Source organism: uncultured Adlercreutzia sp., assembly GCA_910585575.1.
Taxonomy (GTDB): Bacteria; Actinomycetota; Coriobacteriia; order Coriobacteriales; family Eggerthellaceae; genus Adlercreutzia.
On sequence record CAJUFS010000018.1, the window covers coordinates 1 to 45992 of the forward strand.

14 protein-coding genes are annotated in these 45992 nt (G+C 63.0%); 3 read left to right on the forward strand and 11 right to left on the reverse strand.

Annotation, left to right across the window (positions count from 1 at the left end; genetic code table 11):
- Window positions 1-1713: 4Fe-4S dicluster domain-containing protein (locus QZ307_RS03710; RefSeq protein WP_295996047.1), on the forward strand; the 1713-nt coding region annotated here is incomplete at its 5' end.
- Window positions 1714-1804: 91 nt separating this feature from the next.
- Here QZ307_RS03710 and QZ307_RS03715 read toward each other — a convergent pair.
- The 9 genes from QZ307_RS03715 to QZ307_RS03755 form a co-directional block, all read right to left on the reverse strand.
- On the reverse strand, window positions 1805-2896 hold the full coding sequence (locus QZ307_RS03715; RefSeq protein ID WP_295996049.1) for a 4Fe-4S binding protein: 1092 nt from the start codon (window positions 2894-2896) through the stop codon (window positions 1805-1807).
- A 45-nt stretch (window positions 2897-2941) separates the two neighbouring features.
- Window positions 2942-3571 (reverse strand): 4Fe-4S dicluster domain-containing protein, encoded by a 630-nt coding sequence (locus QZ307_RS03720; RefSeq protein ID WP_295996052.1) that lies wholly within the window; start codon window positions 3569-3571, stop codon window positions 2942-2944.
- A gap of 12 nt (window positions 3572-3583) precedes the next feature.
- Window positions 3584-4321, reverse strand: coding sequence for a molecular chaperone (locus tag QZ307_RS03725; protein ID WP_295996054.1), 738 nt, complete (start codon window positions 4319-4321; stop codon window positions 3584-3586).
- A 73-nt stretch (window positions 4322-4394) separates the two neighbouring features.
- Complete coding sequence (locus QZ307_RS03730; protein WP_295996056.1) at window positions 4395-5243, reverse strand: DmsC/YnfH family molybdoenzyme membrane anchor subunit; 849 nt, start codon at window positions 5241-5243, stop codon at window positions 4395-4397.
- On the reverse strand, window positions 5244-5834 hold the full coding sequence (locus QZ307_RS03735; RefSeq protein WP_295996059.1) for a 4Fe-4S dicluster domain-containing protein: 591 nt from the start codon (window positions 5832-5834) through the stop codon (window positions 5244-5246).
- Complete coding sequence (locus QZ307_RS03740) at window positions 5835-8705, reverse strand: molybdopterin-dependent oxidoreductase (protein ID WP_295996061.1); 2871 nt, start codon at window positions 8703-8705, stop codon at window positions 5835-5837.
- 48 nt (window positions 8706-8753) lie between these two features.
- A complete protein-coding gene (locus QZ307_RS03745; RefSeq protein WP_295996064.1) occupies window positions 8754-9563 on the reverse strand; it encodes a hypothetical protein in 810 nt (269 codons plus the stop codon).
- A 197-nt stretch (window positions 9564-9760) separates the two neighbouring features.
- Window positions 9761-11296, reverse strand: a complete 1536-nt coding sequence (locus QZ307_RS03750) for a helix-turn-helix transcriptional regulator (RefSeq protein ID WP_295996068.1) — start codon at window positions 11294-11296, stop codon at window positions 9761-9763.
- A 282-nt stretch (window positions 11297-11578) separates the two neighbouring features.
- Complete coding sequence (locus QZ307_RS03755; protein WP_295996071.1) at window positions 11579-42466, reverse strand: SdrD B-like domain-containing protein; 30888 nt, start codon at window positions 42464-42466, stop codon at window positions 11579-11581.
- Window positions 42467-43023: 557 nt separating this feature from the next.
- Here QZ307_RS03755 and QZ307_RS03760 point away from each other — a divergent pair.
- Both QZ307_RS03760 and QZ307_RS03765 read left to right on the forward strand, forming a co-directional pair.
- Window positions 43024-43560 (forward strand): hypothetical protein, encoded by a 537-nt coding sequence (locus QZ307_RS03760; protein ID WP_295996074.1) that lies wholly within the window; start codon window positions 43024-43026, stop codon window positions 43558-43560.
- Window positions 43557-44360, forward strand: a complete 804-nt coding sequence (locus tag QZ307_RS03765; RefSeq protein WP_295996077.1) for a radical SAM protein — start codon at window positions 43557-43559, stop codon at window positions 44358-44360. The genes QZ307_RS03760 and QZ307_RS03765 overlap by 4 nt, the downstream gene beginning before the upstream one ends.
- A 107-nt stretch (window positions 44361-44467) precedes the next feature.
- Here the strand turns inward: QZ307_RS03765 and QZ307_RS03770 are convergent, their stop codons facing one another.
- Complete coding sequence (locus QZ307_RS03770; RefSeq protein WP_295996079.1) at window positions 44468-44680, reverse strand: helix-turn-helix transcriptional regulator; 213 nt, start codon at window positions 44678-44680, stop codon at window positions 44468-44470.
- Between the two features lie 142 nt (window positions 44681-44822).
- A partial coding sequence (frc, locus tag QZ307_RS03775) for a formyl-CoA transferase (RefSeq protein ID WP_295996082.1) occupies window positions 44823-45992 on the reverse strand: 1170 nt, incomplete at its 5' end.

Below are 45992 nucleotides of genomic sequence, written 5' to 3' on the forward strand. Positions count from 1 at the left end.
CCCGTCTCGGCCCTCGACCCTGCGGGCATCGTGCCGCCGGGCTCGGCCGAGTACGAAAAGCGCACCGTGGCCTTCGAGATTCCCGAGTGGGACGTCACCAAGTGCGTCCAGTGCTACGAGTGCTCGCTCGTATGCTCCCATGCGGCCATTCGCCCCTACGTGGCCACCGATGCCGAGCTGAAGGGAGCCCCCGCCAGCTTTGCCACCAAGCCAGCGGCCTTGAAGGAGCTTTCCGGCATGCACTTCCGCGTGCAGGTGTACCCCGAGGACTGCGTGGGCTGCGGCAGCTGCGCCGACAACTGCCCCGCCCCGGGCAAAGCGCTGGTCATGAAGCCTTTGGCCACCCAGCTGGAAACGCAGAAGGAAAACCTCGCCTTCGGCCAGCGCAACATCTCCCTCAAGGATACTCAGGTAAGCACGGCGAGCATCCCGGGCACCCAGCTGCAGAAGCCGCTGCTGGAGTTCTCCGGCTGCTGCGGCGGCTGCGGCGAGACGCCCTACGTGAAGCTGCTCACCCAGCTGTTCGGCGATCGTCTCATTATCGCGAACGCCACGGGCTGTTCGTCCATCTGGGGCGCTTACATGCCCTCCATCCCCTACACCGTCAACCCCAAGGGCCACGGTCCCGCCTGGGGCAACTCGCTGTTCGAGGACAACGGCGAGTTCGGCTACGGTATCGCCAAAGCCGTCAAGCTGCGCCGTCAGCATCTGATAGACCTGGTGAAGAAGGCTGTGGGACAAACCGTGGACGATCCGGCCATCGCCAACCCCGTGGGCGGCGATGCCCAGGCAAATATCGCCGGTGCCACCGGAGCCTCCACTGTCTTAACACCCACGGCGCCCGGCACCGCTGGCGCTCCCCTCTTCTCCGACGGCACCGCCACCCTTCTGCGTGATTGGCTGGCCGAGGCCGACAACGCCGAAACCGCCTACACCTTGGGCCAAGCAGCGCAGCAGGCTCTGGCCCTGGAGCGCGACACCTTGCCCACGGGCAGCGCCGTCCGCACCCTGGCCAACGAGATCCTCGACTACGGCGAGATGTTCGGCAAGAAAAGCGTCTGGGCCGTGGGCGGCGACGGCTGGGCCTACGACATCGGCTACGGCGGCCTGGACGAGGTGCTTGCCTCTGGCGAGAACATCAATGTGCTCGTCCTTGATACCGAAGGCTACTCCAACACCGGCGGCGAGATGTCCAAGGCCACCGAGCTTGGCAGCGTCTCGGGCTTCTCCCTGGATGGCAAGCCCACGCCCCGCAAAGACCTGGGACGTATGTGCATGCAGTACGATTACGTCTACGTGGCCCAGGTGTGCCTGGGCGCCAACATGGAGCAGACCATCACGGCCCTGCGCGAGGCCGAGGCCTACGACGGCCCGTCTATCGTCATCGCCCTGTGCCCCTGCATTAGCTGGGGCATCAAGGGCGGCATGAGCACGAACCTGCGCGTGGCCCGCGAGGGCGTGCGCGCTGGCTACTGGCCGCTCTTCCGCTTCAACCCGTTGCGCGCTGCCCAGGGAGAAAATCCCCTTACCGTGGATTTCCGCAAACCCGACGACGATCTGGACGATTTCCTCGACAAGCAGGACCGCTTCGCCTCGCTTCTGGCCCGCGATCCAAAGCGCAGCCAGACCCTTCAAAGCGAGCTGGCCAAAGACCTGGCCCGCGAGTACACCGAGCTGGAGCGCGAAGTAAAGGTGTACCAGCCAGAGAGCTAAACCCTCAACCAGCAGCAAAGTCCCCTCCTCGTGCACTACGAGGAGGGGACTCTCCAACCCGCTCTAGCAGATTTCTTCACGTTGCAAAAAGCTAGTCAAGTGCTGCCGACGAGGTCACGGGCTCCAACTCCGTCGGCAGCTCTCCTTCGACGCCAGCCGTGCTTCCCTCGCGACGACGCAGGCCCCGCTTCGTGAAGCTGAGCGCTCCCTTCGGGCACGCCTCGACGCAGGCGCCGCAGCGCGTGCACTCCGACAGCGGGCGCGTACCCAGATTGCTGCGCGGGTCGATATTCTCCGGACACACGCTGGCGCACACGGCACAGGGCTCGCCCGCCGTGCGCAGGCACAGCGACTCGTCGGCCTTGGGGCGCAAGGTGCGGTTGAACGACGACACCAGCGACATGAGCGCGCTGACCGGGCACAGGTTGTGGCACCACCGGTGCAGCACCACCAGCTCGACAACGATAAGGGCCGGGAACAGCAGCAGACCCCAGGACGGTTCGTTAAAGCCGATCAGGCGAACCAGCGACACCACGGTGCCGAAGGTCAGACCGATGGGGCAGATGAGGCAGAACACCGGGAAGCCGAAGATGAGCGCCGAGGCAAGCGCACCGCCGAGCACCACATGGCGGCTGTCGAGCCTCACCTTGCGGCGCGCCACCGAGTCGGAGGGCGCGGCGGGATCCTCGAGTTTGGATGCCTGCGTCGCCGAGGAGGGGTTCGACGACGGGCACGAAGCCGCGGCACCTTCTCCCGAGCATCCCGTGCATCCCGCGCACCCCGACGCAAGGCTCAACGCCTCGAAGCGCGAGAGAGCCTGGTCGGCCGACTGCTGACGCTCTTCTTTTTGCGCCGCCTTCGCCTTTTTCCCCGAAAGGAACCGTGACAGGACATTGACCGGGCAGGCCCACGCGCAGAACGACTTTCCCAAGAGCAGTATCAGGGCAACCACGATGATCAGGGCCACCACCACCGAGAGAATCACCGAGCGCGACGCCAGCAGCGCCTCAAGACCTCCCAGGGGGCACAGCAGATAGAACTCGCCCACACCGAAGGAGGACAGCGTGCCCCATCCCACGTGAAATATGCAGCTGATCACTACCGCCAGGGCCACCGCGCCCGCGACGATGCCGCGCAGCACCGTGGGCTTGAGGACCTTTCTGCCCTCGTAACGTTTCGCCATAGCTTCGACTCCGATCTCAACAAAGGTCGCTTAGCAACCGATAACTCAATTTTGGGACACGGCAACGACGTTGATGCCTTTGTGGCCCGATCCGCTGTAGGTGCCGTAGGCACTCGACGGACAGAGGAACTGGCAGGCACCGCAGCCGTTGCATTTATCCTGGTCGATCTGGAGACGGCCCTGCTCGTCAAGCCACAGCGCCTCCCATTGGCAGGCACCCACGCAGCGAGCGTCGCATTTGCCCGACAGGATATAGGTGAGGCACTCATCGGGGTCGATCTCGGCAACGCCGATCTTGTCCGCCTCGGCGTCGAAAGGCGCCAGGGCATGGGTGGGACAGGCCTTAATGCACTTGTACTCCCCGTCGCACATATCGCAGTAGCCGAACTGGAAGCTCATGCGGGGCAGCCGGACGTTCACAATGCCGTCGGACACCGTGCACACCGTGATAGCCTCGCGATCGCACGCACTGCGGCAGCGGTCGCAGCGGATGCAAGCCCCGAGAAGCTGCTCGTAGTCCTGACCGCCCGGAGGCCGCAGAAAATCGCCGTCGCTGGCAAACGCCTTCCCCGCGCCGCCCAGCACCAGCAGGGCCGCGGCTACGGCGCAACCGCCCACCAGCTCTCGCCGCGACACGCCCGGCGCAAACTCGACCTTCTCCTTCTCTTCGCTCATGGCGCCACGCCCTTACGCAGCGCGGGCCGCAGTGGCGCCCGAGGCACACTGAACGCGAGCCTCGTCGATGCTCGCCTGCTCTTCGTCCAGATAGGCCTTCGTCACCTTCAGCACGCCGCGATAGAAGCGCGTCTGGACAAAGGCCAGGGCGCGCTCGTAGAAGTCCCCGAACCAGCTTGCAATGTGGTTCTGGAAGAACTCCTCCTGAAGAGCCAGCTGATCGGCGCAGCCCTGCCAGTCGCCCTTATCGAGGCATTCCACGGCCCGATCGCACAGGATGGCCATGAACTCGAACTCGAACGCCAGGTGGTCCTCGGGAACGTTAAGCTCCTCGGGAAGCATGATGCGGGCTTGCTTGTACATACGGTAGACCTCGGTGCGCGGGGCGCGCATGAGCAGGCCCGACTCGTCGCGGAACAGCGACTCGTAGGGCATCGCCTGCTTCCCGGCGATAACGCGCGTGCCCAGAAAGGCACCGGTGTGATCGGCGGCAAGCTCTTGACGCGTGCCCGTATTGCGCTTGCGGAGATAGCGGAAGATATCGTCGAAGCCTTCGGCCATGAGCGACTCTTCTTTTCCCGCTCTCAGTTCGGTGTAATCCGCCTGGGCCATCGCATCAATTTCATCCTGGGTAAGCGCCCGGAAGTAAAGGTCTTTCAGCATGCGATAAAAGTCAGCGCGCGCGTTCAGCTTTTCGCGAAGCTCGCAAGCCTCAGCGTGCACCGACTCCCTTGCCTCCAACGTTTCCATTGCATTCTCCTTACCTTGAAGAGGAGGCGGCGAAGCGCTTTCGTCTCGCTTCGCCGCCTCGCCCCTCGAATCGCTACAGGCCAATGACGCGCGAGTTCATCGCCACTTCGAACAAGCCGAGAAAACCACTGCCGACGATCCACATGAACGCGCGCAGCGACACGGCGCCCACGGCCGTGGCGGCCAGGCCCACGCAGGGAACCGCCAGATTGTCCATGTTCTGATTGCGGGCCATAACGACCACGCCGCAGATGGCCGTGACGGCGATGCCGCACACCACCAGGCCGCCCCACAGCAGCACCGGCTCAGCGGCAGCCGCGCCAAAGCCCACCGTGAGCACGTAGCCGAGCACGGACAGCGCGCCCAGCACCGCACCGACGCCCACGGGAACGGCCATCTTGCGCACGTCCGCATCGTCCACCTTGCACAGCACGGCGCACACGGCGTAGAGGAACGCACCGAAGGCCAGAGAGGTGCCCAGGTAGGCCAGCGGCAGAAGCTCGGTGTTCCAGGTGGCCTGGGACTCGATCACATAGCCGTGGCCCGTGAAGAAGGCCAGCAGCAGCCCGAAGACGCCGCCGATCGCGCCCACGATCTTCAAGGGGGACTCGGCGACACCGCGCTTGACCATCACCATATAGGCGATCATCAGCACACAGGTGATACCGATGAGGATAAGCTCCACCGAGATGCCGGACAGCGAGCCGAGGTTCCACACGGCGGCCATCACGTTCTGGGGCGAGGCCAGGTGCAGCACCGAGCAGAAGCCGCCCACCACGGTCACAATGAAGGCAACCAGGGCAATCTGGAACTGACCCTTCTTATTGGAGGTCAGCAGATCGGACAGCGCCAAATAGGCAAACGTGCATCCTCCGCAGCCGGCGAGCAGGGAGAACAGAACCAGGGGCCATTCAACGGACATTTAGATCAGCTCCTTCCACGCCGCAATAGACGGCGACAGAATGTACTTCGTCGCGGGATGCGCGTTGCCCGGGTCGGGCAGCGAGTGAATCGCGTCGGCATCGTATTTGGCCAGCTCCTTGGAGGCGTCGCTTTCCGGATCGTCCAAGTCGCCGAAGAAACGGGCACCCGTGGGGCAGTTGTGCACGCAGGCGGGCACATCGTCGCCGGCCGCCGTCAGCTGGCTGCACAGGGTGCACTTCTCCACCACGCCCTCGACCTCGTTGAAGTGGCGGACGCCGTAGGGGCAACCGAACATGCAGTAGCGGCAGCCAATGCACTTGTCCTTGTCCACCAGCACGACGTTGGTCTCGGGGTCGCGGTAGCTGGCGCCCGTGGGGCACACGCTCACGCAGGCCGGGTTCTCGCACTGCTGGCAGAACACGGGCAGCCAGTACATCTCCACGTCGGGGAAATCGCCGGTGGGACCCACGGCCGTCACATGGTTCCAGTACTCCCCCAAGCTCAGGCCGTTCTCGTACTTGCAGTGCACCACGCAGCTGTCGCACCCGCTGCAGCGGTCAAGATTTACTACTAGGCAACGCTTGCTCATTTAAAACACCACCTCATCGGTCTGGGGCTCGCCCTTCAACGTCGGCAGGAACGCCTCGAACTGCTTCGGCTCCGTCCAGATGCCCTCGGGCTTTTCGGCCTTCTCGATCTGCACATTGAATCCACGGTACGTGGCCGATCCGATGATGGGGTCGTTCACGTCGTCGCGCGTCAGGTTGGAAATGCCGTACTCCCAGCCGCCGGTGCGCTTGTTGCCGCGGGAATCGTCGAACAGCTCGGGGTACCAGAAGCGCTCCTCGCGCACCACGCGGGGATTGATGCCACGGGTCAGATACGCGCGGCCATAGGCGGTGCCGCGGCGGGAGGTGAGCTTCACCCAGTCACCGTGCTCGATGCCGTAGGAGGCCGCCGTGTCCGGGTGCATGTAGCAGTCGGGCACCGGGGACAGCTCGCGATTGAACGGAGCATGGCGCAGCGTGCCATGGTGGAAGTGCTGCACGCGGCCGCTGGTGAAGACGAGCGGGTAGTCCGTGTCGTTCTGCAGGCCGTTCTCCTCGAACTCGACGTAACGGCAGATGGGGCTGTAGTCCAGGCCCGTGTCTTCCCACTTGTAGGGCCAGGTGATGAAGCCGCCGTTCTTGCCCAGCTCCTTGAAGGCCCACACGTAGGGCTGCGTCTTGCGCGACTCGGTGGCAAAGCCCACCGGCAAGCCGTCGTCGGCCATGGCCTCGTGCTGGTAGTAGCTCCAGTACTCCTCGTCGGGCTGGACGAGCGGCGCGTAGTTGTCGTAGTTCTCAATGAGGTCGTCCCACGACTGGGCGCCGAAGCGCTCGGCCCACAGGGCCTTCTTGGCCGCCGGATCGTCGTAGACAACGCGGCTGTTGCCGTTGTACAGGTAATCGAAGTCGAAGAAGAAGTCCTCGCCCTTCTTCTCGGCGATCTTCTTCGCCACGGCCATGAAGGGGCGCTCGCAGGCCACGGTCTCGCCCAGATGGATCATGCGCTGGCGCAACCAGTTGTAGTTGATCTGGTTGTTCAGGTTCTCGAAGGAGTTGTACTCGGCCCACTCCTCGTCGGGCAGAATCAGATCGACGTAGTCCATGGTGAACGACGTGAAATTCGTGTACTGCTGCACGATGAAGTCCTGGGCGCGATAGCCGGCATCCCAGCCCGAGGTGTTCGCGATGGTACACATCTTGTTGCCGGAAACCTCGAACAGGATACGGGGACGATAGGGCTCGCCCGTGGCCGCCGCCTCGCGGATGCCACCCGTAACGGCCATGTCCATGAAGAACGAGCCGCGGTACTTGTCGGAGCCGAAACGATCGGTGAGGATCTGCAGCATGCCCTTGGACATTTCCTCGGGATCCTTGCCCGACTCGCCGAAGGCCTTCTGGAGCGCCTCTTCGCGGGCCTTCTTGTTGCCGTTCTCGGTCAGACCGTAGGTCCAGCCCAGGCCCCAGCGAGAGTTGTGGTCGCCGGGGGCGTTCGTCATACGGGTCTCGCCGTAGGAGCCGTGATAGGTCAGGGTGCAGCCGGGCTTGTTGATGTAGCCCATCATGCACTCGAGGCCCAGAATACCAATGGGGACGTTCGAGGATACCTGCTGCATGTCGGCGAACACGCCCTCGGCAATGCCGGCGTGCTCGGCCTCGCCGTACAGGCGGATGGCCTTCTCGATGGCGTCGGCCTTCAGCCAGCACACCTCGGCCGTCTTCTCGAGCGTCCAGGGCTCGGCCTCTTCCCAGTAAATCTGGCCCGCGGTCTTGTAGGTCTTGCCATCGATCTCCACCTCGGTAAAGATCATCGGGTCGACCGGCGAGTCCTCGGGCGCCGTGTAGGGGAAGGGCTGGATTTTGTTCGTCTTCGTGTCGAAGCACACGTAAGCCGGCGTGGAATAGTAGTCGTTGGGGTCGGCCGCGGGGTTCTTGTAGTCGGGCCAGATATCCTCAGCCAAGACGGGGTTGCCGTCGGGATCCATGAGGAAGGGCAGGTTGGTCCAGTACTTGCAGAACTGCTCGTCGATGAGGTCGTTCTCGATGACATAGCGCATGAAGCACAGCACGAGCGCCGTATCGGAGCCCGGGCGAATGGGCAGCCACACGTCGGCCTTCGTGGCATCGGGAATCATGAAGGGATCGATGACCACCGTCTTCACGCCGCGATCGACGCGGGCGTCGGCCATGCCGTGGCCCGACTGGGCCGTCTGGCTCGTCGAGGGGGAAGCGCCCCAGATGACGCACACCTCCATGGTGGGGTTGTACTCGTTGAAGGGCTCCACCACCGAAGAGTCGGCCATGGACAGGCAGGGCTCGGCCTTGCCGATGATCAGGGAGCCGGCCATGCGACGGGGGCCGAAGCACTGCAAGGCGCCACCGGACAGCTGGATGGGGCCGCCGAACATCTTCGGGAAGATCTGGCCCTGGGGCGACACGTACTGGCCGCCGCCACCGGTGCCCATCCACACGCCGTAGGGGCCGTACTTCTCAACGCTGGTAATGAACTGGTCGGCGGCCAGATCGATGGCCTCGTCCCAGGAAATGCGCTCCCAGCTGGCGTTGGCGGCACCGCGCTCGCCCACGCGCTTCATGGGGTAGAGGATGCGCAGGGGGCTGTAGGCCGTGTGCTGCTGGGCCATGCCCTTCAGGCACATAGCGCCCTTGCTGACCGGGGCCTCCGGATCGCCCTCGAGCTTGACGATGACGCCGTCCTCCAAATAACCGATACACGGGCAGCACTGAATGCAGCCGTGGCAGCAGGTGCGGATGGCGGTACGCTCGGTACCCGACGCCGCAAATGCCTCAGGCGCCTCGATGAGCGTGCTCGAGGTCTCTACCCCCAGCGCCGCTACCGCGCCCGTCAATGCCGCAGCCTTCACAAAGCCGCGACGTGTCATAGCAGGTGAACTCATAGCCTCTCCTTGTCCTTCTCTTATTGCTCTGATGTCCTGCATCTTTTCCTACTGGGCGAGCTTCTCCATGAGCTCGAGGTACCTCCTCCCCCCTTCGGTGACGTTCCACGAACCCTTCCAAACCAAACCGCCGCTTCGCTCCAGCTGATCGATAAAGACGCTTGGTTGCAACGGTACGTTGGTGATGGTGTTGGCCGAGCCGGTCTTCAGGACCTCGGCTCCTCGAAGGAGCGAGTCGATTTCCTGGAAGGTGCGCGGCTGCTTGCAGAAATCCAAAACTTGGCAGTAGGTCTTAGCCCGCTTGGGGAACAAATTCATCAGATCGTCCATGCGCTTCTCGGGCTGCATCTGAGCGCGCACGTCGCGCCCGGCCTCGGTGTCGATGAACGCGTAGTCGAGGACCAGATCGTCTACCTCGTCCTCGGTGAGCCCCTCTTTCATTTCCTCGGTTACCCGATTGCCCTCTTCGTCCAGCTCGAGACGATCCAAGGCGCCGGCGTCTTCCAAGTTGATGATGAGGCGGTACTGGTTCTGGCCGCAATGCTCGAACTCGGCAAGCTCCCCCACCATGGCCTCTACGGCGCCCAGGGTGCGCTGCTCTTGGCAAAAATCGAGAATGGCGTAATAGATTTCACGGAAGCGCGGGTTGTCCATCATCGTGACAATGGCGGCCACACGTTCCTCATGAGTCAGCTCCACCGGCTCGAGATCTTCGACGGCCGATGCCTGCTCGAGCACCGATTGGTCTTTGGCCATCAAACGGGCCGCCTCGAGCGCCACCGCCTCGTCGCTCGTCTCCACTGCTCCGGCCGCGTCGCCGATCCCGTCCATCATGAAGTCATCCCGGGTATCGCCCATGGCATCCTCCTCGCCCTTATGCTCCTCTTGGTTACTGTCCGCCGCCGATACGGCGACAAACATTTGACAAGAGGCATCCTAAGGCCGCTGGGGAGGCTTGCCATCGCTTCTGAGAGTTGAGATGAGGAGGTTTTTCAGATATCCTCCCTCAGGGGGGAGGAGCAGAGTTTTCCCAGGTAAAAGTGGGATGAGAGAGGCTAATCGCCCTTAGAGAACTGATCGAAGAGCACAATGAGGGCCTCTTTGGAATTCGCCCCCGTCTTCTCGTAGATATGGTTCACGTGCGTCTTCACCGTGGACTTGGAAACGCACAATTGGTCCTCGATATAGGCCGTCGTATAGCCCTTCACCCACAGCTCCATAACGTCTTGCTCACGGCGCGTAAGATGGTAGCGCGCGGCAAAGGCGCTCAGCAATGCCTCGGCCGAAGGCGCCGACAGAGAAGCCGCCTCCTCGGCATCGGCCGGCGCATCATCGGCCCCGTCCGAGGGGCGCCCCTGGTCGGCCAAGGCGAACTCGCCCCGCTGCTGTGCGCCCATAACCAACAGCATGACCACAATGAGCACCATAAGGAACACAAGGGCTAAAGGCCCTCCGTTCTCCCCCAGCACCAGCGCGACGAAAAGCCCCGCCAAGGTGCCCGCGCAGTGGAGAAGCACCATCAAGCTATAGCAGAAGAGCGCCGGCACCTTCCGCTCGAGCACAATGCCGAAGAGCAAGTAGATGATGACGTAGCGGATCATTTCCGAGCCGACGCGGCTGACGCTGTGCAAAAACCCAATGGAGAACTCGAGCCCCAGAGCGGGCAGCGTCGATGCAAGCACGATAACCGGTATGGCAACGTAGAAGACAGCGGCCATATTCACGCGGGTAGCCACATAGGCAAGGCCAAGGGCAATAAGGTTGACGGACATGCGGCGAATGGTCTGCACGACAACGGCCAGCAGGCCCACATCGCCAAACCCCTCGTTGTGCTCCACGACGACGAGCGCCTCCGAGGGAATATTGACAAGGCCAAGCACAATAATGAGCAAGAAGGGCACGGCGCGCAGCGCCTGCTTCGGGGATAGGACCGGCGCGGAGGTGGCTTCGTTGATATGCGGTCGATCCGCATTGCCGCCACCGAAAGCAACCGTTCCCTCGCGATGCCTTACCTGGAGAAAGATAGTCGAGACCAGCGGCAGAAGCGCATAGAAGACATACTCGGCGTTGGCGGGGAACAGCTCCGACGTCAAACTGATGATCGCGCCCAGCACGATGGCGCTTCCGATGGCCAGCCACATATCGGCTCTGCGCAACGACGTCAGGCGCTCCCACCAGCATATGAGCAAAAAGCAACGGGTGACGCCCGTCAAAACGTTCGCGACGGAAAGCCACTCGGCGCTGATGGCAGCGTCCAGCACCAGGTAAAGGGCAAAGGTGCCGAGCGTGCCCGCGAACCCGAACAGGTAGATGACCTCACGATGGCGGCGGCGAACAAGCGGCGCGATGCGGGAACAGAGCAAAAGCAGCACAAGCGGGGGCAGCAACGCGAACACGTATTTGAGGATTTGGTCGAAGACCGGGGTCGAGGTGAGCACACTGGCCGACACCATCTGCCCCCAGGCATCGAGACACCCATAGCCGATAACGAACGGTGCCACCGCGGCCAAGCGGGCCTTCAGAGAGCGCGGGCTTTTCGCCACGGCAGAGGATGCCCGATTGGCTTGGCCCATCCCCTCAGAAGCTGTCATACCCGCCATACTCCTTGCTCTCACCCCTCGTCATTTCGTTCAACCTCACCTCAAAAGAGGCTATTTCGCCTGGTGCTAGCGTCGATTTTTCCACCCCTCGTTCTATCGACAAGATTTTAGTATAGCAGGGCAGCACGGGGGCCTCGCAAACTCTCCCATCGTTTTCTCGATTTTCCGAAGGGCGCGCAGCGTTCGTGCCCAACGAAGCCATGGGCAAAAAAGAACGACCGGAGCTGCTGCGCTCCGGCCGTCCCTCGCTTGTTGGGCTGGGTCTGCGAAACCCTACTCTTCGTCGCGCTTGCGGCGGCGCCTCAAAGCCAAGGCCGCTAAAGCTGCGGCAGCGGCAGCCACCAGCATCAGCAAACCTACGAGGAGCTTGTCGCCGGTCTGCGCCAAAGGCGTCAGCCACTTCACCAGCGTCTTCCACCCGCTTTCGATGAGGTTCGTGCTCCACGGGTCCTCGGGATCGGGGTTCTCGGGGTTGGGGTTCTCGGGATTCTGCGGATCTCCCTCATCGCCCGGCTCCTCGGGGAACTCCTTGTAGAACCCGAGGTCGACGCGCTTGCTCGTCCCAATGGCCCAATGATCGGGATCCAGAAGGTCGTAGCCGCGCCCGTAGGCGTCGAGGATATCCCTCACGCGCACCACTTCCAGCGCCTCGGTTACACCGGTCAGCTCCGGCGCCGTCTGTCCCATCAGGTTCAGGTGGCCAAGGTCGTTGTCCACGTCGTCGGCCACACCTTCGGGATTGAAGGGCACGAACTCGCCCTCGCCGTCGATGTCCATGCGCACACGGTAGCGATAGGCCTTGCCGTAGCCGTCCACCAGGGGAAGGTCGGTGAACGCGTAGGTGCCGTCCTCGTTGGGCAGCTGCGAGGCAACTACCTCCCACTCGCCTTCCGAAAGAATGCCGTCGTCCTCACCGCGCACCGGCGCCGTCTCGCCTTCGGATTCGGCGGCATCGTCCTCCGTCGGCACATTCGGCGTCGCCGAATCGCCCGTCTCGGGCGTCGTCAGGTCGTCGGCCGCGTCGGCAGCGTCAAGCGGCTCGCTCAGGGCTTGAGCCGCCATCCCTCCCTCGGCTTCGCCGCCCTCCCCCTCAGACTCCGTCGGCGCTTCGGGCGTACTCGGCTCCGCAGGCTCTGCGGGATCCGTCGGCTCCTCGGGCTCATCGGGCCCAACGGGCGTCGGCGGCTCTTCCGGGTCCGTCGGATCCGTCGGCTCTTCCGGCTCAGTCGGCTCCTCCGGACCTTCCGGATCGACGGGCTCGGAGGGCTCGGTCGGCTCCTCGGTCTCTCCCAAATCGGCCAAGGTCGGGTACTCGCGACTGGCGGCAATGATGGGCTCGCCCTCGCGATCGAGGTGGCTGCCCGCCATGCCGTCGCCCTGGCGACTGCCCACACCGGCATCGTAGGCCTCCTGGGCAGAGACGGCCTGGCGCTCCAGATAGACCGTCGAGGAGGTCCAGGGTCGCTCGTCGCCGCGCTGCACGCCGTCCTTGTCGTCGTCGATGAACACCTTGCCGCTAATTTCTACGCGCAAGTACTCCACCAGGCCCGCATCGTTATAGAGGCTGTCGCGCGTGCCCGCCGTCGACCAGCGGTTGTTCAGCGCTTCTCCCGCTCCTTGGTACCAGGGGCCCGCAATGGCCACGTCGGCCGATTCTCCCGAGGTAAGAGGCCGCGCCAAAACCATCAGCCCGTCGAGACCGGCGTCGGGCACCAGGCGCGTCGTCTCCTCGTCCAAATCGGAATCGATGACGGGATTGTTGCGCGCTGCCCGTCCCAGCTCCTCGTCGGCCGGCTCCGTCGCGTTCAGCTCGGTCACGCCCCAACCGTCGGGAATATCGGCCACATGGGCACGGTAGCCGTAAACCACCGTATTGTTGCTGTCGTAGGGCGACGGACCCGTGGCATCCAGACCCTCGAATACCCAGCGACCCTCTTCGTCAGTCAAGCGTTCCTGGGTGCCGAAGCCCTTGTCGTAGATCCACACGGCCTCGCTGCCCTCGGTCTCGCCCTGATACCAGTAGCGCGTCAGCGTCACCTTCACCCCCGGCACGCCGTCCTCGAAGACCGGCACCTCCTGGCCGTTCTCGTCGGTACGAATGCCAGCCTCGCCGGCCTTCTGGTTGTACAGGCCGTTGCGATCCTCGTCGTCCCACACGCGGCCCGCGATGGACGCGGCATGGGGAATGGCCACACCGCCGTCGCCGCCGTGGACGCTCACGCCGTGGGGCACATCGAGCGCCACGGCCGCGCCCGCCGAACTGGCCGCGGTCAGCGTGCCGCCGGCCGCAGTCAGGGTCGCCTCGTACTGGTGCCCGTCATCGGGGTCGGCCACCGTGCTCAGCAGCGCGTAGCCATCGTCGAGCGTGACGGTTCCGCCGTTGACGGCACTCAGGGCCACGCGCTGGCGCAGGTACAGCGTGCCGTCGGCGGCGCGGTCCAGATCGGAGTCGATGTCGGGATAGGCCCCGTCCTCAGCGCGGAACATGGTGGGGTTGCCGCCGGTGGGCTCGGCCATGGACACCCGGTAGCGCGCCGGCATCATCAGAGCGTCATCGCCGCCCGTGGTGCCGGGAGCCGCCAAGTCAACCCACCGACCGTCGGCCGTCTGCTGCACGTAGGCCGCCAGGCCGGTGAAGCGGTAGGTGCCCGAAGCGTCGGTAGTGGTAACCCGCGCACCGGCCGGAGCGGGCGCCGAGGGCTCCTGGGGTGCCGCGGCGCCCACGGGAGTGTAGCCGTCGGAGCGACCCAGGTTCTCGGCCAAGGTGGTAACCGTGCAGGTATCCGCCACATCCTCGGTGCCCTTCAGGCGCACCGACACCGTGTAGGTGGTACGGGGCGCCAGGCCAGTCAACACCGTCAGACCGCCGCTCTCATCGGCCGTCCAGGTCTGGCCGTCCGCGGAGTACTCCCAACCGGCATCCTCCGCCGCCCCCTCGGGCAGGGGCAGCTCGCGGCTGACCAGCACCGAACCGCTCGTCACCTTCAGTCCCAGGCCCGCGGGCGTGTCCACGGCACAGGTGCCCGTGGTGCTTACCTTCAGCATATCCTCGGGGCCGGTGGTACCCACGGCGCGGCAGGCCACCGTGTACTCGGTAAGGGGCTGGATGGCGTAGCCGGCCGTGCGGTCGAACACGCCGCGCGCGCCGGGCCACGGCGTGTCGCCGCCGTACCACACGTCGTCCTGGCCGGCGCCGATGAGGCGGTACTCCATGCCCTCCATCACGTAACGCACGGTGACCGTGGTGTCGGTGGCGCGCAAGTTGCCCACCACCACTTCGCCGCCCGAGGCGCCGAAGTCGGGGTTCTTCACCCAGCGCGTGCCGTCGAAGTACTCCTGGGTCAGGTACAGCGGCTGGCCGTCCAGACCGGGCTCGGTGAAGTCGCGCACCACACTCGTGGGCGCAGCCTCAGCCTCCGCCCCGGCGGCTGCCGCTGCAGCGGTGCGCAGGAAGGCCGTAGTCGAGCCGTCGCGCAGGCCGTTGTAGTTGTCGTCGATCCACACGGTGCCCTCGATGGTCTGACCCACGGGGATGAAGCCGCCGTTCATGCGAATCTCGTCGAAGCCCTTGGAGATGTCGAAGGAGGCCTCGGCCGCCGCGCCCACGGGCACGTCGCGCAGGTAGGCCTCGGCCATGCCGTCGCTGGCCGCAGAGGCCAGCACGATGCGACCGTCCACCACCGACGGCCCCGAGCCGTTGCGGGCCGCCACGCGGTTGGCGGCGCTGAAGGCCAGCGGGTAATCGTCGCCGTAGCCCACCGGCACCTGCAGCGCCGAGGCGCCCACGGCCTGGCCGGGGCGATGGGCCTTGGAGGCCTCGTCGTCGATCCCATCCACCAGGCGAGTGACCGGCAGACCGGCCACGCTGGCGCTCAGCGAGGCGGCGTCGGCCGAGCCCTCCACGGCAATGGTGTAGCCCAGCAGGTGCTGCTTGGCCGGATCGGCGTCATCGCCGTCGGGATCCTCCTCCACCGGTGTGCAGATGGGCACGTTGCGGAAGGCGAAGGCGCCCAGGGCGTCGGTAGTGGCCACGTCGTCGAAGGGACCGCTGTCCTCTACGTAGCGCGTCCACTGCTCGGCCTGCTCGTCCCACACCCAGGCCTGCAGGTACACGCGCTTGCCGGCCAGGCCCTGCTCGTCGGCGTCGCAAATACCGTCGTAGTCGCTATCGTAGAACAGGGTGCCGGCGATGGTCTTCACCTGGCGCAGGCGAATGCCCGCGTCGTTGAAGGCACGGTCGCTGGCCGTGGCAGCGTCGTAGGTAAGCACCGGCTCGGTGGGCAGGGCGTCGGCCAAAATACCGAAGAGCGGCTGGTCCATGCCCCAGGCCCGGGCCCGCAGACTCGCGCCCGTGCCCAGCACCAGGTTCGGGTTATAGGGATTGGCCGCTTGCACGTCGTTCAACGTGGTGGAGCTGTCGGCCCGCGCCTGATCCAGCAGCACCGTGTACTCATCGCGCTCGCGGCTCATCAAGTAAGCGTCGTCGTACACCAAATCCGAATCCTCGGTGGGATCGGTGCCGCGCTGGTAGCGCGTGGTCAGATAGGTACGGCGCTTGTACTTGCCGTCGGTGATGCGAGTGCGGTAGGCGAACACCGTCAGCGAGCCGTCGGCCTCGCGCCGCTGGGTGGCCAGGTTGTCGAAACGGTACACGCCGGCGCGCACCGCGCCGTCGGCGGCCACGTTCGCCCCGGTCAGCATCGAGTGGTTCATCACCAGCGGGTTCGTCAGGTCGGCGTAGTCCTTCTCGAAGTAATCGTCCCAAGCCTCTTGGGGAGCCCAGGTGGTGTCGGGAATCCAACCGTCGGCGCCGTCGGACACGTAGCGCTCGAGGGTCACCTGCACGCCGTCCACGCCGGGCTCCTCCTCGGTGGGGTTGCCCGCCGCGTCCTTGTTCTGCATACCGTCGTTGTCCTCGTCGTTCCACACCACGCCCACCAGGGCACGCTCAGGCGCCGGCAGCTGGCCGGCGTCGCCGCCGGGCACCAGCACGGTGCCCGTGGCCTCGTCCACAGGGCAGTCGCTGCGCAGGGTCAGCCAGTCGTAGCGTACCGGAGCGCCGCTGACGGTATCGGTGCCCGGCAAGGTCACCTGCGAGTCCTGATCGGGACGGGCCGTCAGGGCCACGCCCGCCAGAATGACCTGGCCGTCATGGGGCCGCAGGGCCGGCCGCGCCGCTCCGTTGGCGCCGCGCACCATTTCCCGGTCGGCCACGATCAGCGTTTTCGCGTCCACGATGTCGGAGTCGGCTCCCACCGCCCCGCCGGCCGCATGCTCGCGGGTGGGCAGCCACCAGTTGTCGTCGGTGGTCTCGGAAGTGCCCTTGTCGTCTACGTGAGTGCTCAGCAGGCGCACGCGGTAGGCTGCCAGATAGTGGCTGCCATCGGGGGCGCTGTAGGCGGCAGGCAGGTGGTCGAAGGTGTAGGTGCCCTCCTCGTCGGTGAGCACGCCCACCTCGCCCTCGGCCAGGGCCGACCAGGCACCCTCGTCGCGCAGGAAGCCGCCGGTCACCAGCGGCACCGTCTGGGTCACCGTAGTGCCGGTGCCCGTACCGTCGTCCACCTCCACCGTGGTCGACGAGCGCTTGTCGTTGCCGAACTGCTCGTTGCGGAACCAGTGGCTGCCACCGTCGGCGGCGTTGGTGCGCGTCGGGTCGTAGTACCACTGGGTCAGCGCCACCGGCTCGCCGGCCATGCCCGGCTCCACCAGCGCGCCGTCGGCGGTGCGCTCATCGGACTGCACGCCGTCGTAGTCGCCGTCGTTCCACACGCGGCCGGTCACCGAGGCCTGGGGAATCTCCACCAGGCCCGCGTCCCACATCTCATAGCGCTGGGCGTTGTTCAGGTCGTAGTCCACCGACAGGCGCCCCACCTTCACCGTGCGCACGTCGTTGGTCTGGGTGGTGTCGCTCGGCTCGCCGGCCAGCACGATCATCGCCCCCGACGACAGGCCCGTGTCGAAGTCGAAGGCCGTCTCAGAGCCCGGCTCGTTCAGGTAGAACACCGGCTCGGTCTGGGTCTGGTCGGCCGGGTTCGGGCCGTCCAGGGGAATGGAGCGCACGTCGGAGTCAAGCTCCTCATCCACCGCCCCGCTGGTGTCGTAGGCGCTGTTGCGCTTCGTGATGGCGAAGTCCTGGCCCAAGGCTTCCAGGTCGTCCTGGTTGATGCGCAGGCGATACCCGGCAAGGAACTTCTCGCGCTCGTCATCGGGCTTGTAGATGTCGCGGTCGTTGGGGTCGGGCACATAGGTGGGCAGGCCCTTGAACACGTACTGGCCGGCCTTGTTGGTCACCTGGGTGCGCTCGGGCTGGTTGGGCACCAGCTCCCAGCCACCCTTGCCCTCCCCCTTCGAGTCGGGGTTCCACCAGTACTGCTCCAGGGACACCGTCAGGCCTTCCACACCGGGCTCCAGCGGATCCTGCACGCCGTCGTAGTTCTGGTCGTGCCACACGTAGTTGCCCAGGTAGCCCTTGGTGCCGTCCACGTAGCCCAGACCCAGCTTGCGATACACCGCATAGCCCAGAGCCGGGTCGTTCTGCTCGTACACGGCATGGCCTTGCGCATCCAGGGGCACCGCGCCGTCGAAGGGATAGGTCTCGCCGCGGCCCTTCACCAGGTACAGGTCGTTATCCCACACGCCGTCGGCCCCCGGCTGCTCCAGCGGGTCCTTCGTCTGCAGATAGGGCGTGGGCTTGATCAGACGCGCGGTCACCTTGTTCTCGGCCCGCAGGCAGTAGCGATAGCCTGGCTGCAGGCGGAAGGCGAACTCGCCCGAGGCGTCCGTCTCCATGACGGCGGGGTTGCCCTCGGTGTCGATGACCGGGTCATCGGAGAACGTCTTGGTCTCGGGGTCGTAGCGATGCACGCTCACCACGATGCGGCCCAGGCGCATCTCGGTATTGCTCGTGGCCGCCACTGCCGGGTTCGACGGATCGGACTGGTGGTCCAGCAAGCCGTCGATGAAATCGGGCTCCAGATCGGTGCCGTCGGCCAGCTTGTCGTCGCGGAAGGCCACGCCCGTGAACTCCACGGGGCGGGCAATGCCCACGTCGTAGCTGGTGGCCTCGGCGTCGTAGGCGCGGTGGGCGCCGTCGGGGTTCATAAAGGCGTCCTCATGGGCCTTGAAGTAGGCCTCGTCGTAGGTCTTGTCCACGCCCGTGCCCTTGATGCCCTTCACCTCGATGGCGTTCTGGGTGACGGCGTACATGGCCGTCTCGTCCTCGGGAGTGGCGGGGTCATCGGCCACGCGGGTGATCTCCAGCGGGTTGTCGGCCACGCCGTCGCCGTCCTTGTCGGGCCCGATGGACTTCGTGGTGATGGAGTAGTTTGCATAGGCCCGCGGGAACACGTAGCGCAGCTTGTAGCGGCCGGGCTTCAGGTTCGACAGAATCCAGTAGCCCTTGTTGTTATAGTAGTCCGACTCGGTGGTGAAGCTCACCGGGCCGCCGGCGTCGGCGTTCACGTAGCCGCCGCCGCTGTTGCGCAGCGGCTCGCCGGTCTTGGCGTCGCACTGCACCCAGCGATCCTGGCCGGCACCGGCGGCGTCCTTGATCTCACGCACCACCTGGCCGTCGCGGTTGACCGCCAGGCCGTACTCGTTCAGCAGCTCCACGGTCACGCCGTTCACGCCCGGATCGTCGGGGGTGCCGTCGTAGTCCAAGTCGCGGAACAGGGCCCGCGTCTCGGTCAGGGTGCCGTCAGCCGCCGTGTAGGCGCCCTTCCAGGCCCCGGTTTCCGCGTCGAAGGTCTTGGCGGTGGACAGCAGGAAGCGACCGTTCGAGGCACGGTGGTAGGTGGTCTGACGACCCAGGTCGTCCTTCACCACCGGGCCGTCGGTGTCGTTCTGCAGGCCGTCCCAGTTGAAGTCGAACCACACGTAGTCGCCCAGGTATCCGCGACCCTCGGGGGCGTCGATGAAGGCGCCCGAGGTCTTCAGCTCCAGGGCGCGGGCCGAGGCGTCGTGGGCATCGGTCTTGCCGGCGCCGTTGATGCGCTGCACGAAGGTGTTCCACTGGGTCACCTGGGCCAGGCGCTTCGACAGGTCGGGGTTGGAGCCCTCGTTCTCGCCGGGCTTGGCGTCCAGGTTCAGATCGAAGGTGGCGTCGCCCTTGGTGGAGCCCAGGTACTTGGGCAGGTTCAGCGGCGCGTGCATCTGGTAGCTCAGGCGGATGTAGCCCTGGCACGGCAGGAACATCTCGTCATCATCCACCTGGGTCCAGAAGGCCCGCAGCCCCTTCTGCAACACCTCGGCCTCGTCGGGATGGGCCGCCACGTAGCTCTTCAGCTCGCTTAGGGGCACGAAGCCGTCCTGGCGCAGCAGGGCCGGGTCGTGGCGACGCTCGTTGATCCACTTCATCTTGGCCGACGAGGTGCCCTGGGCCCACAGATGCGGCAGGTCGGTCTCGGCCTTGCACACCAGCTTGCCGTCGCGCCACTCGTAGGGGCCGGCCCACACCTGGGCTTCCGCGGCGGTTAGCTCGCGGCCCTTCGGGTACAGCGGATCGCCGGGATCGAACCGCGTCAGCTTGATGGAGTCGAGATCCTTGATCCAGCCGTTCCACGTGGACTCGCGCTTCTGCGGGGCCGCCTTCGTGCCGTTGTACACCTTGGTGTCATCGGTATGGGGCAGCACGTTCAGGAACGTGGTGCGCACGTAGTTCTGGGCCACCGACATATTGGCGCCGGGGTTGTCGGCCTGCAGGAAGTAGGTGTAGTCGCTGCCCTCGGGCACCGCGGCCGGACCGTTGATGTTGCGGGTGTACAAGGTGCTTATCTGCGAGGTGACGAAGTTTGACTGGTCCTGGGTGATGTTCGACGAGAAGCCCACGGCCGCCAGCTGCAACGCCAGCATCATCTGGTTGGTGTTGCCGTCCAGGTTGGTGTCGCGGGTGTCCAGCACGAAGCTGGTCTTATCGGCGCCCTGCACCTCGGGAATGTAGGGCTCGTAGTTGCCCTTCTTGTAACCGTAGCCCGTGGTGTTCAAAAGCTCGGTGGGAATGGACGAGTTCGCGTCGTCGCGCACGGGCATCATGAACTCGATGACCACGGCCTGACCCATGCGCAGCGCGCCGCGGGTCACCTCGCCCGTCTCGTCGGGGTGTCCGGTGAAGCGCCAGTCCATGAACTTGCGGTCATAGCCCGTGGCCACGTCGCCCAGCTTGTCCACCACGGTCAGGTTGCCGCCCACCTGGGGCTGAATCAGCGTGATCTCGGGAACGTCCACCACTTCCTCGGTCTTGAAGAAGGGGTCACGGTTCTCGACGTGGTAGGTCCACATAGGCTTGGTGTCGTCCAGGTTCTGGGCGTACTCCACCACCTTGTTCTGGGTGATCACCTGGCCCGTGGGCAGAGTGGTCTCCACCTTCTCCACCACGGCGGTGCTCGTGTAGTTCTCGTTCAGCGGATGGCTCGACGACAGGGTGTCGCCATAGGGCACGTAGGCGAAGTCGCTCGGCGTCATGGTGCCCGCCGCTCCGAAGCCCTCGATGAAGGGCAGCAGGATGGACAGGTCGGGGTTCGAGCACGAGTCGGGGTTGCGCCCGTAGATGCCCAAGGTGTCCATCTGCTCCTTAGAAAGATTGGTGAGCGTCAGACGGAAGCGCATCATCTTCGACACGTTCAAATCCAGCGAGGGCGTACCCGGGGCCCAGCGGAAGGCGTCGCCTGCGTTGCCGTTGAAGTAGGCCTGCTCCAGGTCGATCTTCAGCGTGGGGTACTCCTCGTCGCGGTAGAAGCCGGCGCGGGCGCGCTCGGGCTCGCAGAACTTCGTGTCATCGTAGCGCAGCACCGCCGAGGCGTAGTGGTTCAGATGCACGGCGGACGTGGAGGCCACCTCGCTGTCGCCGCCGGCGCCGTCGTCCACCTCGTCAAGCACGTAGGTCTCGCACAGCACGCCAGCTGCGTTGTTCGTCAGCGTCAGCGGCATCTGGCTCTGGGGGCGCAGGATGCGCTTGCCCGTGGCCGAGATCATGTAGCCGCCGTTCTCGTCCTTCTGCCATTCCCAGCCGGTGTTCAGGCGCTCGGGATCCACCTCGTCGGCCTCCTGCTTGCCCGCGGTGGCCTCGGCGTAGGTCTCGCTGCTGTAGTCGTCGGGGGCGGCGTCCACATCCAGGCGGAACCCGTGGGGCACCGGCGTGGCGTAGGTGGCCGCACTGTCCAGCAGGGCCTCGCGGCCGGTCTTACCCGGCTCCACGGCCTTCACGATCCAGCGAATCTGGCGGATGTCCTGGTTGGCCGAGCCGGTCAGGTGCGTGGTGTCGATGGCCACATTCTGTTTATCCGACACCGCATAGCCCGCCGGGTCGCCGATGATCTGCCACGAGCCCTGGGCCTCGTCAGCCGTATTGAAGTCGGCCACGTCATCCTCGCCGTACCAGTAGTCGCGGTCGGCATCGGTGCCGGGCAGGGCGTAGTTCTCGCGGTCGTTGCGCTCGGCGCCGTTCTGCTCGTAGTACACGCTCTTCAGCGAGCCCGTGGCGCAGTTCACGGTGCGGGCCAGCACGAACACGCGCAGCTGGCTCTCGGTGCGGGCAGCGTCGTTCAAAGGCGCGCCGCGGCGCTCCACCTCAACGGGCTCGCCGTCCTCGCCGGTCACCGTTTCCGTGATGGTCTCATATTCCGCACCGGGCACCTCCCACACGCCGGTGTTCACCGTCTTCACCTGCGGACGCGTGCGCACCGTGGGGTTGGCGGCGTCGAACAGCGGCGCATCGTAGGAGATGGAATCGAGCGTGGCCCAGTAGGGCACCTGCCAGTCCACCATGAAGCTGTTCACGGCGCCGCCCGTGTTTACCGCCTGGGTGACGTAGAACTGGTTGGAGCCGCCGCCGTGGGCGTCGTCGGCCAGGCTGAGGGCGAAGTCGGGGTCGGTCATCAGGCGGCGCAGATCGAAGGTGTCGGCGCGCACCGAGGCCGAGGGTTTGCGAATCTTGAAGTACCCCGAGGTGGCCGCCGTGTAGACGTCGGTGAACTGGCTGTCGCGGTCGTAGTCCACCGCCTCCACCACCTGGCCCGTGGCCGTATCAGTGTACTGCTCGTGGTCCTCCTGCTTGTTCACGAAGCGGAAGCGGGCCAGATCCTGGGCCGCGAAGCCATAGGGCACCATGGCCACGTTGGCCGGCACGCCCTCGGGCAGCTTCGCCTCCTGCACCGTGGGCTTCGCCGGCTGGCTGCCGTGGGTCCAGCCCACGCCGCCCTTAGTGGGATCGAGCCAGTCCATGGTAGTGTCGTGCACCGTGGCGTACACGGTGGACTCGCCGCCGTCCCAGGTGCGAATCTGCTGGATCTGCTGGGCGTAGGCCGCCTGCATGTCCTCCAGCACCGACTCGTCCTCGGGCAGGTTGTCCATGCGCGTGCGCACCTTCAGGGTAAGCACGTCCCCTACCCCGAAGTAGCCGTCGGCGTGGGCGCCGCTCCAGAAGGCCTCCAGCAGGCTGGGGTAGGCGGCGAACTCCTCGTCGGTGGCGTCGTCGGGCGGCGCCAGCTCGAACACCACTACCTCGTTGGCGCGCGCCCGCTCCTTCACCGGATCGCCCGCGGGAATGACGTCGGACGGGTCGTCCTTATCCGGCTTGGCGTAGGTGCTGTCGCTGAAGTTGTTGGCGCCGTAGTTGGGCTGATGGGTGATGTTGATGGTCCAGCCGGCCTCCACCATCTGCTTGGGCGTCAATGTCTCCGTCACCGGCGCGGCGGCCCCGCGCGGCGTGTGGGTCCATTCCACAAAGAACTGGTAGTCGTCGCCCTCGTAGTCGGCGTAGTTGGCCGTAGACAGTGCGGCGCTCTTGTAGAAGGACAGCGCGTCGGGCAGATGCAGTGCGTACACCAGCTTGGCATGGTTCACCGGCGACTCGTCGTAGTCCACGGTGCCCGGGTTGTTGCGCAAGGTAGCGGCGTACCACAGGGTGTCGCCGTACTCCCACGACTGCTCGTCGGCCCCGGTGAAGGCGCCGTCCTTATCCAGCACGCCGTGGCGCTGGGCGGCACCCTGGCCCACAGCGGTGGCGCGGTCGGCCATGATCTCGTAGTCCACCGACAGGTTCGGCGAGGCCCAGCTGCGCAGCTTCAGCCCGGTCATCAGACCGCCGTCCACGGTGGCATCGGCCTTACCCGTGGCCTTGCGAACGAAGGCCTCGGTGGTGCGCACGTCATCGTTGCCGTTCAGGCCCTTAGTGGTGGCCTCGGACAGCGCCAGGGGCGCCCGGAAGCCGTAGTCCTCCACGTTCAGGCCCGCATGGGTGGCGCCCGTTACCATGCCCAGACCGTTTTCGGTCTCGGTATAGCGACGGGTAAAGCCGGGCAGCTTGTTGGTTTTCTTCTTCTCGAGGTTGATCTGGCTCACCGAGGACGGATCGCGCAGCGAGGTGCCATCGTCCAAGGCGTCGAAGGGCAGACAGCCGATCTCAGAGAAGGTATAGCGCCAGACGTAGCGCCAGGAGGAGTACTCGACTTCCACCTTGCCCACCTTCGACCAAGTTTCTGCCGTGGCAGAATCTAGGAGGGCGTAGTCTTTCCCTTCCTCAGAGGAAAGGGTGGTCACGGGACGGGTGTCGATCCAGGTGTATTGCCCCGTCTGGAAGTTCCAGAGCTTATCTTGGTTCCAGCGCACCACACTTGTCGCAACGCGCGTCTGGCGCGCGTCAAGGCGCATATCATCGCCTTCGCCGCCGCGCCGGCGCAGCTGGGCCGCACCGCCCACCAAGTAGGGATTGCCGGAAATATCGCCATCGCTCAGGAACTGGTAGTTGTCCACGGCGCTCGTCACGTAGGTGCGGATATTCTCGGAGGAGCGGAGCACCTCGTCGTACTTCCCCTTCTCGCGCGCTGCCTGGGTGTTCTCGCCGATGGTCATCACATTGAACTTGAAGGTGTCCATGTCGTAGGCATCGATGGCCTGCTCGCGGTCCGGGTCGCCGTTGGGCCCGTCGCCCTTGGCGGTGAAGCGCACCACGAAGCGATACTGCTCGGTGCCCGTATTCTCATCGGCCACGCGCTCGTAGGTGATGGTGGCGTCAAAGTCGTTCCAGGGATCGGGCGCGTCCAGGGCATTGGCCAGTTTCGCGCGACCGGCAGTCGTGGCGTCGGCCTTGTTCGCATAGTTCACCGACCAGTCGCCGTTCTCGAACTTTTGCGTATAGCCGATCAGGCGCGGATAGGGAATGCCCGTGCTCTTGTGGATGGGCACGATGTTCTCGGGCAGCACCGTGGTTACCACGGGCAGCGCCAAGGAGCCCATCTGGCCGCCATCCACGGCGTAGGTATGGCTGCGGCGCTCCCAACGGCCACGGTTCTCGTAGGCGGTGCGAATCTGATTGCCGTCGTCGTCGGTGGTGTAGGAGGTGTAGATCTCCTGACCCTGGTAGTTGGCGTCCTGAGCCAGGTCGTTCCACCAGTAGCGATTCTCCACATGGATGTTCAGCTGGCGGACGTCGCCCTCGCCCTTCAGATAGTACTGGTCGATATCATCGCCCACGCCGTCGTCGCCTACGGTGTTCCACACGCGCACGAAGGGCTTGCGCTGCACGGCGTTCGTACCCGTCTGCGCATAGAGGTTGGCAGCGTACTCCAACGAGTCCGATCCGTCCTTGTAGGCCTTAGACCAAGCCACCTCGGTAGTGGTGTTAAGCACCTTGGCGCCGCCGGGGTTGTCGTCGGTGGTGCGCACCGTGTTGTTCTGCACCGTGCGCCCGTTCACGCTGGGCATATTGGGCGAACCGTAGGACTGGTCCCAGACGGGATCGAGCTTGTAGTCGTCGCCGTCGCGGCGCCCCACCCAACGGTAGTCCATGCCCAGCTGCTGGGTGTGGTTGCGGTCGCCGTCGGAGTACTTGTCGCCGTCAGCCTCGGTCACGCGGCCCTCGTAGTGGTCAAGGTCGTACACCTGGAAGTAGGCACTCGACTTGGAGGCCACTTGGCCCTGAACGGTATCGGGGCCCGTTACCTCGCGGGTGTCGAAGGGGCGCACCAGCACACGGTCGTACCAGGCGCCGTTGGCGTTGTTGCCGAACACGTGGGCGTCTACGTCCACGTTGATCTTGTAGCCGGCGTTGCCCTTATAGATGTCGGGGTCGGCGGCGTTGTCAATGGAACCCACCGGCTGACCGCTCTCGTCCACCGCACCGTCTATGTTGCGGCCGAACCACTTGCCCAAAGGCTGCGTTACGGTGATCTTCAGCACCCACGGCTGCGAGCTCTGACAGTAATCCTCTGTCTTGATGGAGGCCTGGGCGCTGCCGGCATCCGGCGCCGCCAGACTCTCGTAGGAAGTAGCACCCGTGGCCGCTGACACGTCGGGCTGCGATCCGCTCTTCAGCGCGCGGCCGTTGCGATAGTCGGCCGGGTTCTGGGAATCGCTCGGCGCATCATAGCCCGCGTAAGCGCTCCAGGGACTCTGCACCACTTCCACCGTCACGCGCGAAGCATCGATGGGACGGTAGGTCTCCTTCAGGTTGGCGCTCGTGGTCTGACCGTCCCAGCCGTTCACCGACTGCAGCACCGAGGCGCTTACCTGCGGGTTGCCCTCCGCGTCCAGCACCGGCTCGGTGCCGCGGGGCATCACGTAGGTGAACTCCACGCCGTCCAGGGTGCGGTCGCCGTAGTTCAGCGCCTGCAAACGGGCCGTATAGCCCTGGTTGTACTGAAGAGCCGCATCGTACTGGTTCCACAAAAAGCCGCGCCAGTCGTACAGCTGCTTGGCTCCGCTGGGATCGTAGACGAACCAACGCTCATGGGGATCCCAGGTACGGTACTTGCGCTGGGACTCGTACTCCGCCGTGCCGCTATGGGACAGGCCCGTGGCATCGGGGATCATCTGACTGGCCGTGGCCAGCCAGGCCTTCTGCAAGTGCACACGGGTCTCCGACCAAATAAGCGGCGTGGTGCTGCCCCAACGCTTCGAAGCGTCGGTACCGCCCTTGGTGCGGGCGCTGGTCACGAAGCTCCAGTAGTCGCGAATATAGGTATTCTCCTGCTTGAAGTTAAGCGGCTCGTCGTTAGGCGTGATCAGCCACGTGTCGCTGGGAAGCTGGCCCTGCACCTGGGCGAGCGTGCCCAAAGGCGAGCGCGGCGTGTAGCGAGCCAGCTGCAGGTTCTTCGAGGTTTTCACATCCTCGTCCAGGTAAACGCCGCCCGTGCCGTCCTCGCCGTTGCGGTTTGTCTCCACGTAGCCGTAGGAAATCCACGTGTCGTACCACCAGCGCCCATCCTCGTACTTGCGGTTCGTAGCGGTACCGGGAATGGCGGCGTAGGAGCCGTCGAACATCTCCCACAAGTCGCAATGGCGCGGCCGATCCGCCGTGAAAGCGGCATCGTGCAGCAGCGAATCCATGTCCATGAGCACATTCGAAGTATCGACGAACGTAACGCCCACGCCCAGGCCCGTGTTGCCGAACGAGCTGCCTGCCAGCGGGTTGCAGCCGGCATTGGACCAGGAGGACCAGTACTCGCCGAGGCGCGGGAAGTAGGCTGGCTCGGCGCCCGTCGTACCCGTTTGAGCGCCAATGCCGCTGCTGTTCAGGTTCGTGTACACCTGCGGCAAACCATCCACCGCCGCGCACACGTCGAACCACAGCTCGAGGGTATCGCCCACCTCCACGCAGGTGCTGTTGGCAGCAGGCTTGTCCACCGGCGCCCAAGGATCGCGCTCAGCGGGAACCGGACGCGTCTCGTTGGCTGCCGCCTCCTGAACCGGCACCCACTCGATGCGGAACAGGCCGAAGCGCGTCTCGCCGCTCACGCCCGCCGCCTGGGGGTTCAGGTCGGCAAAGGGCTTGCCCCAGTTGTTGTTCGCGTAGCCCTTCGGGCTGTTGGCGTAGGCCATGGCCCCACCGTAGTCGGGGGCCAGTTCAGGGGCATCCTCCTCGGCCACCCGCGTCACCTTCAGCGTCATGCCCGCCGTGCGCTCGGCCAGCACGTCCTGGCCCGCCGCGTTCGTCCAGCGAATCCGACCAGCTAGGCGCTCGGCCAGGTATGCGACCGTCACATCCTGCCCCTGGTCGTCCTTCAGGTAGTCCAGCGGAATACGCTCGTAGAATACGGGGTTATAGAGCTCGCCCTCGACGTCGGTACGTCCCTGGTTGCCGGAGCCCTTCTTCACGTTCACTAAGGTGTCCTTGTACCACAGGCGCTCTCCTGGAATGTAGCCGGTTTTCTGGGCGGCGTTGCTGGAGAAGCTTGCCGCAGCGGCCGTCTCGGAGCCGAACACTTGGTTCTGGAAGCGCACTACTGGGTTGCGTCGCGCCACGGTGAAGGGCTCTGCCGTTTTGCCGGAGTCCTGCTTGATGCGGCCCCAGTCGCGAGCGATGGGATCGGTGCGCTTCAGACCGCCCGCCTGCTCTACCACCGGCTGCCCCGCCCCGTCGGTAACCGAATTGCCGGCCTCATCGACGGCATAGGTGGTGGCATCGAAGAAGTCGAGAGTGGTGCGCTCCTGGTGGTAGTGGGTGTAGCCCACGTCCAGAATGACGCCGGCGTCAGTCCAGCTTTCGTCCTGCTCGACGTTGGCAGCCAAGAGACCGCGCACGTCCTGGTAGCGACCAACGCCGACCAAGGCCACGTCCTCCAGACGGTAGGCCGATACGGCGCCGTTATACAAGCCGCCCGCAGGCAGATCGTAGTAGGTCCAACGCACCTCGGTGATGGTGCGGAAGGGGTTCACATTGACCAGATGGGTGTCATCGTAGGCCACGTTCTGGGCGTAGGTGGCACGCACCGTGGCCTCGTCGAGCCACGCGCCCGAACCTTCGTTGGCCAAGGGGTCAAAGTACTCCACCTTGATCGAGGGACGACGGTTGTCGCGTGCCGCACCTTCCGGGGTCGAGGGGTCGAGGAAATCTACCGCCGTATCGACCGACGGGCCGCTTTCCAGGTTCACGCTGGGCGGTAGATCCTTTGGGTAGCGCAAATCCACCACAGCTCCCTCTTCCTGAAGCACCGCAGTGGTGCTGGCGGCAATATGCGGCGCCTCGGTCAGCTCAAAGCTGCGACGACCGTTGCGGTCGTACAGCTTCACGCTTACCGTCATGTTGCCGGCATGGTACGTGGTGTTGCGCAAATTGCCCACGGTTATCTGCGCCGGGTTGCCATCGACGTTGGCCGTGTAGCCAGCACTATGCACGTTCGCCTTGGTGAAGGCCACGCCGATGGTGGGCTCGGTGCCATGGTTCGGCGTGCCCGCCAAGCTGCGGTCGGCCAGGTGGTTGTACAGATAGCACGTGCTGCGCGCCACGCCGCCATAGGTGGTGTGGCCGCCCACGGTGTACTTGCCGTGCTCGTGGCGGATGTTGCCGCTCACGGCCGGGTCTTTCCAGCCCGAGTCGGTGGTGTAACGCACCGTGCCATCGGCCTTGTCAGCCGAGTCCTTCAGGCGGTACTGGGTGTAACCGTGCTTGGGCGCCGACACCGTATAGAAGAATGCTTCCAAACCGCGGCCGCGCCAAGCAGGACAGTCGGCCGTGCCGTTGTGGGGCGTGTTTTCGGTGGCGGCGTAGTCCTCGTCCGATACCTCGTTTGTCAGCTGGGTAATCACACGGACCCACACGCCGGCACCGGGAGCCATAATGCGCTCGCTCTCGTCGGTCATCGTGCCCGAGGCGTCCCATTTCGATGCACCCGCCTTGAACTCGATGTCGCGGTTCTCGGCAAAGGCCTCCTGTCCGTCCACAAGCGAAAGATCAGTTTGCGCTGGCGCGATCCGAGTGGGCTCACCAGTCGAAATGCTGCTGCCGATTTTCGCCGTAATGGGAAGACCCGTGCTGTTACGCTCGCGCCATACCCCATTCACCTGTTCCTTCGCCACTTCCCAGCCAACAATCCGCTGACCGGCCGGCACGCGGAACAGCGCATCCACACCCTCCAGGGGAAGGCTCGAGGCCGCATCAGCGCCCACGTACAGCTCGTACTCCACATAGTCGCCCACGTACAGGCCTCCGTCGGGAACGCCCCAGCCCACCGCCCCCGTGCCGTCGGGAGCAAAGGTCTCGGGCGAGGAGCTGTCGATGGCCGCCTTGTCGTAGCCAAAGATGCGACTCTCTACACCGTTCATAACCACCTTGCGCCCGCGTACCACTTCAGCCTGCATGGTAGCCATCAGGTGGCGCAAACGGGTCGAATCTGATGAGGAGCTCGACGCCACCTCAGGGTCTTGATGGTTGGGATCTTTGGTTTCCACGGACCACACATTCATATAGTGCGTCGAGGTCACAGTGCTGAATGCGCCGCCCTGCTTGCCGAACGACGGCGTGGAAGTTTCGTTCCAGCAGCCCTTCTCGGGGTCGGTGGTGGTTTCGGAGGCCCCATAGAAGTCTTCAGGGGTGCGGTCCGCATAGACACCGTCGTAAGCGAAGGTGAAACTGTTGCTAGCACCGGCTAGCGACTGGCCCGAATCGAGCATGCGCTCGGGACGATCCTGCCGAGCATTCGGCGACGCGATGATCAGCGCGATATGACGCACATAGGGGCTCACGTAAGTCAGATCCACCGCAGGATCACCCTTGTAACCGTCGATGGTGTTTGTGCGCTGCGTAGCCGTATAGGTTGGCAATTTGAGCTCATCGCGATGCTCGCGCAGGTACTTTTCGATATCGATGGCATAACAACCCTCATAGCCCCCATGGGTACCCGGCTCCTCCACGATGCCCAGCTTCTCGGCATCACTCCACGACAGGCTCAGCACTTTCTCAGTGCCATCAGCCAAGGGAATCCAGAAGCGGATGTTCTGCACTTGGAACCAGTTCTCGCTCCACAGGGCGTCTTTGGGCACGAACTCACGCGGCACGTACAAGCGCTGCATACGGAAATCGCTGGCTATGGCCACAGGGATTTCTGCCGAGCTGATATGGGACACCCGCTTTTTAGGATCGAGCTTGCCCGAGGTCATTCCGTCTTCGGCATTCGAGAAGAACACGCGGTAACGCTCTTTGTTGGGCGTCAGGTTGTCATCCTGATAATCGGTTACACTGTAAGATCCACTCACAATAGAGAAGCGGTACTTGAACGGGATACGGTAGCTGTACATATACGCCTTATCCCGGAAGTAGAAGTTATCCTGAGTGCCGTTGGCGTCGCCGCGGTCAAGCGTGGTGTCCTGATACTCCGTGGCGCCAGTGTAGGCACGGCGGGTTAACGTCTCTGCCGAGTTCGTCGTATCCCGACGAACCTGAGGCTCCTCAGGATCCTTCTTGTCGGCAAAGGCGTAAGGTCGTCCGTACACGTACAGGTCTGCCATGTTGCGGTTCCAGACACTCGTGAACTCCATGCTATGGAAGGCGCCGGCATTGCCGCGACCGGTCTCGGTCGTGTAGTCGGCACTCCCCTCAATTTCCTTCATGACGATATCGAAGCTCGAAACGAATTCATTGAGATTCAACTGCAAATTGAAGCAGTAGGGAGCGCCCGCAAGCTGCGGCGCATCATCGTTGTCGGGATTCTTGAACCGCACGCACACGGAGCCGCCCGTCGCCACAGCAGCATCGCCCTGAAGCTGAGCGCGAGTTACCACGATATCCCGATGGCCCGTTATGCTCGCACCGGTAATGGTAGCCGCCGAATATTGGTTTGTATGGAAGATGATCTTGTCTACGTAATGACGTACATCCTTCACGTCAGTGCGCGAGGTGGCCAGGGGAATCTCAATACCGGTAGGCAGCACACCATAGTATTTCGCGGTGATGTCAGGACGACACACTGGCAGCGTTTCGCGCAGGACAACCTCATCAGCATGAGACGTCAATCCCCATGTGCGCTCATAGAAGTCGAACTGGTGGCCGATGCCGCGAGTTCCACCACCACCGTCGGTGTCAATGCGATAGGTTCCCTCTTCCGCGTCTTTGTTCTCGTAGTTAGAACGCTCTCCGCCTCCCGGTAGCTGCCAGCGAGCGAACGATACCGCAAAGCGCTGATCGCTGGCAAAAGCCACGTCGCCCGTGCCGTCAACGTCATCGTGATCATTGCCGTCGAAGGAGCCGTCCTTCACCACGTCGTACGCCTTGCGCACAAAGTTGTTGGTCTCATATACCTGCACCTCAGCGCGGGAGATAAGATGCTGCATCTTGTAAGGCGAGAGCGCATCCTTTCCCAACGCACTGACATCCTTGTTCTGATCGCGGATGTAGTCAGTGAAGGACCAGCTTGACTTACCACCCGTTCCTCCATTAAGGTGACCGGCGTCATAGCGCACGGCAGCCTTATGTCCAGAACGCACGCTCCCCGAATAATCGCCACCAATGCGGAGAGCCGAATTGGTCGTACAGTACACCCCAGTTTCGTTCACCTTAAAGAAACGCCCCGTCACTTCAAAGGCGTCGGTCGTGGGATCTTTCGGATTGTAATCCAGGCCGAAATCGGGCGTGCCAGCCACCGTGGTGGTACCTGGCGCATAGGGACTCTGGTTAATGCGCAACGTATAGGTGATTGTTCTTACGCGGAGCGCATCGGGCGGATCGCCATAATTGTAGTCATCAAACGCATCGCGGAAAGCTACAGCTTTGTTCTGGGAGAAATCAGCCACATGAGTGCCATTTGCGTCCGTAGCCAGCAAATTCAGGCGGAAGAATTTCTGGCCCGTGCTCGAGACTTGCACGGCATTGGCCTTGTGGGCCTGAATTTCATCATGGCTCACACGCAGAGTGGAACCGTCCCGATAAGTAATGTTTATGGACTGCACGTAGTCAACGGCGGAAGGATGAATCTTCAAATAGTAGGCGTCGAAGGTATCCGAGGGCAGATTCTGCTGAATATCCATCGTCACACCTGTATTGAGCGACTTAAACGACAAGGGATACCACTCATTGAACGCCTTGGTTTGATCACTGAACTTATAGGTGTTCTTCCATTCGCCCTCCCAATTCTCGCGCGCCTGATCGATCCGAACCAAATCGCTTTGACGGAATCCCGCCAAGAAGGAGCCCTGGGCTTTGTAGCCAATCTCCAGGGCGAAATCTCGTTCAGTCATCGACGAGAAGTAGGATCCGAAAGGCTTTAAACGATGCCCGCCGTCATCGGCCATAGCCCACCGGTCAAAACGGCGCTTGGCACCGCTCGCCAAGCCGTTCGCCGTCGTGCGATCGTCGGTAAAGGCCGAGCGTGATACCAGGTCGAAGAACATCTTCGAGGTATACACCATGCTGCTGTCCTTGAAATGGCGCAGGGCCATCGCCTGACGAATTGCGCCCATGTAGGCGTTGGCATGGGCCTCGATGAAGGTGTAGCGCGACCCGAGGGCTGCATCGGAATAGCCGTTGAAGGTGATGCGCTGGGCCGAGGTGTCAATGTTGGCATTCGCCATGCCCTTCCACCCGCGCAGATTCAAGGTCGTCAAATGGTCGATACCCAAAGCAATGAAATCGGTCTCCAGCAACTGTAAGCTGCCGTCGCCCGAAAGCGGGTAAAACGTATGGCCGTCGCGTAGCGTACGGCCCGGCGCCACGGCGGTGCCATCGTCGTCGGCTACAAAGCCCTCAAGGGCTCCAGCAGCATCAAACACGGGCGAAAGTACGGCCTTAACGGCAGTTGGCAGCACCGTCTCGCTCTCGGAAGGGCCACCCAATTGGATAGTGCCCACCTCGTCGAACATGCGGAATAACGTCGAAGATACCGTGGCCTTCGTAGCGTGAAAACCGGTCCAGGCCTCTTTCGTACCTCCTGTTTCCTGCACAATGGATTCGCGCATGAGGAACAGCGAGACGTCGAAATCCAAGTCCTCGATAATGGAGTAGTGCGTGTTGTTGTACAGTTGCGTCCACAAGGTGAAATCACGGTCGTAGGGCACCGCCAAATAGGATTCGGAATAGTCGCAGTTCGTATCGTTCGTCCATGCCCAATCATTTTCCCGTACGTCGAGGTAGCTACCGTGGGTGCGCACGGCTACATCGGGCCGCGGAACATACAAGTCCGCCGCAGCCGTCGTGGTACGGCCATCGCTCAGCTGCGTAGCCGTTACTCGTCCTCGCAAGGCGTTCGAGCTGTCGACGCTGTTGTACCAATCAGGTCGACCGACGAACTGCGCATGGAGGGTGCCGCTCGCATAGGCCGGCGCCATGACGCCGTAGTCGACCACCACTGTTTTCAGATAGCGGTCCTTAAACGGAGCAAAGGCTCCCTGATCCAACGCAAAGGTGTACCCCTTGGTGTAGTCAGAGGGATCGTTCTGATAGGCCGCCAAATCGGCCAGGGACAGCTCAATATCGGGCGTGTTCCCTACGATGCCCGTCACATTTGAAGCGAAGTAGAACTTTATCTTGGCAAGCGAGGAGCCTAGGCTGCCGTCGTCTTTGCGAATCGCGCCCAAATTGAACAGCCCTGCGTCCATGGCCAGCGTGCGCGCCTTGAATCCGCGCACGAACACCGCGCTCGTGTCGGATCGATTAATAACGCTTTCGAGATCGAACACCACGCGGTTCGCATTGGCGCGCGCCTGGGTGCCGTTGGCCACCGTGAACTTATAGCCTGAGCCCTCGGTCAGCACCGCCACGGGCACCGAAGAGCCCTCGGCATACCCCGACGGATGCTGGCTCGTGGCAGGACGGAAGGCAGCGGCCGAGGTGCCAAAGCTGAAAGGCTCGATCCAGAAGTTCGCATCCACTTTCTGAGCAAAGGCATCGCCGTACGTCCCAGTACGCGGATAGAAGTGCGCCGTGCTCACGGTGTAACCGCGTGTCGTGCTACCGCCGGCGGAGGGCAAACTGATAGTACCCGAGTGATCACCCAAGGTTTCTACTTTGCCATATACCCGCACATTAAAGGCATTGGCTCCTGTAGCCTGCTCCCCCAGCTCGCCAAAGGAAATGCGGATATTCTTAACAGCCGTCATATCTGCCAGGTTTTCAAGGGGGAGCTTCAACGTGCCAGACGCGTCGATGAAAGCAGCCAGATCGTCCATGGAGTAGCTCTTCGCGGGCGTCGGGTCGTTCTGCCAGTTGGACAGACCGCCGGTAATGGACTGTCCCAAATCAAACAAGTCAATGGCGCTCACAATGCTCGTACCGCACACCCATTCCCCCGCGGCGGTCTTCTTGAAGCCGCCGATCTCCAGCAGCGTCGGCACAAAGCCTTTCAACGAAGGGGAACCCGCGACGGACGGAACCTGCGCCAGCTCGTTCATCGACAGCGTCAAATCCACATCCTTGGCCGAGGATTCCGTGGCGTTGGTCATGGTGTAGCCCATCCACGCCCGTTCGCGCTTGCTGTCCTCGCCCCAGCGATAAGGGCCGCACTCAGCCTGCTGCACGCCGTCCAAGCTCCACCCCGAGCTAGTGGTCAGCTTCGGATCGATGGTGGTGATGCGCAAGGTGGCCGCATGAGAGTTGGTCACGTTAGCCAACGGGTTTTCGTAGTTGGTGCGGAAAGTGCCCGTCACCTTGATGTCCTGCACCTTGGTGGGCGTGCCGTGGATGGCCACGTAGCCGCTCGCCGGATGCGTGGCCGACACAGGAACATTGCGCTGATAGAAGTCGAAGTCGATCTCGATATGTTGGAAGTACTCGTCGTCCCACACATCAGGCGTCAGTACCACTGCCCCATCCACGGCGGCCGCGTAAGTGCCGCCCGAAGGTGCGGGGTCGCCCGCCTTCACCTTGTAGGTTGCCAGCTCGGCCGCCGTCAGCGTCTTCACCACCTGGGTGCCGTCAAGGGCGCGAGAGTATAGCCGTACCGAGGCAATGCGCGAGCGTGCAAGGAAATCGCGAGACAACACGATCTCCGTAGTGTCAAAGCCACGATAGCCATCGCCCCATTTCTCGTAGGGTAGGTCGGAAGAGGTGAAGCGTCCAGGCACCACAGCTGAGGCATTCAAGCTGCCAAACTCAAACCAGAAGCCCGACCGATTGGCGTTCAGCGGCGCGGTCTGCACTTGCGTCATTGAGTACTTCAAACCCAGCGGCGAGTTGTCGAAAGCGTACGTGTCAAGCTCCAACTGAGGCTTCGCCACGTGCAGGTTGGCATTGCTGGTATCGTTCATATCCAGGCCGCCACCGTAGAGCGACTCGAATTTCGCCGTCGTTCCGATGACCTCGTTGTCATTGTCGTTCACGCGCGTGGGCGTGCCATGGTAGGCCATGTAGGGCGACGTGCCCAGGTTAGTGCCGCTCACGCCTTCGGTGAAGGAGTTGAAGTACACCTCGGCATGGGAGAAATGCTCAGTCCACGCCGAGCGAGGAATGATAATCGCGCCCGCTTGAGAGGCGTGGTATTTCTGGCCGTCCGGCGTCGAGCCGTCGGCAGCCACAAGGTACTTCGCCTTCAGATCGGCGATGCTGATGGTCTGAGAGGAACGGCTACCATCCTCGCTCAACGAATGGAGCACCATATGGGTGATGGTGGCATACTGCAGAAACGCTTTGTTCAGAATGACGTACTCGGTCTCGAACCCATGGAGCTTTCCATCGTAGGACCACCGCACAAATGGCAGCGCTGTGGTGGAGAGGCGTCCGGGCATAATCTTCGAGCCATTGCCCGTTCCAATATAGAACACGTAGCCCGAGCGGCTATCATCCAAAGCCACGGTCTGCCGATCGCGCGAGTTACCGCTTACGTACACATCTTGATCGCGCCGCGCCGCGCTCAAATCGCCCGGGGCGTTCTTCTCAAAGCCATAGGCGTACACATAAGGCTGAGGACGCGCTACGGCAAGAGTGCCCGCACTCGTATTGGTCACATCCGCGCGCCCGAGCACGCTATCGTAGGTAGACTGCAACGTGCCCTGCACCGTTTGCTTATCGGGCTTGGTAGGGGTGCCGTACAGCGCCACATGGGGTCCCGGATTGGAGAAACGCGTCCCTGGGTCGAAATACACTTCCGAAGCGAACCAGTCGAAATACACTTCGATGTGCGAGAAATAACGATTCTCCCAGGCACTTGCCGGAATAATGATACTGCCCGTAGGAGGCACGCCCTTGCCGCCCGAAGGCGTATCGTAGGGATACGACTCGTACAGGTCGCGATAAGCGCCATCAACAGGATAGATGCGATTGGCTGCATCACTCGCACTGACGAGATACTTCTCTTTTAGCTCGTTGATGGAAAGGGTTTGCACTCGCTCGACATACGAGCCCTCATCGTCGGGCTCCAGCGAGTGAATGACCACTTTCGTAATGCCGGCGCTTGAAAGGAGCGCGCCACCCAAAGCTACCTCGCTCGTCTCAAAGCCGTGGAAGCCGTCCTTGTCGAAGTCGTGCACCACCGGCGTGGTGGAGAACTTGCCCGGTGTAATGCGCGAAAGCGACCGATTCTCGAGATAGTACACATAGCCACTGCGCAGAGAGCCAAGAGCGGCCTCTTGAGTGCCCGTGCGAGACATGCGCACCTTAGACCGACCCTGCATCTCTAAGCCGAAGGCGTTGATCCGTGGTGCCGGGGCCACCCCTACCAGCGTTACCTGCTCGCTGCTCTTCTGATCGAGCTTCGGGTCGTTGTAGTTGGTTCCGAAGGTGCCCTTCAACGGGTAACGGCCAACCGCCGTCACCGTGCCCACGAGCGAGATATAGGCATTCGCGCCACGCGAACCGGCCACATTGGAGGCAAACACGTCCGTCTCCATGGCAACCGCTTGCAAATAGCCGTTGCCCCACACAGAAGAGGGCACCACCACGGAGCCCACCAGGTGCGTTCCGTACTTAGCGGCTTCCGCGCTGCCAGTTGCCACAATATAGGGCTGCAGCTCTTCCTCAGTCAGCTTAATGGTTGAGGCCACCCCTTCGGAATCAACCACATCAAGCTGCAAGAACTGAAAGCCGCTGATTTTTTCGAGGGCCATACGGCTGATAACCACGTGATCGGTCACAAATCCTGAGAAGGTTCCGTCGCTGCGTAACGCGTAGGGCAGCTTCGTGGTCTCGAAGCGTACCGGCTCCATGCGAGCGTCGCCCGGATTAACGAGATGGAACACATAGCCTGAGCGCTTTTCGTCGAGGCGGGCTTCCAAATCGCGATTCGAAGCCCCAGACACCGGATCACTCCAACGGCTGCCATCGGAAGCGCCGTTGGGCGTCCGACCACTGGCGTTATCGAAGGCGTAGGCCCAGCATTGGGGATTGGAAGGATCCACCTTCAGCTGCGCCGTGCTCTGGGTCTTCTGATTCTCATAGTCCTCATACTTTGTCTCGAAGGTGCCGGTCAGCGGGTAAGTGCCCAAGGTGGTAGGCTCGCCGTGAATGGCGACGAACGCCCCCTTTCCCGGCGTGGACGAATCTACCAGACCGTTGAACGAGTCGAACTGCACCGACACGTTCTTCAGGTGCACCCACCACTTTCCGTCGCCCTTCCACACGCTGGAGGGGATGACCGCCGAGCCCACCAAGGCGGTGCCATAGGCGGCAGCTTCCGCGCTGCCCGCCTTCACCACGTAGGCCTGCAGCTGCTGGCGCGTAAGCGTCAGCGGATCGCGGCCGTCTTTGTCGGTGCCGTGGTCGAAAGTAAGTGTCACCGAGGTGATGTCAGCGTTGTCGAGGAAGCCCTTGGAGATGATGACGCGCGACGGATCGAAGCCCAGATGGTTGCTGTGATACCACTCGTTTTCGTAATAGTGGCCGTTGATCCACTCACCCTTCCAGGTGCCGAGATTAGAACCGGGGCGATTCGGCACCCAAGTCGTACCCACCCAACGGCAGTCGCACGCCGTGTAGGACAGGTTCGAGGTGCTGAACGAGCCCGGCTCGGCCTTCGAGCGGCTGGGGTTCGACAGCTGGAAGATGAAGCCCGAGCGCTCCTCGCCCCAGGGGGCGTTCTGGGTGCCGCCCACGGCACCCCAGCGCATGCCCTGGGTGGGCGACACGTCGTAGGCGCGCGCCTGCACCGTGGGCTGCACGGGACCGATAGCCAGAAGATGCGCCTGAGCCGTCTTCGTGTTCAGGCTGGCCGCCGTATAGCAGTTGCCCTGGTCGCCCACGGGCACCACCCATTGGGCGCGGCCGTAGTTCACCGTGGCTTTGTTGGTGTAGCGCCCCTCCGAGCCGTCGCTGGCGGGATGGCGCATAATGCCGCGCACGGTAATATCCACGGGAATGGTCGCCCCCACGGCGAACTCCTTCGCCATCAGGAAGCGCACGTTCCCCGTAAACTTCAGCGGGTTGGGCGTGGACAGCAGCGAGCTGCGCACCTTCGCCGCAATGCCCTGGGCCTCCAGCATCTGGGCGATGTTCGGCTGGCCCGCCTGGGTGCCCAGCGTCCATACCTCGTAGGTAACGCCGCCCTCGGTCTCCTCGCCCTTGTACGTGGGAGCCACGGGGGTATCCACCCACGAGCCGGCGCCCGGGTCCGAGCCCACCTCGAACTGCACCACGCCCGCCTCGGCGCAGAACCACTGGGCAAAGCGCTCCTCCTTGGTCAGGCTGGCCGCCGTCACGGTTTTCGCATCGTAGAGCTGCGTGTTCAGCGCGTCTTTGCGCACGCGGAAGTCTAGCCCGGTCAGCTCGTAGTTCTTGGGCAAATCGTCGTTGACGATGGGACCCCAGGCGGTGTTCACGTCGGGCCCGGCAATCTTCACGTTGCCCGAGGCCTTCATGCCGTAGATGCGGTACTTCGACTCGTAGCCGATGCGGTCAGAGCCCTGACCGCCATCGCCCTGCCATGCCTGTCGATCGTAGTCCCAGGCGGTCTTGTGCACCTCGAAGCCGTTCTTCGGCTCGATGAACGAGGCCGAGGCGCTCCCCTGCTTCGACCAGGTGTAGCCCTTGTCGCCCTTACCACCGAACACCACGGTAGAGGTGGTGTCGAAAGCCACCGTGGAGTAGATCTTGTTACCCGAGGGGTTCGTGTAGTAGCTGATGTTGGTGGTGTAGGGCACGGCCACCAGCAGCGTCAACTTGTCCCGCGCGCCTTCCACCGGGCTTTGCGGCGGATAGATGGGCTTGTCCACGCGGAAGGTCACCATGCCGTCGATGCCCAGGTTCTGGTAGGGCAACGGCGTCAGGCCGAAGTCGTCGATGTTCGAGAACTTCACGTGGTCCAGCTGATTCCACACGTCGTCGCGATCGGTCATGTCGTAGATGAGCACACCGCCCTCATCGGGCTTTCCGATGAAGCTGCCGTTTTTCATAATGTCGTTGGTGAGCTGGGGAATCTTGTTCCCGTTCTCATCCCACACCATGAGGTCGGCGCGGCGCACACCGCCCGAGGGGCTGCTCTCGTGGGACACGCGCACCGCATAGCGCATAAGGTCGATAACGGTATCCTCCTCGGTGGAGGTGTTCGTGGTTTCCACGCGATACACGGTGTAGTTGTATTTGTCCCATAAAATGGGCTCCCACAGTTTCTGAACCTTCGTCTCCCACTGCAGGTTTGTCTTGATGAACGTAATGCTGCGCAGCTGGCTGTCGCCCGTGTTCATCTCACCCGGCTCAATTTGGAAGGGCACCTCGGGCACGTGGGTCACGCCGTCGTCGGGGTCGGTGTAACACTCCACGCGGCCGCCCATGCGCACCACGGCGCTAGTGTTCTCGGGCACCTTCCCCAAGAAGGCCACGTGGAACACAGGGCGCTGGAAGCTGGAATCGAGCTCAAACGTGCCGTCGGAGCCGGTATACACCAGCGTGATCGTACCCGACAGGCCGTCCTTGTAGTATTCCTTGTACACATCCAGGCTGATGGGCGTGCCGTCCAGCAGCACGCTGAAGTCCATGAACAGCGAGGAGTCGGGGATGATGGCCAGGCGCATGGGCTCCGTTTCCGGATTGGCGTTGGGATAGCGCTTGATGCCGTCCTGATACTCCTTATAAGTACGGGCCTCGATGATGGCGCCCTCATCGGTTTTGTACAGGTAGGGCGACACCAGGGTCAGCTGGGTGGGATGGTCCTTGTCGCCCAGCCAGCCGCCCTCGGGCAAATCAAGAAAGCCCAGTTCTGCTACGAAACCCGCGTCGGCGGTGCCCGTATCTTTAATCAGGTAGATGTTCTCGGCGTCGGGGAGGGCCTCCATGCTGCCTAAGGGTGCCGGATAGGGATTGAACACGTCCTTCAGGTTCAGCTCGCCCGCCGCGCGCACGGCAAACGGCGCTCCCAGCACATAGGCAGTGGGGTGAAGCGCCTGCTGCGTCACAACGTCGATAGGGTCTTCCTCGGGCACGCCGAACACCGTGGGCGCGTCGCTGAGGAGTGGAGCGTCGGTCTCCAAAGATGGCCGCGGCACACCTTCCCCTTCAGGCGAACCCGCCCCTTCAGTCGACTCCGAGCCGTTCGCGGCATCACCGCTTCCGACCCCCTCGCTCTCTCCAGCTGCACCCCCCGTTGGGGACGAGGGCTTCTGCCCTTCAGCGCCAGAGGCCGCGTTGCCGCCGGCATTGCTTGAGCCGGCGGCGGCGATCTCCGCGCGGGCGTCAACGGTAAAGGTGTAGGAGCAATCGCGCAGCTCGGAAAGCACCACGGTTCGCTGGCCTGCGCCCACGCTCATATGGAGCGAGAACGTCCCCTTAAGGGGCTCATAGGGCAGCAGCACGTTACGATGGGAAGACAGCAACTCGGACTGATAGGTCGCCTCGTCCTGGGCCGACCATGCCGGCGTCAGCGCCTGCTCGCGCACGGGAGCGGCAAAGAAAAGCACCCGTTCTTGACCAGGATCAACCGAACCCTCATCCCCCTCGAGCGCCACCGAGAGCACACCGTCTTTGCTGACAGTATAGGGCAGAGGCGCCAGCCCCAGCGCCCTCAGGCTGGCGGCATCGGCGGGATCAAGCGTTGCGCGCTGCTCGTCCGTCAAGGCGGAGACATCGAGCACGATCACGCCGCCCTCTCCCGGCTTACCTATGTAGCGCACCTGGTCGGAGCCTTGATCGTCGTCAGCGAGCACCGCCAAGGAGTACCGCAGGTCCTCTTTGGCCACGCCTCCGCGGCCCTGCTCGTCAGCGGGCCACTGGGCCGTCACGGCTATGCCCGAAGCCGCCGGGCTCTCGCCTGCCACGGCAAAAGTCACCAACGAGGTCGCCCAGCCAAGGCCCGCGCCGTTACGACGCGTCATAAGCGGAGCGGCAGCGCCCTTAATCGCAAGCGTGCTGCCAGAGAGCGCTTGCCTGGCCGCTTTCACCTGAATGTCAGAGCCGCTGCACAACGTGACACTGCCCGCCGCCGCCCGCTTGGCCAGCCCCCGCGTCACCGCGCCGGCGGCATCGGACATCGAGCGCACCTCGTAGCCCCACACAACGTCGACTTGAGCGCCCTCGGGAACCGATCCTTTGAGTCCAAGCTCGAAGGCGGGAAGCTCTGTCTCGGCGGTCACCGGATTCTCGGCGCGCAGCACCAAGCGCCCCGACACACCTTCTTGCAATTCGGCTTCCGTAATGCGGCGATATCCCTCGCCGTGGACCTGCCACAGCGTCCAGCCCTTAGGAAGTGCCTGGCCGTAGAGGACAGCTCGAGCGGCAGAACGGGGCGTGTCGCCCTGAGCGCGCTGAGCGGCCGCGTCCTGTACCGCAGCCAATGTCGCCGTGGCATCATCGGCAGCCTTTTGGGCTTCGGTAGCCAAGGCCAGACGCAAGCGCCACTCTTCCTCCGAGAGCGTCGTCGCCATGGTTCCGTCATCTTTTTCATACAGATAGGGCACATCGAGCGTGAAGACAAACGGATCCGCGTCGTTCATGCCGCCCAAGGCGCCGCCCTGCAACAGCACAGCGCGATTTCCCAGGCCAAAGCGAACAGACAAACGCTGGTCATCGGTTAGGTAGCCCGAGGAAACCAAGGGAGCGCCCCATGCAGCCAACTCGGGGCGCAGAGCGGAGGACACCAGCTGGGACATTTCAGCGGTCGCACCATCAAGCGTCGTCTGGGGAAGCACCTGCGCTACATCGGTAAGCTGCGCAGGCATAAGATTGCGAAGAGCTTCCTGATCAAGCGGCTGCTGCTGAATCGCAGCAAGAGATTCGCGTTCCGAAGCCGCTGTCTTGTCGGCGGATCCGTCAGCCTTGGCGCCGGAATCAGGGGCCGAAGGGGCTTCCTCATCGGCAGCCTTCGGCGTTGCCTCGGCGCTCTGGTCGCTGTCATTGTCTGAAGATGCGTCGGAAGAAGCAGGAGCGTCCGACGCGCCAGGCGCCGTTGCCGCCTCCTCACTCGAGGCTGAAGAGCCTTCGGAAGGCGGGGCCGATTCTTCTTCCTGCTCTTCCGCGGAAGAAGCGGGCTCCTCGACGGGAGCGGGGTCGGCGGCGGCTTCCTCGGCCAGCACGCTTACGGCCGATGCGTCGAAGAGCGTCACCGCTAACAGAAACGAAAGAACCGTGGAGAGCGCACGCACCCACGGTTTGGTGCGAAAGGATGGCGGAACCTCTTCCCGGCTGGAAGACCCCTCCTTTCGCGGCTCAACGGCATTACTTAGCTGTGAGCCCCCCCCCCCGCAACGTTTCGGGGTTCGTGGCATTCACGCCGCCCGCCGTGTTGGTCAACGGCGCGGTCGCCATTTTGCCAAGCTCCTCGCTTGGCGAGATACCGTAGTCTCGATTCTGTTTCATGTGTATCCCCAGACTTCTAGAGTCCAACGTACTGCGTCTATCGGAGCAACACTTCCGTTTTATGCAGCCAGTTCGCCACCCGCTTCAGGGTCGGCGAGCACCTTGAGCCCCTGCCGGTAACGAGCGCCCTGCGACAACCGTCATTGGGCAATGCACGACCACCAGGGCATACTGCTCCGATCTTTCGAATTGTAAGACTCCCGTTATCAAACTTCAACCAAACTGTCTACTTCCATCCATTTGGAGCACCGTTCGATCTAGTATTTCTCCTGGTAAAACCTAATAAATCATCAAAGTTGACGCTTTGTTTACGGATGGAAACAAACACAGATGCGCCAACCAATTCCCTCATCTTTCCCCACGTCAACCTCAATTTCCGCAAAAAGCACCACCCTCCCCCGTGGCGCGCCTACTCTCCCTCTTGCCGAAGGCGGTTCTTTTATATAAGAACACTTGTACTATTATTATTCGCCTTTTACCCCGCTTCAAGATGCCCGAAAACCCCAATCAGCATAAGCTTGATGTGTTTTTCGGCGATAGCAGCTGGCAAAAGCTCTACTCGAATCCCCACAGCAACCAGCTCTCTCTTTTCGATAGCACAGAATCTGAAGTCGAACGCAAAGAAGGCCCGGACGAGCTGCTCTCGTACACCAAAACACGCCTCAAGACCGTCTTCCCCGGAGTGTTCGGCCCCGGCATCTTAAAAACATCGGGCAATGCTCCCCTCTTTGCGCTCTTTGCGCTAGTATCCAATCCAAGCAGCAGCGCACTGAACATCGCGGAACGCATTAGCGAGCACCTCATTCGAGAGATCAACGATTTCGGAGGAAAGCGTCTATGAAGACCACCACGCGCAAGTCCATGCTCTATAAAACAAAAGTCGAATACGGCGATTACACCATGAACCATGTGCTGGGCTGCTCCCATGGGTGCCGATACCCTTGCTATGCCATGATGATGGCGAAGCGGTTTGGCACAGTAGCCTCGTATGAAGAGTGGTGCGACCCCGTCCTCGTTTCAAACACCCTCGAACTCCTGGATCGAGAAATACCAAAGCTCAAAGACAAGATCAACCATGTCCAGCTTTGCTTTACCACCGATTCTTTCATGTACGGATATCCCGAGATCTGCGCCATGAGCCTGCGGGCTATAGCCAAGCTCAACGAGCATGACATCCCCTGCATCGTCCTCACGAAGGGCGTTCTTCCCCTTGAGCTTGCCGAGTTCTCACAGGGCAACATCTATGGCATTACTCTTGTTTCCCTGGATGAAGCTTACCGCAGCAACTACGAGCCTGGGGCGGCGCCCTATCGCGAACGCATCGCCTCACTCCGCGCTCTTCATGATCGGGGATGCCGCACCTGGGTGAGCATGGAGCCTTACCCGAGTCCCAACATTATCGACCAGGAGCTCGAGCCAATCCTCCAGGAAGTGAGCTTTGCCGACCGTATTATCTTCGGACGCACCAACTACAACAAAACCGTCTCAAGCTACCCCGACATCAAAGAGTGGTACAACGAGCGTGCTCAGGAAGTCATCACATTTTGCCAAGCAAAGAATATCGATTACTACATCAAGCGCGGTACTCTCACTGGCAAAAATAAAGGCCTCACCTCAGATCGCACCGCGCTGACCGCCTAGAGCTCTGAACCCCTCCCCTTCCCTTTCGCGTCCCTCGTCTCCGGTCAAAGTTCGCATCTATATGAACTCCTTCTCCGTGCTTGGACAAGCGATGCGCGGTGCTCTCCTTACAAGCCGCGGAACAGCTCGGAGAGGGGCACTCCGAGGGCATCGGCAATCCGTTCGAGCGATCGCAGAGTCAGGTTCTTCTTCCCGGCCTCGATTTCGCTCATGTAGGATTTCGTGATGCCCGTCATCAGGGCCAAGGTGCCCTGGGGAATGCCTGCTGCAATGCGCAGAACGCGGATACGACGGCCAACTTTGTCCTGAATGGTCCTCATGGTTCCAGCCTAGCGGATGCCCGTCGGCACCCGTTTCCTTATAGATGAACCATGGTTCAAGATGACGAAAAAAATCCGAGCCCGCCCAAGGCGGACTCGGATTTCAAAAAAGGCATCCAGCCTGCTATAAGAAGCGGAAGGACTACTTGCCGGCCTTCTTCTGCATTTCCTGGTACTCGGCGTAGGTGATAACCTTCACAGCCGGGTTGTGCGGCGTGGCCGGAGCCTCCAGCACGCCTTGCTCAGTGAACTGCTGCACCTGATCGGCGGTGTAGCCCAGGCTCTCCAGAATCTCGGCGTTGTTCTCGCCCAGGTCAGGAGCGCGCTTGTAGTCGGGCTTGAAGTTCGACATGGTGAAGGGCAGACCGATGGTCTTGAACTTGCCACGGGCGCCGCCCTGGTCGATCTCGGGGATGGTGCCGTCGTTCAACAAGTCGGAGTCGTTCTCGATCTCGTGCCAATCGAGCACCGGGCCCACCGGCACGCCAGCCGCGCCCAGCTTGTCGGTCAGCGTGAACTTATCGTACTGCTTGGTGTACTCCTCGATGATGGGGTACAGCTCGTCCTTGTGCAGCTGGCGGTTCTGCCACGGCGTGAACTTCGGATCGTCGGCCAGCTCGGGCTTGTCGATAGCCGCGCACAGCTCCTTGAAGGCCTTCTCGGAGTTCTCGATGACGATGTACACATAGGCGTTGGGGTCGGTCTCCCAGCCCTTGGCCTTGTAGCACCAGCCGATAACCTGACCGCCCTCGGTGTTCTCGGCACGGGGAATAGTGTCAGTCCAATCCCAATCGGGGTACACCTCGTAGTGCGGCAGGGCGCCCAAGTTGTCGAGCATGATCTGGTCGCGCAGCTTGATGCGGCACAGGTTCAGCACGGCGTTCTGCATGGACTGGTACACATAGCAGCCCTCGCCGGTGTGCTCGCGCTGAAGCAGGGCCGAAAGGATGCCGATGCACAGGTGCATGCCAGTGTTGGAGTCGCCGAGCGCCGCCGAGGACTGGGTCGGCACGTTGAAAGAGCCCTCGTTCCAGCCCGTGGTAGACGCCGCGCCGCCCGCAGACTGAGCCACCGGCTCGAAGGCCTTCACCTTCGAGAAGCGCGAGTTCTGACCAAAGCCCTTAAGCGATGCCATGACGCAGCGGGGGTTGATCTTGTGGACGTTTTCCCAGCCAAAGCCCATTTTCTCAACGTCGCCGGGGCCAATGTTCTCTACGAACACGTCGGCCTCCTTCAGCAGCTGGGTGAGAATCTGCTTGCCCTCGTCGGTTTTCACGTTCAGCGTGAGCGACTTCTTGTTGGCGTTCAGCTG

Excerpts from the sequence above, each read along its gene's own strand:
- QZ307_RS03715 (WP_295996049.1), bottom strand. The coding sequence starts at position 2,896 with ATGGCGAAACGTTACGAGGGCAGAAAGGTCCTCAAGCCCACGGTGCTG.
- QZ307_RS03720 (WP_295996052.1), bottom strand. The coding sequence starts at position 3,571 with ATGAGCGAAGAGAAGGAGAAGGTCGAGTTTGCGCCGGGCGTGTCGCGG.
- QZ307_RS03725 (WP_295996054.1), bottom strand. The coding sequence starts at position 4,321 with ATGGAAACGTTGGAGGCAAGGGAGTCGGTGCACGCTGAGGCTTGCGAG.
- QZ307_RS03730 (WP_295996056.1), bottom strand. The coding sequence starts at position 5,243 with ATGTCCGTTGAATGGCCCCTGGTTCTGTTCTCCCTGCTCGCCGGCTGC.
- QZ307_RS03735 (WP_295996059.1), bottom strand. The coding sequence starts at position 5,834 with ATGAGCAAGCGTTGCCTAGTAGTAAATCTTGACCGCTGCAGCGGGTGC.
- QZ307_RS03740 (WP_295996061.1), bottom strand. The coding sequence starts at position 8,705 with ATGAGTTCACCTGCTATGACACGTCGCGGCTTTGTGAAGGCTGCGGCA.
- QZ307_RS03745 (WP_295996064.1), bottom strand. The coding sequence starts at position 9,563 with ATGGGCGATACCCGGGATGACTTCATGATGGACGGGATCGGCGACGCG.
- QZ307_RS03750 (WP_295996068.1), bottom strand. The coding sequence starts at position 11,296 with ATGACAGCTTCTGAGGGGATGGGCCAAGCCAATCGGGCATCCTCTGCC.
- QZ307_RS03765 (WP_295996077.1), top strand. The coding sequence starts at position 43,557 with ATGAAGACCACCACGCGCAAGTCCATGCTCTATAAAACAAAAGTCGAA.
- QZ307_RS03770 (WP_295996079.1), bottom strand. The coding sequence starts at position 44,680 with ATGAGGACCATTCAGGACAAAGTTGGCCGTCGTATCCGCGTTCTGCGC.